A 57,671-nucleotide genomic window follows, 5' to 3' on the forward strand; every position below is an offset into this window, starting at 1 on the left:
GCGAACAAGTTCGCTCCTACAGAACCGCGTGTGTCGGGCGACATACATCGGCTCCCGACGCCCAACCTGTAGGAGACAACTTGTTGGCGAGAGCGGATACCGCGGTATGTCAGGCAAGACCCGCTCGCGGACAAGTTCGCTCCTACAGCGCGTTCCCTTGTCGGCTCAGAAGTTGTAACTGACCGCCAAGCTGGAAAGAATCGTCTTGGCAGACTGGCTGCTGGAGTCGCCTGAGACGTGCTGGCTGTCACCGTCCAGTGCGTCCTTGATCAGCGTGCCGCCCTTGGCTTCGGCATAACGTTGGTAATCCACACCCGCCTTTACCGAGAACTGCGGCGTAACGTGATACGACAGCCCCATCGCCAGACTCTGCATCCGCCCCTTGTTACCGTGACGACCAGCGAAAGTCGTCTCACGCTCATGATGGTTATCGAAGTCACTGGCCTTGACCCACTGGCTGTATTTGTAGCGACTTTCCAGGGCCCATTTGCCAAGGCTGTATCGGCCGACGAGTCCTATATAGGGTGTGTCGTAGCGCTGTTTGTAACTGACGCCCTTGCTGCCGGCAGCAAACTCGCCAGACTGGTCACGAAAGCCTTGATCCGAGTAGGTGTAGGTCCCTCCACGACTTTGCCAGCCGAACTGGCTTCGCTGATAGCCGGCCATGACCCCAAGCGCGGCATCATCACGCTTGAACGCCCACGCAGTGGCCGCGAACTCAGCCTGCCAGGCCTTTTTGACGCGGGTATCAGGGTGATTGGAGTAGTCACTCCAGTCGGCATGCTCATGGCTCTGCCAATCATAATCCTTCATATGACCATCGCCTTTGCCGACCATGGTCCAGCCGAGCAGGTCCAGGGATAGCCACTGCAGAGGATGAACGGTCAGCCCCAAATGCAGCGTAGGAACCTGTTTCATGTCCCAATCGAGCTGGCTGATTTTCGTGCCGTCATCGGTGTCGTAAACCTTTTCCCGAGCCTGGCCGTTCAGCAGCCCGACGCCCATGCTCAACTCGACAGTGCCCAGATCAACGCGTTGTTCATGGGTGATTTGCGAATCGGCGATTGCCTGTTGCCCAAAAACAGCCAAACCCAGCAACACCAGTGTTTTGTGTCCCTTCATCGACATGACATACCTTTCATTGGGAGGAAGCGCCTGCGATGGCAGAACGCTCGCGCAGGCATTGAAAGGATGAACGCGCAGGCGCGATATTTCTGTCAGGGCGCTCTGGTGGTGTCGTGGGAATAAATGACCGGCCGATGATAGAAAAGGACTACAAAAAATGACCGCAAAAAAAGGGGCTGCCCGTGTTAGCGGACAGCCCCTTTATGTTTGCCGATGTTGCTCAGGCAGAGCGTTACTCAGCCAGGCTTTTGCTCACAACCTCATACACGTCACTGGACAACTGCCCCGACGCCCGAATGCGTTCCAGCTCGCCTTTCATCAAGGCCTGGCGCTTGGCGTCGTATTTGCGCCAGCGGGTCAGCGGCGCCAGTTGGCGGGAGGCGATCTGCGGGTTGAAGCCGTTCAGTTCGATGACCAGATCGGCCAGGAAGCGATAACCCGAACCATCCGCCGCGTGGAAGTTGATCAGGTTCTGCCCGGCGAACGCACCGATCAGCGCACGCACCTTGTTCGGATTCTTCATCGTGAACGCAGGATGCTGCATCAGGGCTTTCACGCGCTCCAGACCACCCGGCAACGGGCTGCCGGCCTGCACGCTGAACCACTGATCCATGACCAGCGGGTTGTCCTTGAAGTTTTCGGCGAAGGTCGCAAGCGCCTTGTCCTTGTCTTCGGTAAACGGCGAATTGACCAGCACCGCCAGCGCAGTCAGGCGCTCGGTCATGTTGTCGGCGGTGTCGAATTGCTCGTTGGTCGCGGCCAACACTTCAGGTTTACCCACCAGCATCAGGTAGGACAGCGCGATGTTTTGCAGCGCGCGACGGGCGAAATGCTCGGCTTCGGCCAGGTATGGCGTGGCTTTGGAGATCGCTCGGTTGGCCTGATAACGCTTCCACAAACCATCCGACAGCTTCTCAGCCAGCTGCAAACGCGCGAATTCACGTGCGGCATGGATGGCATCGACGTCAGCGACTTCGCTGATTTCGGTCAGATACGCCTCGCCGGGTAGCGAAAGCATTTCAGCGACCATGGCCTGATCCAGGCTTTCGTCGTTCAGCACGGTGTTCAGTGCTGTAACCAGACGCTGATCCATTTCCAGCGGCTTACCCGCTTGATGCTGCCCGATCAGCTCTTGCAGCACCTGCACCGACAACTGTTGGCCAGCGTCCCAACGGTTGAAACCGTCGGTGTCGTGCTGCATCAGGAACATCAGTTGATCGCGGTTGTACGGGAAGCTCAGTTTCACCGGCGCCGAGAAGCCACGCAGCAAGGACGGCAGCGGCTTTTCAGCGATGTCGATGAAGGTAAAGGTCTGCTCGGCGTCAATCACCGACAACACGCGGGAGGTGTTGACCGCAGCTTCTTCGCCCTGCAATCGCAGCGGCAACTCAGTGCCCTGTGCATCCAGCAAGCCCAGCGACACCGGGATCACAAACGGTTTTTTCTCGCTGCCCGGCTGGCCCGGTGTGGTCGGCGCGGTCTGGCGGAAGGTCAGGCTGTAGGTTTTGGCGGCGGCGTCGTAAGCCTCGGTCACCGCCAGACGCGGCGTCCCGGCTTGCGAGTACCAGCGCTTGAACTGGGTCAGGTCAACGCCGTTGGCATCTTCCATGGCCTTGATGAAGTCGTCGCAGGTCACGGCCTGACCATCGTGGCGTTCGAAGTACAGGTCGCTGCCCTTGCGGAAGCCCTCGGCGCCCAGCAGCGTGTGGATCATGCCGACGACTTCCGAACCCTTTTCGTACACGGTCAGGGTGTAGAAGTTGGAAATCTCGATGAAGCTGTCCGGGCGCACGGCATGGGCCATGGGGCCTGCGTCTTCGGCGAACTGATGAGTACGCAGGTACGCGACGTCCTGAATGCGCTTGACCGTGGCCGAGTTCATGTCCGCCGAGAAACCGGAATCGCGGTACACGGTGAAGCCTTCCTTGAGCGACAGCTGGAACCAGTCGCGGCAGGTCACGCGGTTGCCCGACCAGTTGTGGAAGTATTCGTGGGCAACGATGGCCTCGACGCGCTGGTGAGCGGCATCGGTCGCGGTTTCAGCGCGGGCCAGCACGGCGCTGGAGTTAAAGATGTTGAGGCCCTTGTTCTCCATGGCGCCCATGTTGAAGTCGTTGACCGCCACGATCATGAAGATGTCCAGATCGTATTCACGGCCGTAGACCTCTTCGTCCCAGCGCATGGATTTCTTCAGGCTGTCCATGGCGTGCTGGCATTTGTCGACGTTTTCAGGCTCCACGAAGATGCGCAGCGTGACCTTGCGGTCGGTCATGGTGATGAACGTGTCTTCGATGCACCACAAGTCACCGGCCACCAGCGCGAACAGGTACGCAGGCTTTTTGAACGGGTCTTCCCAGGTCGCCCAGTGCCGGCCATCTTCGCCAGGGCCTTGGGCCACCAGGTTGCCGTTGGACAAAAGTACCGGGAAGTCATGCTTGCTGCCGCTGACCGTGGTGGTGAACTTGCTCATCACGTCCGGGCGGTCGAGGTAATAGGTGATCTTGCGAAAACCCTCGGCCTCGCACTGGGTGCAGAACATGCCGCTGGACTTGTACAGGCCTTCCAGCGCGGTGTTGCTTTCGGGGTGGATCTTGACCGTGGTGTCCAGCGTAAAGCTATCGGTCTTGGGGTGCACCGTCAGGCTGTCGTCGGTCAGCAGGTAATCCGCCGCTGTCAAATCGACGTCTGCCAGCTTGATCGATTGCAATTCCAGCAGTTGCCCGTCCAGCACGAGGGGCGGCAGCCCGGCACCGCGCTCGGGGTTGCGGCGCATCACCAACTGCGCGTGGACCAGCGAATGGTCATCGAACAATTCGAACGTCAGGTGCGTCTCGTCGATGAGGTACTCAGGCGCCTGATAATCCTTCAGGTAGATCATTTTCGGCTGGTCGGTGCGCATGATGATTCCTTATTACTGATGCACGGCGAGCTGGTACGCCGTGTACTTGCGAATATTGATCACGCCGGTATCGAAGATCAGGTATTGGCCCTTGATCCCCATTAACGTGCCTTCGGCGATCGGGTCCTTGTCCAGATTGAAACTGACGATCTTGGTCGGGTACGCCTCGACCGGATAGACCATCTCGATGGGCTCGACGTCGTGCAGCATTTGGATGGCCTGCAGACCGAATCGTTCTTGCAACCCCGCCAGGCCCTCGCCACAGGACTCGAACAGTTGCTGACGAATGGCCTTGAGGTCAACCGCAGGAGCATCACCCTTGAGCAATGCGCGCCAATTGGTGCGGTCGGCAACCTGGCTGCGCAGCAAGTCTTCGACAAAACCGGACTGCTGACGGGTGGCCACCCGAAGGATCGGCAACGCCTGACTGGCGCCCTGATCCAGCCAGCGTGTCGGCAGTTGCGTGGCGCGGGTGATACCGACTTTCACACCCGAGGAGTTGGCCAGATAGACCACGTGATCAGTCATGCAGAATTGCTGGCCCCACTCCGGATCGCGGCAAGTGCCGTGTTCGTGGTGACACTTTTCCGGGCTCATGATGCAGATGTCGCACTGGGCGAGTTTCTGCATGCACGGATAGCAATAGCCCTGGCTGAAACTGGTCTTGGTCCGGCGCCCGCAGTTGCTGCAATGGATGGCGCCCAGATATTCCAGGCGGACCGTCTTGCCGATCAACGGATTGACCGGGATCTCGACCTCGCCCAGGCGAAAGTTGTACTGAACCTGCGACGCTTCAATGCGCGCCGACATTTTGTTCACTGCACCGCGGCCAATCTCGATCAATGGATGGCATCCGACTTGAACAGGATATTGGGTACCGGCGCGGACTTGGACGCGCATTCCTGCGGGCCCATGTAACCGATGCGCTGGTCTTCGGGCACGTTACGCACCTCCCAGGCAATCAGCGCTTGCAACGACAGCTCGCGCTGCTCTTGGGTCAGCTTGCGCCCGTCCGACCATTTGCCGATTTCCACGGCCAGCTTCAGGCTCTCATAGACGTCCGGGGTGATGTTTTCGATCATTTCGTTGAACGTGGACATGAAGCTCTCCCAAGATTTAGCGGGCGATTTTAATGTTTACGGCGGGCCAATGCACCGCCCAGCAGACCTGTAACACAACCGATGATCAGGCCGCCGACATGGGCGCCGTTGGCGATTTCGCCAAAGCCCAGCAGGCTGACCACGCCAGTCAGGCACACCGCCAGCCAGATCAGCATCATGAACAACACGCCACGGGGTAAACGGTACATGGGGTTGGGCGCGAGCAATTGAAAGATCCAGCAGTGGCCGAGCAAACCGTACAGCACACCGGATAACCCGCCGAACAGGCTCGGGCCGCTCCACAGGTACTGGATGTAATTGGAAACGGCGCTGAACACCAACGTCAGGACCAACAGTTGCCAGCCGCCCTGACGCATCTCGATGCGCTTGCCCAGCTCCCAGTACCACATGCCGTTCATGGCCAGGTGCAGCAGGCCGAAGTGAATCAGCATTGGCGATACGATCCGCCACCACTGCCCCGCCGCCAATGTGTCCTGCAACGGGACGAATCTGGCGTACTCGCCGCTGACGTGGAAGTCGTTGAACGTGAACCAGCTCAGCGTGCCGAGGTTATCCCCCAACAGCGTGATGCCGCCAACGATCGCCGCCAGCAACAGAATCAGTGTCGTGACCGGACTGCTGCGCAACTGCTGCAAGGTATTGGCCAATGCACTCGGACGTTTGAGCGTAGAAACCTGCTGACCGGGCTGTAATTGAGCCGTCGGATCACCTTCGGGATAACGCTCGTACAGATCGCGGACGTCATCGGCCAGTTGGGTAGCGCCTGGCACCCACAGCACTTGCTCGCCGGCTTCTTCACTGACCCGATGGGGGACGTTCAGGCGTTTGAGCAAATCGACAAAACCACTCAGATCGGTGGTCAGCGGCAGACGTAAAACGGCGACAGGAGTCATTCAGCATTCTCGGGGCGGGTGACGTCGACCCAGACAAATTTATTCGGGTCGATCTGTGTTTCCTGATCGAGCCGGTAGGCAACCAGTTTGCCGTACAACACGGCGCTGTAATCCAGACAGGCCAGGTTTGGCCGAATGGCTGCGGGGATGCCGCTGCGCCAGTAATGACCGACGAACAACAGCGGCTCGTTGATGCCATAACGCAGCAGCGCGTTTTTCTCGGTGTCGGACAAGGGCCGCTTGGCCACAGGCTCCGGCAATGCGTCCGGCTGAAACACCACGTCGCCGTAGGTTTGCGGGTCGTCTTCCCAGAACTTGGTGCGGAACGAGCCGCGGGTCAGGCCGTCGCCGCCAGTCAACGTCATGCCGTGGGGCAGGCGCATGTCGGTGCCGCGCAGCAGGCGGTCGAACACGGCGGCGGCAAAACTGCCGGGTATCGCCGAGGCCTGGACGAAGTGCTGATCGATGCGCCCGTCGCCGTGCACGCTGCGCAGCGGTTCGATCAGGCTGGTGTCCCAACAGGCGTGCACCAGCCGGAAACGCTCGGCATCGATGAACAGCGGCAGTTGGTAAAACCATTGGGTGAAATCATGCCAGTCGGCGGGGTGCTGCTCGAATTGCGCCAGGGTCTCGCCCAGCAGCCGGAAATGACGCGGCGAGTGTTCGCGCACGAATTGCTGACCGGTTTCCGGTGGCGCCGGGGTGATCCAGCCCAGCGCGTTGAACTCGTGGTTGCCCATGATGCAGAACGCCTGACCGGCCTCGACCATGTCATGCACGATATGCAGCGCCTCACGGATGCGCGGGCCGCGGTCGATGATGTCGCCCAAGAACAAAGCGATGCGCTCAGGGTGGCGCCAGACGCCCGCCTGAAAACGGTAACCAAGGGTATCGAGCAAGTGCTCAAGGGTCTGGGCACAACCATGCACGTCACCGATCAGATCGTAGCTACGCGCGGGATCGAGCATCAGTCGCCTCCACCGCCGAGCCGACTGCCCCAACCCAGCTTGGTACGGCAGACCTCGTAGTAGTTGTGATCCAGTGGGTGGATCAGGCGAAGTTTCTGCGGCTTTTTCTTCACAGTGACGGTGTCACCCGGGGCGCAGGTGAAGTGGTTTTGCCCGTCGCAGGAGACCTGTGGATAAATCGTCATGTCTTTTGAGACAACGATTTTCAGCTCACTGTTGCCGTCGACGACAATTGGCCGCCCCGACAAGGTGTGCGGGTACATCGGCACGATGACGATGGCGTCGAGTTTGGGGTGCATGATCGGCCCGCCCGCTGACAGCGCGTAGGCGGTCGAACCGGTGGGCGTTGCGACGATCAAGCCGTCCGCCTTCTGGCTGCAGACGAACTGGCCGTCGATGTAGATTTCGAATTCGATCATGCGCGTGGATTTGCCGGGGTGCAGCACCACGTCATTGAGGGCGTCGCCCTGGCCGATGGCTTCGCCGTGACGGCGGACTTCGGCTTGGAGCAGGAAACGGTTTTCCACCAGATAGTGGCCGTCGAGCACTTCAGCGACTTTTACTTCCAGCTCATCAGGGCGGATATCGGTCAGAAAACCCAGGCTGCCCCGGTTGATCCCGAGCACCGGGACGTTGTGTTTGGCCAGCGCGCGAGCGGCGCCAAGCAGGCTGCCATCGCCACCGACCACGATGACCATGTCGCAGACTTCACCGAGCATCTTGCGCGAGGAGGTCTGCATGCCGTGCCCTGGCAGGACCTCGGCAATGGTGTCTTCGAGGATCACGTGCAAGTGCCGCGACATCAGGAATTTCTTCAGTCGGCGAACGGTCTCCAGCACTTGGGTGCTGCCGAGTCGACCGATGATGCCGATATTGCGAAATTGCTCCATGGGGCTCCCGCGGGGTTTGGCGCGTGCAAAGAAAGGGATTATGGGCGAAAGGCCTGAGCTGCGGCAAATAAGCGATGCCGGCCGCTGCTTTTGTAGGAGCTGACGAGCCCGAGCGAGGCTGCGATGCGATTCACCTGACACACCGCGATCGCAGCCTTCGGCAGCTCCTACAGAGTTTTGCGCCTGACGACGATTTTGTAGGAGCGAATTCATTCGCGAGACGTGGGTGAGGCTGGCGCAGCGTTGGCGTCAGGTAAATCTTTCGCGAGTAAGCCTCGCTCCAACAAGGCAGTCGTCTACCGCAGGCAAGCCTCGCTCCAACGGACTGTGCCCGCGTTAACTCTGCAGCTATTCTCTGCCCATGACCCTATTCCCCACCCTCACCGACCTGCCCTGCCACCTTCGCCACCCTCAGGTGCGCGACTTGGCGTGGGCGATTCTGTCCCCGCCCATGCTCAGTGAAACGCCCTGGCCCCAGCGTCATCCGCTCAGCGCCAGCGGTTGGGTGGACGATCCGCGATCGCTGGCAGACTTCCTTCTTGAGCTGGACACCGACCCCGCCGCTCTGGCCGAGTGGTGTTCAAACCCCGTACAGCGACGTCTCGGCCGGTATTACGAGCAGCTCTGGCTGTTCGCAGTCGAGCACGCGCCGGGTGTCGAGTTGATCGCCGCCAATCTGCCGATTCGCATCAACGGGCACACGCTGGGTGAACTGGACATGCTGCTGCGCGACCGCGAGGGCGTTCATCACGTGGAGTTGGCGATCAAGTTCTATCTGGGCCCGCAACAGGGCAACGGCAGCGACCCAGCCCAGTGGCTCGGCGCCGACAGTCAGGACCGGCTGGACCTGAAGCTGGCGCACTTGAGTCAGCATCAACTGCCAATGTCATCGCGCCCTGAAAGCCGCGAAGCCTTATCGGCGTTGGGTGTCGAGCACTTCAGCGCCGAACTGTGGCTGGGTGGTTATCTGCTGTATCCGTGGCCCGGCAACGCCCAGTCTCCCACTGGCGTACATACCGATCACTTGCGCGGCGTGTGGCTGCATCAACGGGATTGGCCGGCTTTCGTTGCGCAATGCTCACCCGGACGCTGGCAACCGGTGCCCCGTCAAGCCTGGCTGGCACCGGCGCGCTACGACGAAGCGTGGAGCGAAGCGCAACTGCGCCAGTGGTTCGATGAGCTTACACCCATCGCCGCCGTTCAACTGCTGGTGCGGCTGACGCAAACTCCAGACGGCACATGGCAGGAAGCCGAACGGCTATTCCTGATGCCGGACCTGTGGCCCAAAGCGTCCGACGCTACCAGCTCAGCCGCAACACCAGCGCCGCCAGCGTGACCAGCAACACCGGCACCGTCAGCACGATGCCAACGCGGAAGTAATAACCCCAGCCAATCGTCACGCCCTTCTTCGCCAAAACATGCAGCCACAACAACGTCGCAAGACTGCCGATCGGAGTGATTTTCGGCCCCAGGTCGCTGCCGATGACGTTGGCGTAAATCATCGCCTCTTTCACGGGGCCGACAGCATGGCTGGCATCGATGGACAACAGGCCGATCAGTACTGTCGGAAGATTGTTCATCACCGACGACAGCAGCGCGGTCAGCACGCCGGTGCCCATGGCCGCGCCCCATAACCCGTAGTCGGCAAAGCGATCCAGCAACGTCGCCAGCCACGTGGTCAGACCCTCGTTACGCAGCCCGTAAACCACCAGGTACATGCCCAGCGAGAAAATCACGATCTGCCACGGCGCTTCTTTCATGACTTTGACGGTGTGGATCTTGTGCCCTTTGGCGGCGATACCCAGCAAAATGGCCGCGCACACCGCCGAAATCGCGCTGATGGGAATACCCAGCGGCTCCAGCGCAAAACAACCCACCAGCAAAATCAACAGCACCCACCAACCCGCGATGAACGTTGCGCGGTCGTGAATCGCGGTCGCCGGATCGTCCAGCTGCGAGGCGTCAAACGTCTTGGGGATGTCCCGGCGAAAGAACAACAGCAACACCGCAAGCGTGGCCGCCACACTGACGACGTTCACCGGCACCATCACCGAGGCGTAGCGGTTGAAGCCGATGCCGAAGTAATCGGCCGAGACGATGTTCACCAGGTTTGATACCACCAGCGGCAGGCTTGCGGTGTCGGCAATAAACCCTGCGGCCATCACGAAGGCCAGCGTGGTCGCCGGGGAAAAACGCAGCGCCAGCAGCATCGACATCACAATGGGCGTGAGGATCAGCGCGGCACCGTCATTGGCAAACAACGCCGAAACCAATGCACCGAGCAGCACAATGAACGCAAACAACCGACGACCATGGCCCTTGCCCCAGCGCGCTACATGCAGCGCGGCCCAGGCAAAAAAGCCGGCCTCGTCCAGCAACAGGCTGATGATGATCAGCGCAATGAACGTGCCGGTGGCATTCCAGATGATGTGCCACACCTGCGGGATATCCGACAGGTGCACCACGCCCGACAGCAACGCCAGCACGGCGCCGAGCGTCGCGCTCCAGCCGACGCCGAGCCCTTTGGGTTGCCAGATGACCAGCGTGATAGTGAACAGGAAAATCAGCGCGGCGATGAGCATCAGCGTTTGGTTCTCGGCAACAGGATCGCAAGGATGCCCAACAGGGGCAGGAACGAGCAGATCGTGTAGACATAAACGATGCCGTGAAGGTCCGCCAGATGGCCTAGAAATGCCGCAGCGATCCCACCGAAACCGAACATCAGGCCGAAAAAGATCCCGGCGATCATGCCGACGTTGCCCGGCACCAGTTCCTGGGCGTAAACGACGATGGCCGAGAACGCCGACGCCAGAATGAAACCGATGATCACGCTGAGTACGCTGGTCCAGAAGAGGTCGGCGTATGGCAGCGCGAGGGTGAACGGCGCAACGCCGAGGATCGAGAACCAGATCACCGCCTTACGGCCGATCTTGTCGCCAATCGGCCCGCCGAAGAACGTCCCCGCTGCCACTGCTGCCAGGAACATGAACAGGTGCAGCTGCGAACTGGCCACCGAGACGTCGAATTTTTCGATCAGGAAGAAGGTGAAGTAGCTGGTGAAACTGGCCATGTAGAAGTACTTGGAGAACACCAGCAACGCCAGGACCACCAAGGCTGCGGTCACCCGCCCCTTCGACAGGCCGTGAGTTGCGACCCCGCCGCGCTTGAGTTTGAACAGGCTCAAGTGGGTTTTGTACCAGCGGCTGATGGCGTACAGCAGGCCGACCGAGAACAACGCGACTAGGGCGAACCAGGCAATGTTGCCCTGACCGAACGGGATGATGATCGCCGCCGCCAGCAACGGTCCGAAGGCCTGCCCGGTATTGCCGCCCACCTGAAATGTTGATTGCGCGAGGCCGAAACGTCCGCCGGAGGCCAGCCGCGCAATGCGTGAGGCCTCGGGGTGAAAGGTCGAGGAGCCGACGCCGATCAGCCCTGCCGCCAGCAGGATCAGCGGGAAACTGCCGACACTGGCCAGCAGCAACACCCCGGCCAGAATGCACAAAGAACCAAGCGGCAGGACCAGCGGATTGGGATGGCGATCGGTGTAATAGCCGACCCAGGGTTGCAGCAGCGATGCGGTGATCTGGAATGTCAGGGTGATCAGGCCGACCTGGGTGAAGCTCAGGTCATAGTTGGCTTTGAGCATCGGGTAGATCGACGGCAAAATCGCCTGGATCAGGTCGTTGAGCAGATGCGCCAGCGCCACCGCACCGATGATGCGCATGACCAGCGGACTGGATTGGGGAACGGCAGTGGGCGAAACCGGACTCGAAGGCGTACTGCTGACAGCCATGAAGGGCATCCATCAAAACGTGAATGATGAGCGCCTTCGAATTGATTGCAAAGTGTGTCGTCGGCGCGGGCGGCGCCAATGTGCCATTTTTTAGGGCGTTGATGCCATGTTTTGTTGCGCAGATATTGCATCACTCTGTAGGAGCGAATTCATTCGCGAGACGCCGGGACTGTTTCAACCCTCACGCCGCCTCGCCAACAAGTTGTCTCCTACAGAGTCCGTTGGCTCAGGCCACCGACCCGACCGCCCTGCGCGACGTCAACGACCCCTCAACCTCATGCAACGACACCTTCGACGTTTCCGGCAGCGCCAACCCCCCGGCCAGCGCGAGCAAGGCAATCACGATCAGGTAGAAAGCTGGGGACAGGTTGCTGCCCGTGGTGCTGATCAGCCAGGTCGCCATCAACGGCGCGGTGCCTCCGAAAATGGTGTAAGCCATGTTGTAAGTGATCGCCGACGCGGTGTAGCGCGTGCGGGTCGGAAAGGTTTCAGAGAGCAATGCCGCTGTGACCACGCCGCACAACACCGCGCCCACCGCCAGCAACATCACGCCGATGATCGAGGCGAAAAACGAGCCGGAACTGGCCATCAGAAATGACGGATACACCACCGCGATCAGCAAGACGCAGGTAGTGATTACTGTCATCCGCCGCCCTACCCGGTCAGAGAACGCGCCGGCCAACGGGCAAATCGCGGCCGCAAACACCAGCGCGATCAAGGAGATCAGCAACGACGTCGCGCGATTCAGACCGCCAGCGACTTGCAGGTACGTCGCAAAATAGGTGGTAAACATATAGAACGACAACGCTGTCAGGGAGACGAACGCGCCGAGGCAGCAGATCGCCGCACCGTGATTGCGCAGGGTTTCCTTGAGCGGCGAATGGGCCACGGCGTGTTCTTGGGTAACGGCCTGGAACGCCGGGGTTTCATCCAGCTTCCAGCGCAAATACAACCCGACCAGACCCAACGGCGCGGCAATCAAGAACGGCAAGCGCCAGCCCCAAGTGCCCATCGCCTCAGCCGACAACGAAGACTCAAGGCCATAGGCAATCATCGCCGCGGCTGCAAATGCGGAAAACGTCGAAACAGGCACGAAGCTGCCGTACCAGGCGCGTTGGGTCCGCGGCGCATGTTCCATCAGATAGGCGCAGGCCCCGGCGTACTCGCCCCCGGCCGAGAAGCCTTGGGCGCAACGGATGAGGGTCAACAGGATCGGCGCCATCACACCAATTGCAGCGTACGTCGGCAGCAACCCAATGATCGTGGTCGCCCCCGCCATCAGCAAAATGGTGAACGCCAGCGTGCGCTTGCGACCGATTCGATCGCCCAGCATGCCGAAGAAGATCCCGCCCAATGGCCGGAAGGCAAACGCTACGGCAAACACGGCGAAGGTCTTGAGCAGCGCCGCGCTAGCATCACCGCTGGGGAAGAACTGTTGAGCGATGGTGGTGGCGAGAAAGCCGTACACCGCGAAGTCGAACCATTCGACGAAATTGCCGATAGCCGCCGCAACAATGACTTTTCTCAAAGTGGCAGGATCGACCTGCTCGATGGCTGCAGTAGTCATGAAAACCTCGGCGCATGGGAAAGTACGATTATCGAGACCGAGGCGTAAACGGTTCACTCCAGAAGTGCCGCTGACGTGCCCAGAACCGACGTATCAGTCCGTGGAGGCCGCAGGATTCGTGCCAGCGGTGTGGCTCGCCTCTGTAGGAGCGAATTTATTCGCGAGAGTTGGTGCAGCCGGCGAGGGTTCATCGACTGATCGATTGCTTCGCGAATAAATTCGCTCCTACAGGGACGACGTTCGTTTGCCCTGCAAACCACCGGTGTGCACGAAGATCAGCTTTGTCCCTTCGGCAAATCGCCCCGCCAGTACTTCGTCATGCAGGGCCAGCAGGGCCTTGCCGGTGTAGAGCGGTTCGAGCGGGATGCCGGTTTGTCGTTCACAGGTGTCGATGAAGGCCAACAGGTGCTGATCGGTTTTGCCAAAGCCGCCGCGACTGCCGTCCAACACATGACAACCTTGTAGGAGCGCGCTTGCCCGCGATGGGTTTTGGGCTTCAGCATCGTAGTCGCCTGACCCGCCGCCTTCGCGGGCAAGCGCGCTCCTACAATGATTCTTCCCCGATTCCGTGGGAGGGAGCTTGCTCGCGAAAGACTCAATAATCCCCCCCACATTCTTAGGCACACCATGCCCGTGCGGCACCGCGGTGGCGCCATACACCGGCCGGGCACCCGCCTCCGCCAGCAGCAAACCGGCCAGCGTGGTCCCGGTCCCCGCCGCCAGCCACCAACCGTGATAATCGTCCCAACCCAGCGCCGACAGCTGATCACGGGCCTGACGCACGATCTCGGCACAACCCAATGCCCCATCCAGCCCACCGCCGCCTTCGGGCACCGGGTACAGTTGGGGATAACGCTCGCGCCACGGAGTCCAAAAACCTGCCTCGTATCGCGCGCGATAACCGGCGTAACCCAGCCAATGCAGCTGCATGCCGAAGGCCTGCAAATCCTCAATGGTCGGGGTTTGCTGCGGATGGCCACGTAACAAACCCACCGTGGGAAAACCGAACCGCTTGCCCGCTGCAGCCAACGCGTGAAGATGATTGGAATGCGCACCTCCCAGGCTGATCACCCCCTCAGCACCTGCCTGTTGAGCGGATTTGAGATGGTGAGAGAGCTTGAACCACTTGTTGCCGGTGATCAGCGGATCGATGAGGTCCAGTCGCAGGATCGCTACTTCGATGCCAGCGTCGGTCAACCATGGGAGATTTAGGCGTTGCATCGGCGCGATAGGTAGGGCGTGGTCGACGGGGAGCATGGATGTGATCGGTGGACGAAGAAGGCCGGAGTTTAGCATTGGCCTTCTTCAAGCCCGTAATGACGCCTTCGCAGCCAACCTAAACCCAGTGGGAGCGGACCTGTCCGCGAATAGGCCAGCTTGCCCAATAAATCTATGTCATCTGACAGAGAGTCTTCGCGGACAGGTCCGCTCCCACGGGTGGTGTTCCTGAGAGGGTCGGCGTACCGTTTTTTACAACTCAGCCGCCAACCGCGAGCCCTGGTTGATCGCGCGCTTGGCGTCCAGCTCTGCCGCCACATCGGCGCCGCCGATCAGGTGCACGCTCTGCCCTGCGTCTTTGAGGCCGTCATACAGCTCGCGCAACGGGTCCTGTCCGGCGCAGATCACCACGTTATCCACCGCCAGCAGTTTCTCCTCGCCGTCGCCGATACGGATGTGCAACCCGGCATCGTCGATCTTCAGATACTCGACGCTGTTGAGCATCTGCACCTGCTTGTTCTTGAGGCCCGTGCGGTGAATCCAGCCGGTGGTCTTGCCCAGCCCGTCGCCGACTTTCGACGCCTTACGCTGCAACAGAAACACCTGACGCGCTGGAGCATGAGGATGCGGCTTGATCCCCGCCACGCCGCCGCGAGCTTCCAACGCCTCATCAATGCCCCACTCATCCCAGAACGCCGCGCGGTCCAGGCTGGTGGATATGCCCTGATGCACCAGAAATTCCGAAACGTCGAAGCCAATACCGCCTGCGCCAATGACTGCAACGCTTTTACCCACCGGCTTGCGCTCCAGAATTACGTCCAGATAGCTCAACACCTTTGGATTTTCGATGCCCGGAATCGCCGGCGTGCGTGGCGCAACGCCGGTCGCCAGAATGATTTCGTCGTATCCCCCGGCCTTCAAATCCTCCACCGACACGCGAGTGTTCAATCGCAGATCAACACCCGTAGTTTGCAGCTTGCGACCGAAGTAACGCAGGGTCTCGAAGAACTCCTCCTTGCCCGGCACGCGCTTGGCGATGTTGAACTGACCGCCAATCTCGCTGGCCGAATCGAACAACGTCACCTGATGCCCACGCTCGGCGGCAACAGTGGCGGCCGCCAGCCCAGCAGGCCCGGCGCCCACCACGGCGATCTTCTTCACCTGCAGAACCGGCAAATAGTTGAGCTCGGTTTCGTGACAAGCGCGCGGGTTGACCAGGCAACTGGTGAGCTTGCCGCCGAAGGTGTGATCCAGGCACGCCTGGTTGCAGCCGATGCAGGTGTTGATCTCATCGCCACGCCCGGCAGCGGCCTTATTCACGAACTCAGGATCGGCCAGGAAAGGCCGCGCCATGGACACCATGTCAGCGTCGCCTTCACTGAGTATCTGCTCGGCAACTTCCGGCGTGTTGATGCGGTTGGTGGTGATCAGCGGAATGGACACCGAGCCGCGCATCTTCGCCGTGACTTTGGCAAACGCGGCGCGCGGGACCTTGGTGGCGATGGTTGGAATCCGCGCTTCGTGCCAGCCGATGCCGGTGTTGATCAGCGTCGCGCCAGCCTTTTCGATGGTTTGAGCCAGTTGCACCGCTTCTTCCCAGGTGCTGCCGCCTTCGATCAGGTCGAGCATCGACAGCCGATAAATGATGATGAAGTTGGGGCCTACCGCTTCACGGACCCGGCGCACGATTTCAACCGGCAGGCGCATACGGTTTTCGTAGCTGCCGCCCCAACGGTCAGTGCGGTGGTTGGTGTGGGCGGCAAGGAATTGATTGATGAAATACCCTTCCGAACCCATGACCTCGACGCCATCGTATTCGGCGGTCTGAGCCAGCAACGAGCAGGCGACGAAATCCTGAATCTGTTTCTCGATGCCTTCTTCGTCCAGCTCACGGGGTTTGAACGGGTTGATCGGCGCCTGAATCGCGCTGGGTGCCACCTGTTTGGGGCTGTAGGCGTAACGCCCGGCATGGAGGATCTGCATGCAGATTTTGCCGCCGGCTTCGTGCACCGCTTTGGTGACGATGCGATGGTTGTCCGCCTCTTCGGCCGTTGTGAGCTTGGCGGCGCCGGAATACACGCCGCCTTCGACGTTGGGCGCGATACCGCCTGTGACCATCAGGCCCACGCCACCCCGCGCCCGCTCAGCGAAGTAAACCGCCATGCGCTCGAAACCACCGGGTTTCTCTTCAAGGCCGGTGTGCATCGAGCCCATCAGCGCGCGATTGCGCAAGGTCGTGAAACCAAGATCAAGCGGGGCCATCAGGTGCGGGTAGTGGGCGGCGGTCATTGGAAACTCCATCAGGCATCATCACGGGCTGCAAGCGCTCTAAAGGCACTCGTCAATTATTCAGCGATTCCTAACTACTCACAGTAGTGCGCTGTTCATGGCGCAAACAGTAAACAGCGTCCGGGCCAGGCTCAATGACCGAAAGTGACAACTTATTGATCCAAATGCGCAGCGAGGCTTGGCAAGTCCTCGGCGGCGCCCTACCCTTGTCCGTACTCTTCATTCAAATGGCAGCGTCCGTTTCTGCATGCGCAAATTCCTTGGCTTATCCACCGCGTTGCTGCTGGTGATCGTTTTCGTCAGCTACGGCCTGTGGACCGGCAAGCGCCACGCCGGTCATTACCTCACCGACCTGCGCATTCAACTGGTGATCAACGACGGTGAACCCGGCGATCGCGGCAATTTGCTGGGGATCGAGCCTGAGCTGTTTCCGTCTGATTACCAGAGCCTTGCGCGCCTGCACCGCAAGTTCGCCGCCTATCTGCAACAAGCGCGTGAACGTGGCCTGATCAACGAAAAAACTGTTGTCGTGCTGCCCGAACATGTTGGCACCTGGCTATTCGCGGTGGATGAAAAATCCCAGTTCTACCAATCGACCACCATTGAGGAGGCGTTGAATTGGCTGGCGGTCAGCAACCCAGTGGAATTTGTCACTGCGCTGCTTAACGCCAAAGGCGAAAACCGCCTGGACGACGCGCGCTTTCGGATGAAGGCTGCGAGCATGGCCCGCGATTACCAGACCGTGTTTGGCGGTCTGGCCAAGGAGTTCGGCGTGACCCTGGTCGCAGGCTCGATCTTGCTGCCGGCGCCGTCGGTAGAGAACGGTCAACTGCACATCGGCAACGGCGCGCTCTACAACAGCAGCGTGGTTTTTGGTCACGACGGCCTGCCTATAGGCCAACCGCAACGCCAACTGTTTCCGACGTGGTTTCAACGGGGCTACATCCGCTCCGGCAAAGATGCCCCCCTGAACGTAATCGACACCCCGGCCGGACGCCTCGGCACCTTGATCGGCAGTGACAGCTGGCACCCGCGCAATTACACGCGCCTGAACGAACAGGGTGTCGAGCTGATCGCGGTGCCGGCGTTTGTGGTGGGACACGGCGCGTGGTCCCAGCCCTGGCGCACAGAGAACCTGTCTGGCGATCCGGATAACGAGCCTTCGCCACTCACCGAAGGCGAGGCCTGGCACACCCTGACCCTGGCGCCGATCAATGCCAAACAGGCTGGCATCAGCGTGTTCATGAGAGGCCAGTTCTGGGATCAAGGTAGCGCCGGTCACAGTTTCGCCAACCGCAGCGGACATAACATTGCCGAGCAGTCCGCCAACGCAGCCGCCAAAGGCGTCAAGCCCGGCCACGGCGCGCAGTTGATCAATCTGTGGTTATGAGGCCATGACCGAGTCTCGGGTGCGCCTCGGTGATTTGTCGGTGGGTTTCGTCCATAGCCTGGCGGATGCGGTGCACAGCGTTGGCCATGACCCCGCGCCGCTGCTTGAGCAATACGGACTGGATGCGGCGCGTCTGGGCGAAGCGAGCGCAAGGCTGTCGATCCCGCGCTACATGCGCCTGGGGCATTCGGCGATTCAGCTGACTGGCGAACCTGCGCTGGGCTTGCGCATGGGGCAACTGAGCCGCATCAGTCAGGCCGGGCTTGCGGGCGTCACGGCGGCTCAAGCGCCGACAGTGCGGGAGGCGGCGCGCACGCTGATTCGATTCGAAGCGCTGTACGGGTCCAACTATCGCGGGCAGTCGAGCTTCCACGAAGATGCCGACGGCGCATGGCTGCGCTTCTACTCGATCAGCCCCTATAACGGCTACAACCGGTTTGTGGTGGACTCGATTCTCAGCAGTTGGCTGCAACAACTGTCGACTCTCGCGGGCATCGCGTTACGCGCAGAGAAGATCGACATCGAGTTTGAAGCGCCGGTCTATTCGTCGCAATACGCATCGTTGAGCGAGCAGCCGGTGAATTTCGCTGCGGCGGTCAATCAACTGCGCTTGAGCCAGCACAGCCTGGGTTTGCGCAACCCTGATCATTGCCCGAGCACCTGGCGTCATTTGTTGCTGCTGTGCGAGCGCGAACTGGAACAGCTCACCCGCACCCGCAGTCTGCGTGAACGCATCACCGGGTTATTGGGGCCGTTATTGAATGGTGGGCGTGAGCCCGATCTGGAAGAAGTGGCCGCGCGGTTGAAGCTGCCGACCTGGACCTTGCGCCGCAAACTGGCCGACGAAGGGACGCGCTTTCGCGCGATTCTCAATGACACGCGCCGGGATCTGGCAATGACCTACATCCGCGACACCGAACTGGCGTTCGGCGAGATCGCATACTTGCTAGGTTTTGCGTCCGCCGAAGCCTTTCAACGCGCCTTCAAACGCTGGAACGGTCAAACCCCTGGGGAGTTTCGCCGCAGCCAGCGTCGTCACGGGTGACGCTGTTTGCTACAACTCAGTTGCGTCGTCAGCCGGTTCCACAGGATCCAGTTCGTACGCTTTGTATTCCAGTATCTCTTCTTGATAGTCGTCCATAACGCATGCCCTCGTGGCGGTTTCTTCATTTCGGTTGTGTTTTTATCGACAGATTCACTGGCGGTTTCAACGCCGTCATTACAGACCACGAGCATCACTCTAGAGTGCCGTGATGACGGAAAAATGAAGGTCCCCTGCGTTGGCCTGTAGGAGCGAATTTATTCGCGATGCGGTGTTGCAGGGGATAGATAGGTGTTTGGCGGGTCGAGCGCTCGCGAATAAATTCGCTCCTACAGAGAAACAGTCTCCGCACTTGACGCCACCGACTGCGGCGCATTACCTTCAAACCATGAACGTAACCAAGCATTTCGTCAGCCGCATAATTATTACCGCCATTCCAGTCATGGCGGGTTAGCCGACGTTTGCACCCAACCCGCCCTCGAGGCGGGTTTTTACTTTCTGTCTCCCGGGCCAAAAAATCTCGAACCAGGAGCCAGACATGCACATCATTCGCCCTTCCCTCGCCGCCTTTTGCCTGAACCTGATCATCCCGGACCTGCTGACGAGGCCCACGCGATGAACCAGATGCTGGATAACGCCCTGAGCAAAAGCGACCTGCTCAATCATTACGTGAAGAAAATCCTCACCTCCCGCGTCTACGACGTCGCCGTGGAAACCCCGCTGCACGGCGCACGGCAGCTGTCCGAGCGTTTGGGCAATCAGGTGCTGCTCAAGCGCGAAGACCTGCAACCGGTGTTCTCGTTCAAGATTCGCGGCGCGTATAACAAGCTGGCGCAATTGAGTGCGGAAGAACTGGCCCGCGGTGTCGTTACGGCCTCAGCGGGCAATCACGCCCAAGGTCTGGCGCTGGCGGCAAAAACACTGGGCGTGAAAGCCACCATCGTCATGCCCAAGACCACGCCGGAGATCAAGGTTGAAGGCGTGCGCTCTCGCGGCGGCATCGTCGTACTGCACGGCGACTCTTTCCCCGAAGCGCTGGCCTATTCCCTGAAGCTGGTTGAGGAAAACGGCTACGTCTACGTTCATCCCTATGACGATCCAGACACCATCGCCGGGCAAGGCACGGTGGCGATGGAAATCCTGCGTCAGCATCCAGGGCGGCTGGACGCGATTTTCGTACCGGTGGGCGGCGGTGGGTTGATCGCAGGGATCGCGGCGTACGTGAAATACCTGCGTCCGGAGATCAAAGTCATCGGCGTCGAGCCGGACGATTCCAACTGCCTGCAACAGGCCATGGCCTACGGCGAGCGCGTGGTCCTGCAACAAGTCGGGCTGTTCGCTGACGGCGTGGCGGTGGCGCAGATCGGCAAGCACACCTTCGATATCTGCCAACACTACGTCGATGAGGTGATCACTGTCAGCACTGACGAGATCTGCGCGGCGATCAAGGACATCTACGACGATACCCGCTCGATCACCGAACCGGCAGGCGCGCTGGGCATGGCCGGGATCAAGAAGTACACCGAGCAGTACGGCGTGACCGGGCAGACGTTTGTCGCCATCGATTCCGGCGCCAACGTCAACTTCGACCGACTGCGCCATGTGGCGGAGCGCGCCGAACTGGGCGAAGGCCGCGAAGCGATCATCGCCGTGACAATTCCCGAGAAGCCGGGCAGCTTCAAGGCGTTCTGCCAGGCCATCGGCAAACGCCAGATCACCGAATTCAACTATCGCTACCACACCGACCGCGAGGCGCACATCTTCGTCGGCGTGCAGACCCATCCCGACACCGATCCGCGCAAGGCGCTAGTGGCGAGCCTCACCGAGCAGGGGTTTCCGGTGCTGGACCTGACCGACAACGAGCTGGCCAAGCTGCATCTGCGGCACATGGTCGGCGGGCATTCGGAGCGGGTCAGCGATGAAGTGGTGTTCCGCTTCGAGTTTCCGGAACGGCCGGGAGCGCTGTTCAACTTCCTGAACAAGCTGGGCGGGCAGTGGAATATTTCGATGTTCCATTACCGCAACCACGGCGCGGCGGACGGTCGGGTGGTGGCCGGGCTGGTGGTGCCGGAGGACGAGCGGCATCTGGTGCCGGCGGCGTTGGCGGAGATTGGTTATCCGTATTGGGATGAGACGAACAACCCGGCGTACAAGCTCTTTCTCGGCTAGCACGAGACCTGTAGGAGCCAACTTGTTGGCGAGACGATGGTGCGGCTTGTCAGGTTAGCCGTCTCGCGAACAAGTTCGCTCCTACAGAAGAATCAGTGTTCCGCGATTACTGAACAGGCGCCGTTTCCGTTGAGGGCGCTGTGCTTGGCGCTGGTTCAACCGCCGGAGTGGTTTCCGGCGTTGCGGCCTCAGGCTGGAACGCATCGGGCTCGCTCGGCGCAGGCATCGGCTCGCTGCCCTGCCCGGCCGCGGGTGCAGGTTCGGTCGCCGGGGTTGCCAATGGCGCCGGGGTGACCGCAGGCGTAGCAGCGGCTGGAGTGGCAGCAGCAGGCGCGGATGGGGCCGCCGCTGCTGGTGTTTGCTCGGTCAACGCTGCTGGCTTCGGCGCTTGGGCCGGGACTTCCGGCATGCCGAGATCGGTCTTGGGTTTCTCTTCGATGTGCGCGGTTTTCTTCACTTCCGCCGGCAGGAAGTTTTCTACCAGCGCGAAGAAACGGTCATAAAACTTTGGCGATGCCACGGTCTCGCTTCCCACCTTGACCATAGAATCGTCGGTAGAGCCGATCGGCATCGACACCGAACCCAGCACCCCCACCCCCAGGCTCGCCGAATTGTTCACCTTCTTCAGGGCGTAACGGTCTTGCAGGGCGTTGGCGAAAATTGTGGCGCTGTTCGCATTACTGTCCGCCGCACACACCACATTGAAGCTGATCTCCATGTGGGTTTCGCCGGTTTGCTGGAAGCTCTTGTGACCACTGATGATTTTGGGATCACTGCTGGTGATGATGTAGCCCTGGCTAAGCAAAGCGCGGCGCGCTGCTTCGCACGTGGCTGAATCCGCCACTGGATACTTGCGCGAGAACGTCCCGGCGTCGTCAAAATTTTCATGCTCGTAGACAGTCTGCTTCTTGGACGAGCAGCCTGCGACGGCCAGCAGGGCAATCGCCCAGCATGCGGTACGAAAGCTCAGTAATTTAGACATCGAACATCCTGGAGGAAAACGGCCGGCAGAACTGCCGAGCAGAGAAAGCGCCGGTAAGTCTGCAACATCGATGGCGAAGGATCAACGCACAGTTTGCAACCATCCGGATACAACAGGACGGGCGGGTCAGCATCCGGGCTGGCCTGCTCTGTCCAGAGAAGCCAGGCAGATCAAACGCTGCCGTGCTCCAGGCGCACGCCGAGAAACTCCAGAGCCCGCCAGTAGCCCGGGTAGGTTTTGCCTACACAATCCGGGTCCTGAATGCGCACGCCGGACACTTTCAGGCCCGCCAGCGCAAAACACATGGCGATCCGATGGTCAGAATGGGTGTCGATCAGCGCGTGACTGTTTGTGCCGGCAAGCCCGGGATCGGCGGCCACCAGCAAATCATCGCCTTCGACGCTCGCCAGGCCTTCGCGTACCTGATTAAGGCCGTCATGCAGCGCCTGCACACGGTCACACTCTTTTACGCGCAAGTTCGCCAGATCGACAAAGCGCACGGGCGTTTGGTTAAAGGCCGCCAGTACCGCCAGTGTAGGAATGGCGTCCTGCATCTGTGAACCGTTAATCACCGCAGGCATGTTCGGGAACTGCGCGATGATTTCCATCGCCTTGGCGTCGGGCTGGGTGAAGGCTTGGGCGGCGACCCCTAGATCGATCTTGCCGCTGGTCAGCGCTTCGGCGGCCCACAGATAGGTAGCCGCTGAAGCATCGGGTTCAATCTGGTAATCACAAGCGGTGTAGCCAGTCGGCAACACGCGCCACAGCCCATCGTTAACCGCCTCGACCTCAGCACCGAAGGCGCGCATGCAGGCCAACGTCAGGTCGATGTAACCGCGGGCGCCGATTTCGTTGCCGGTCAGCGCTACTTCGATAGGCGCATCGCCACAGGCGGCCACCATCAACAGCGCAGATACGTATTGGCTGGAAAGGCCGCCATCGATTTCAAACCGTGTGGCCTTGATCGAGCCAGTGCCCTGAATGACCACGGGAGGACAACCGGTGGCGCTTTGAGCATTAAGGCCGCCTTCGCGCAACGCTTCGAGCAAGGGGCCAATCGGGCGCTTCTGCATGTAGTGATCGCCGTCCAGCGTCACGCTGCCGTTGACGGTGCACACCGCGGCCGTCAGAAAGCGTACGGCAGTGCCGGCATTGCCAAGAAACAGCGGACCGTTCGGGACTTGTAACTGGCCGGTGCTGGTCACTACGAAACTGGTGTCGTCCGGCTCATCAATGGTCACTCCCATCTGCCGTAGAGCGTCGGACATGTGGCGAGTGTCATCGCTTTTCAGCGCCCCGCGCAGATGGCTGGTACCCTTGGCCAACGCGGCCAGCAGCAAGGCGCGGTTGGTGATCGACTTCGATCCCGGAGGCGACACATGCCCGGTCAAGGGTATGCCTGGCGGAATCACAGTGATGGTTTGGTTCATGCCCATTGTCCAGCTCTCCAACAAACGAAAATCAGGCAGCGTGCCGAGCCGCTAATAACAAGCCGGCAATAGTGTCACTTCTCGATGAAATCTGCAGCAAGGCATCGCCAACATTGAGGCAGCGCCCATGCGCAAGGGAAAGACAGGCACAAAAAAAGCGACCCTAAGGTCGCTTTCTTTGTTGCTTCAAGGAGTTCAAGGCCTTGAAACGGTGTATGGCGCAGCGGACGGGACTCGAACCCGCGACCCCCGGCGTGACAGGCCGGTATTCTAACCGACTGAACTACCGCTGCGTATCGCTCGGACTTGCATCCGTTTGAATCGTTGAAACCGGCTTCGAGCGCCTGTTTCGTGTAACCCTGATCGAAAGCCTGAAGCTTTCAATCGAAGACCGGGAAAACCCGATCTTGACAATATGGCGCAGCGGACGGGACTCGAACCCGCGACCCCCGGCGTGACAGGCCGGTATTCTAACCGACTGAACTACCGCTGCGCATCGGTGGACTTTCTCGTCCTGCTGAAACCCGAAAGTTTCAACCTGTAGCTCTCAACGATGGTGGGTGATGACGGGATCGAACCGCCGACCCGCTGCTTGTAAGGCAGCTGCTCTCCCAGCTGAGCTAATCACCCTTTGCTTCGTTGAGGCCGCGAAATTTACGCAGGTGACGAAGCTAAGTCAATAGCCTGCTTGAAGTTTTTTTCACATCAGCTGCAAGCGGCAAGTTTCAAGCTGCAAGCCAAATGCAAAAAAAGCGAGCCGCACGGACTCGCTTTTGATCTGACTTGCAGCTTGAAACTTACAGCTTGCAGCTCTGCCCTACGCGTAGACCATCTTGCGACTCATACCGCCGTCCACCACGAACTCCTGGCCTGTGACGAACCCCGCATGACGTGACAGCAACCAGGCCACCAAAGAGGCGACATCTTCAACGGTCCCTACCCTGCCCGCCGGATGTTGGGCGTGATCGCTTTCCGACAGCGGCTCAGCACGGCGCACCGCTGGATCACGTGCATCGATCCAGCCGGGGCTCACGGCGTTGACCCTTACCTCAGGCCCCAGACTGATCGCCAACGCATGGGTCAAGGCAAGCACCCCGCCCTTGCTCGCGGCATAGGCCTCGGTGTCGGGCTCGGACTGATGGGCGCGGGTAGAACTGAGATTGACGATGCTGCCGCAATGGGCACGCAGGTAGGGTGCACAGTGTTTGGCCAGCAGCATGGGGCCGCTGAGGTTCACCGCCAGCACGTGATTCCAGTGCGCAAGGTCCAGGCTTTCCAGAACGGTATTGTGCGGATCGGCCACCGCCGCGTTGCACACCAGCGCATCGATGCGCCCGAACATACCGAGCACATGGGCAACGCCGGCGGCGACTTGCTCCTCGCTGGCGACGTCCATCACCACGAAAGAGGCGTTCTCCCCAAGCACGTCAGCCACCAGCGGCCCCCGCTTGCGGTCAACGTCGGCCAGCACCACTTGCCAGCCTTCGGTGATCAGCCAGGCCGCGATGCCAAGACCGATGCCGCGCGCAGCCCCTGTGACCAGTGCAACCCGGCCGTTGTGAACAGCGGCGGCGTCCATCACGTACTCACTCACACTCAGTACCCACGATCAGCAATCAGAGCGCAGCCAGACCACGGGAAAGATCGACCTTGAGGTCAGCGACATCTTCCAGCCCCACGGCAACCCGAATCAGGCTGTCGCGGATGCCAGCGGCTTCACGTTCCTGCGGCGAAAGACGGCCATGGGAGGTGGTGCTCGGGTGCGTGATGGTGGTCTTGGTGTCGCCCAGGTTGGCCGTGATCGAAATCAGACGCGTGGCATCGATGAAACGCCAGGCGCCGTCTTTGCCGCCTTTGACTTCAAAGCTGACCACTGCACCGAACGCCTTCTGCTGCCGCTTGGCCAGCTCGTGCTGAGGATGGCTTTGGAGACCTGCGTAATGCACTTTCTCAATGCCGTCCTGCTGCTCGAGCCACTGCGCCAGCTCCAGCGCGCTCTGGCAATGGGCACGCATGCGGATGTTCAGGGTTTCGAGGCCCTTGAGGAACAACCAAGCGTTGAAAGGGCTGAGGCTCGGCCCTGCGGTGCGCAGGAACCCGACCACTTCTTTCATCAACTCGGCACGCCCCACTACCACCCCGCCCATCGCCCGGCCTTGGCCGTCGATGAACTTGGTCGCGGAATGTGTCACCACGTCTGCGCCCATCAGCAAAGGACGCTGCAACGCAGGGGTGCAGAAGCAGTTGTCCACGACCAACAACGCGCCCTTGGCGTGTGCGATTTCAGCCAGTGCGGCGATGTCGACCAGTTCGGCCAATGGATTGGATGGCGACTCGACGAACAGCATTTTAGTGTTCGGCTTGATCGCCGCGTCCCAGCCCGACAGCTCAGCCAGCGGTACGTAATCGACTTCCACGCCGAAGCGCTTGAAGTACTTCTCGAACAAGCTAATGGTCGAACCGAACACGCTCTTGGAGACCAGCACGTGATCGCCGGCACTGCACAAGGCCATGACGGTGGCGAGAATGGCCGACATGCCGGTCGATGTTCCAACCGCCTGTTCGCCGCCTTCCAGAGCAGCAATGCGTTCTTCGAACGAATGCACGGTCGGGTTGGTGTAGCGCGAATAGACGTTGCCTGGCTTGTCGCCGGCAAACGTGGCGGCGGCATCTGCCGCCGTGCGGAACACGTAGCTGGAAGTGAAGAACAACGGATCGCTGTGCTCGCCTTCCGGCGTACGGTGCTGACCAGCGCGAACAGCGAGGGTATCGAAACCCACGCCTTCAAGATCGCTGTCCAGTCGACCGGCATCCCATTCCTGAGTCATGCGGTCTACTCCTTGTCTGAATTAGTTGTTGTACAGATCGATAATCGCGCTCACGGCCTGAGTCTTGACCTTGGAGGCGTCGTTACGCGCCTGCTCGATCTTGTTCAGATAGTGCTCGTCGATATCACCGGTCACGTACTTGCCGTCGAAGACCGAGCAATCGAAGTTGTCGATCTTGATCTTCTTGCTGCCGCTGACCGCTTCGATCAGGTCATTCAAGTCCTGATAGATCAACCAGTCGGCGCCGATGAGGTCGGCCACGTCCTGGGTTGAACGGTTGTGAGCGATCAGCTCGTGAGCACTCGGCATGTCGATGCCGTAGACGTTAGGGAAACGCACGGCCGGGGCCGCGGAACAGAAATACACGTTCTTGGCGCCGGCTTCGCGGGCCATCTGAATGATCTGCTTGCAGGTGGTGCCGCGTACAATGGAGTCGTCCACCAGCATTACGTTCTTGCCGCGGAACTCAAGCTCGATGGCGTTGAGCTTCTGGCGTACGGATTTTTTCCGTGCAGCCTGACCCGGCATGATGAACGTACGGCCAATGTAGCGGTTCTTCACGAAGCCTTCGCGGAACTTGACGCCCAAGTGGTTAGCCAGCTCAAGGGCGGCAGTACGGCTGGTGTCGGGAATCGGGATGACCACGTCGATGTCGTGATCCGGGCGCTCGCGCAGGATCTTGTCGCCGAGCTTCTCGCCCATACGCAGACGCGCCTTGTACACCGAGATGCCGTCGATGATCGAGTCCGGACGCGCCAGATAGACGTGTTCGAAAATGCACGGTGCGTATTTCGGATTAGTGGCGCACTGACGGGTGTGTAGCTTGCCGTCTTCGGTGATGTACACCGCTTCGCCGGGCGCAAGGTCACGGATCAGAGTGAAGCCGAGCACGTCGAGGGCGACGCTTTCGGAGGCGATCATGTACTCGACGCCTTCGTCGGTATGACGCTGACCGAAAACGATTGGGCGAATGGCGTCCGGGTCACGGAAGCCGACGATGCCGTATCCGGTGATCATCGCAACAACGGCGTAACCGCCACGGCAGCGGTTATGCACGTCGGTCACGGCGGCGAAGATGTCTTCCTCAGTCGGTTGCAGCTTGCCGCGGACGGCCAGCTCGTGAGCGAAGACGTTGAGCAACACCTCGGAATCGGAGTTGGTGTTGACGTGGCGCAGGTCAGACTCGTAAATCTCCTTGGCCAGCTGCTCGACGTTGGTCAAGTTACCGTTGTGAGCCAGGGTGATGCCATAAGGCGAGTTGACGTAGAACGGTTGAGCTTCGGCCGAAGTCGAGCTGCCCGCCGTTGGGTAACGCACGTGACCAATGCCCATGTGCCCGACCAGACGCTGCATATGGCGCTGATGGAACACATCACGAACCAGACCGTTGTCCTTGCGCAGGAACAAGCGGCCGTCGTGGCTGGTCACGATACCGGCAGCGTCCTGGCCGCGGTGCTGGAGGACGGTGAGCGCGTCATACAGCGCCTGATTGACGTTCGACTTGCCGACGATACCGACGATGCCACACATGCGACACAACCCCTACTTAGTGGAACTGGATTTACCGAGCACTTCCTGCGGCGTTATAGGCGGCAGAAGGTGATCCTTGAACGGAATATCAACAGGTACGCTGATTCCGCTGGCTAGCCACTTGCTGGACATCCCGAGAATCAGGTTTTTCGACCAGTCAGCGACCATGACAAATTGCGGTAACAGCTTCGATTGCTGCCACCATTGATCCTGTTGCACCGGCCCCAGGCTCAACAGCCCGACCGCCACTACAACCAGCAGGCCTCCGCGCGCCGCGCCGAAGACCATACCCAGAAAACGATCGGTCCCGGATAAGCCGGTGACACGTATCAGTTCTCCAATCAGAAAGTTGACCATGGCGCCGACCAGCAGGGTGGCGACAAAAAGAATGGTGCAGCCCGCAATCACGCGTGCCGAAGGTGTTTCGATGTAATTGACCAGATACTGCGACAGCGACCCGCCGAACATCCAGGCAACCACTCCGGCGATGATCCAGGTCAGCAAGGACAGTGCTTCTTTTACAAAGCCACGCTTGAGACTGATCAAGGCAGAGATGGCGACAATCGCGAGGATCGCCCAGTCAACCGGAGTAAATGGCACGTTCACGCCTACAGACGGATAAGGCGGCGCATTTTAGCAGAGCGCCGCCCTGCCGGTAAGCGGGGATTTCAGTGGGGTTTGATTAACTTAATCAATGAATAGCCGTCTCCAGCAATTGCGTGGGAGCGGACCTGTCCGCGAAAGGTGCATTCCCGTCACCAAATATCTGTCGGCTGGACCGGCCCCTTTGCGGACAGGTCCGCTCCCACGGGCGTAATGCCGGACCTACCGCCGCTCAGGCTGGAAGCGCACGACGATACCCTTGAGCTTTTGCTGCTTGTCGAGCTGATCACGTAGACGATCGGCTTCGGCACGCTCGATGAGCGGGCCGACAAACACCCGGTTCACGCCATCTGCGGTGCGGATATAGGCGTTGTAGCCTTGGGTGCGCAGGGTTTTCTGCAGGTTGTCGGCGTTGGCCCGATTAGACAGGCTTGCCAACTGAACGGACCAGCTGACCGACAGGCCATTGGCATCGACTTTACTGTCTGCCGCAGGTGCAGGGGGAGCTGTTGGCGCTGGGGCCGGTGCTGGAGCAGACTTCGCGGCCGCAGGCGCAGGCGTTGCCTTGGCCGTCGCAGCTGGCTGGGGAGCCGCCTTGCTCGGCGCAGGTGCAATCGGCATCGACGGCGGCTGATTGCTTGGCGACAACTCTTCATCAGTCGGTACTGGTTCCTGAGCAAGAGGCTGTTGCTCAGGCACGCTCACGGGATCAACCTTGACCTGAGGCGCAACGGGCGCCTGAGGGGCTGCCGGCGCGTCGACTTGCACATGACGTGCTTCGTCCTGACGCGAGAACAGCATGGGCAGGAAAATCACTGCCACCGCGACCAGCACCAACGCGCCGACCATTCGCTGCTTGTAAGCCTTATCCAGCAAAGCCATTTGCCGCTTCCTCCGTGACGTGTCGACTCAGCCATTCAAGGCCATCGGCAACGCAATAAAAAGACCCGAACAGCACGATCTCGTCGTCGACTGTCGCGTGTGCGCATTGCGCCTCAAGTGCCAGCGCGATACTCGGGTAGGACGTCACTTGCGCGCCAAGGTTCTGCAAGGCATGAGCAATCTCCTCGGCAGACAGGCTGCGAGGCGTCGGCAGGGGCGCCACGGCCCAGCTGTGCAGGCTGTCGGCCAGCGCCGTTACCACGCCGACCAGATCCTTGTCGTTAAGCAGACCGAACACCGCCAGACGTTTGCCGGCAACAGGTCTTTGCGACAGGCGCTCGGCGAGAAAGTACGCAGCATGAGGGTTGTGACCCACATCCAGCAGGACAGTGAGTGACTTGCCCTGCCACTGAAACGATCGACGATCCAGACGGCCCGTAACGCGGGTCGCGAGCAAGGCGGTGCGGATTGACTCTGCTTCCCAGGGCATGTCCAGCAGCAGATAGGCCTGAAGCGCCAAGGCGGCGTTCTGCATCGGCAGATCAAGCAAAGGCAGGTTGAACAACTCAACCCGCTGGCCCTTATTGTCGGTGCCGAACCAGTTCCAGCCATTGCCATCCAGGGTTAGATCGAAATCACGGCCTCGCAACGACAGCGGGCAGTTCAACGCCTGGGCACGCTCAAGCAGTGGCACAGGCGGATCGAGATCGCCGCACAAGGCGGGTCGGCCTTCCCGGAAGATCCCGGCTTTCTCGAAGGCCACCGATTCGCGCGTGTTACCCAGCCAGTCAGCGTGATCGACGCCAATGCTGGTCACCAATGCGAGATCAGCATCGATGAGGTTCACGGCATCCAGACGTCCACCCAGCCCGACTTCCAGGACGACAGCGTCCAGCGCCGCCTGCTCGAACAGCCAGAACGCTGCGAGGGTGCCCATTTCGAAGTAGGTCAGGGAAATGTCGCCACGCGCCTGTTCAATCACGGCGAACGCGTCGCACAGCTGCGCATCGGTGGCTTCAACGCCCTGCACTTGCACTCGCTCGTTGTAGCGCAGCAGGTGCGGCGAGCTGTACACGCCAACTTTCAGCCCTTGGGCTTGCAGCAGTTGGGCCACGAAAGCGCAGGTCGAACCTTTGCCGTTGGTGCCAGTGACCGTGATCACCCGTGGCGCCGGCCGGGTAAGCCCAAGCTTATGCGCCACTTGCTGTGAACGGTCCAGCCCCATGTCAATGGCCGAAGGATGCAGTTGCTCGAGGTACGCGAGCCATTCGGCCAGAGAGCGTTGGGTCATATGTTGGCCGGAACAGGCGGAACGACGATAGGTTCGATTTTTGGCGCAATGAACTTGGGTGTCGGCAGGCCCATCATCTGAGCAAGGACATTGCCCAGACGCTGACGCAGTTCCTGACGATGGATGATCATGTCGATCGCGCCGTGCTCCAGCAGGAACTCACTGCGCTGGAAGCCTTCAGGTAATTTTTCACGCACGGTTTGCTCAATCACTCGCGGACCGGCAAAACCGATGAGCGCTTTAGGCTCGGCAACGATCACATCGCCCAACATCGCCAGACTGGCGGAAACACCACCATAGACCGGGTCAGTCAGCACTGAGATGAACGGCAGACCTTCTTCACGCAAACGCGCCAGCACAGCCGAAGTCTTGGCCATCTGCATCAGGGAGATCAGGGCTTCCTGCATCCGCGCACCGCCGGAAGCGGCGAAGCAGATCATCGGGCAGCGTTTTTCCAGCGCGTAATTGGCGGCCTGAACGAAGCGCTCACCTACGATGGCGCCCATTGAGCCGCCCATGAAGGAGAACTCAAAGGCAACGGCTACGACCGGCATGCCCAGCAATGTGCCGCTCATGGAGATCAACGCGTCTTTTTCGCCGGTCTGCTTCTGGGCGGCAGTCAGGCGGTCCTTGTACTTTTTGCTGTCGCGAAACTTCAGGCGGTCGACCGGCTCAAGATCAGCGCCGATTTCGTCGCGACCTTCAGTGTCCAGAAAGATGTTCAGGCGCGAACGTGCATTGATGCGCATGTGGTGGTTGCACTTTGGGCATACGTCCAGGGTCTTTTCCAGCTCTGGTCGATACAGCACCGCTTCGCACGAAGGGCATTTATGCCAAAGGCCTTCAGGTACCGAGCTCTTCTTGACCTCGGAACGCATGATCGAAGGGATCAGCTTGTCTACCAACCAGTTGCTCATGCTTTCTTTCTCCAATACCGGTGGCTCGAACGCTGTGGCGGTATGTGCCACGCGCATGCCCTTAAGCTAAATTCATGTGCAGCGGCCATCGGGTCGTTGCAGCGATCGGCTCGAAGCCTGACCTGCCACACCTGCACCCTTAACCGCTACCCTCAACCTTATTGCCACGAGACGCAGTACGTCTTCGCTCATTCAATCGGACCTGCCCGCAAACTGCGGCAGCAGGCTAGTGGACGGCAACCGTGTGCGGACCGTCACATCGCGCGACCAACCTTAGGGCCGGGCCTGGCTTCAAGCGCCGTGGACCGCACTCATGAACGCACGAATCTTGTCGTGATCCTTGATGCCTTTACTCTTTTCAACGCCGCCGCTGACATCCACTGCGTAGGGCTGCACCTGCGCGATGGCTTGGGAAACGTTGGCCGAGGTCAAACCACCGGCAAGAATAATGGGTTTGCTCAGCCCTTTGGGAATCAGTGCCCAATCGAACGTTTCGCCGGTCCCGCCCGGTACGCCTTCGACGTAGGTGTCCAGAAGAATGCCGCTGGCTTTCGAATACTGCTTGCAGGCGGCGGCGATGTCATCGCCCGCCTTGACCCGCAGCGCCTTGATGAAAGGACGATGATAGCCCTCACATTGCTCGGGCGTTTCGTCACCGTGAAATTGCAGCAAATCCAGCGGGACCGCATCCAGTGTCTCGTTCAGCTCGCAAGCACTGGCGTTGACGAACAGGCCGACAGTGGAAATGAACGGCGGCAACGCTGCGATGATGGCTTTGGCCTGCTGGGCCGTGACTGCACGGGGACTCTTTGGATAAAACACGAAGCCGATGGCGTCGGCTCCGGCTTCAACGGCTGCCAACGCATCTTCTATGCAGGTAATCCCGCAGATCTTGCTGCGAACGGCTGACATGTCGTGAAACCTCAGGTCTTTTCGTAAAGTGCCGGATGTTAGCAAATGCTTTTCCGGGAGTCAGCCGCCAAGTTCAGCGAAGCCTGTCAGAAAGTGCGGCCCGATGTAGCGCTCAGGCAACGGAAATTGGTCGCGGTACTCGACCTGAACCAGATACAAGCCGAAAGGATGCGCCGTTACCCCGCCCGTTCGACGCACCCGACTTTCCAATACCTCGCTGGCCCATTCCACAGGCCGCTCCCCTGCCCCGATGGTCATCAACACGCCGGCAATGTTGCGCACCATGTGGTGCAGAAACGCATTGGCGCGGATGTCGATCACGATCATCTTGCCGTGACGGGTGACGCGCAGGTGATGCAGCTGCTTGATAGGTGACTTGGCCTGACACTGTCCGGCGCGAAACGCACTGAAATCATGGGTGCCGACCAGATATTCGGCTGCCAGCGCCATACGTTCGACGTCCAGCGGACGGTGATTCCAGGTGATTTCCTGATTCAGATGCGCTGGGCGAATCTGATCGTTGTAGATTACGTATCGATAACGTCGGGCAATCGCTTTGAACCGGGCGTGGAAGTCTGCGGGCATGATTTTGGCCCAGGTCACGCTGATGTCGTGCGGCAGGTTGATGTTGGCGCCCATGGTCCAGGCTTTCATCGTGCGCTCGGCCTTGGTGTCGAAATGCACCACCTGGCCGCACGCGTGAACGCCAGCATCGGTTCGACCGGCGCACATCAGGCTGACCGGGGAGTCGGCCACTTTGGACAAGGCCTTCTCGAGGGTTTCCTGCACAGTCGTCACGCCGGACGCCTGTCGCTGCCAACCGCTGTAGCGCGAACCTTTGTATTCAACGCCCAGCGCGATTCGATGAAAACCTTCGGCCGCCATTTCGGCGACTGCTGTGTGTGCCTCGGTGTCTGTGGTTGCCAAGAACTGAAAGCCTGTCGGTGTGCGCAAGGGGCGGCCATTATACGGCCACAAAAAAAAGACGCCACGCGCTTGGCCCACAAATGCAAACGACCGCCGAAGCGGTCGTTCACACGACACAGAGAAGGATCAGACCAGCCGCGATAACATTTCTCGCGCTTCGGTTATCTGCCCGTCGTCACCTTCGGCCACGACCTCGTCGAGGATGTCCCGGGCGCCGTCGGCATCACCCATTTCGATGTAAGCCCGGGCCAGATCGAGCTTGGTCGCTGCTTCATCGGTACCTGAAAGGAAGTCGAATTCAGGCTCATCGTCAGCCGCCAGCGCATCGTCCTCGGTGAACGTCGGCGCATCATCGAACGGCTTGGCAATCGGCGGCTGTTCCAGGCTTTGCGACAGCCGCTCAAGCTCTGCGTTGACGTCATCGAGCTCAGAAGCAAATGCAGCCGAGGCCTGGTCGGTTTCGATCTCGTCTGCCAAAGACAGGTCAAAATCCGCTGGCAGCTCCAGTTCGTCTTCCACAGAAGCAGGCGGGGTGCCTCCCAGTTGCTGCTCGGCTTCGAACGCTGGCAATTCGCGCAGGTCGTCTTCCAGACCCAGCAGATAGTCGTCCTCGGCCTTCAGAGCTGGCTGATCTTGCGCAAGATCCAGATCGAAGTCATCCAGATCGTCCGGCTTGCTAACCGCCGCGTCGGTCTGTTCGCGCAAGATGGCGTCGAAATCCAGCTCTTGGGGCGTAGAAACTGCCAGCGGCTCGTCAAGATCCAAGTCGTTGAGATGCAGTTCGGCGGAGCGATCCTCGACGTGGGCCGGGGACGCAGCTTCCAGCTCGTCCAGGCTCAGGTCGAATGCGGTGTCGAAATCGTCAGGATCCTCAACCGGTGGCTGAGCAACCGGTTGCGGCACTACCGAGGCAGGTTCGGCTTCAAGCGGTTCGTCGTTCAGCAAGTCCTGGACGTACTGCTCGTCCCTTTGCGACGCAAGGACAGCAGCAGCGGCGCCGGCCGCAGCAATGGCTGCAGCAGTAGCCATGGACGGATAACGGCTTTTGAGTTCTTCGACTTCGGCGTGATTCTGACCCGTGGCGATCAATTTGCGCTCATGGGCGACAAACTGGGCCTGATTATCCTGTTCGGCGTGAAGCTCCATCAGCTTCAGACGCAGGTCGCTGCGATGTGGTTCTTCGTGGATGGCTTCTTCGAGCAACTCGACGGCCTGATTGATACGGCCGTAAGCGAGGTGGATTTCAGCCTGGACGAGCGGGTCAGCCGGATGTTCGCGGACCGGCTCGGTGGCTACGGTCGGCGCCGGCGAAGGCTTTGGGCCAGAGGGGGGTACCTCCAGACCTTCGAAACTGTTTTCCGGCAAATCCAGGTCGGACCCGAATTCATTCTCTTCAGCGAGCGCGCGGGCCATTTGCCGATGCTTCTCGGCCTCAACCATGGCGTTGCGACGACGCGCCAACAGCAGCAGGAGCAACAACAGAATCAGCAGCGCCCCGCCGCCCACCAATCCCAACAGCATTGGATTGGATAGCAGCTTGTTGAACGGGTTATTGGAATCGGCCGCCTCCGCTGGAGCCGCAGGTGTTACGGCCAGCGGTTGATCAGGCGTGGCACCGGTGACGGTCGCGCCATCGACGGGCAGCGCATCTTCCGGGGCGATTTCGTTGGGTGGCTTGCCGGACGCGTCTGGCGTCGGGGCAGCGGGAACAATAGCTGCCGGCATTGCCGAATTGGCAGGCGCAGCAGGATTGGCGGCGTTGTTGGGATTGGTCACGCTGTTGGGGCTGACGGTGCTGTTGGGGTCGATCGCGGGAGGCGGCACCGCTGCGCCGGCTGCCTGCATTTTCGCCAGTTGATCGTTCTTCAGTTGGATCAGGCGTTGCAGCTTGTCGACCTGACTTTGCAGGTCGCCCATCCGGCTTTTCAGTTCATCGTTGTCACGGCGCGTGGTGTCCAGGCTTTCCTGGGTCGTGGCCAGCTTGCTGGCCAGCGCTGCAGTGTCACCGGCCTTGCCCTTGGCGCCGGCCTTGTTATCGGCCGAAACCAGGCTGAGGTTATCGGCGGCGTCGATCTGCGTGGGCGCAGCGCTTGGGCGGTCACGGCGAGTCGCGTCGACCTGACGGGTGCCGCTTGGCAGACGACGCCCTTGGCGCCATGCCTGATTCTGCTCGGCTACCTCAGCAATCGCCCGGGGCTGCGGCATGGCGGTTGACTCTGCCGGGCTAGGCAAGCGCAGCACCTGACCCTTTTTGAGGCGGTTGATGTTGCCAGCGATGAACGCATCCGGGTTCAGCGCCTGGATCGCCAGCATGGTCTGTTGGACGGTGCCACCGTTGCGTACCCGTTCGGCAATTTCCCACAACGTGTCGTTGTTCAGCGTCGTGTATTGAACCAGCTTCGGTTCAGTCGGGGCAGCAGGTTCAGCCTCAGGCGGCGCAGGGGCTGGGGCCGGAGCAACAGGCTGTGCTTGCGCGGGGGCTGCTGCTGGCGCGGTCGATGGAAGTTGCGCAGCCGCCGCAGCGGCTTCCGGAGAGAATTTGGGCGGATCAAGCAACAGGCTGTATTCACGTAGCGCCCGGCCATTGGGCCATAGCACCTGCACGAGGAATTTTACGTAGGGGTCACGAACCGGTTTGGTCGAGGTGATGCGCAGCACGCTTTTGCCGCTGGCGTTGATCACCGGGGTGAACGTCAAGTCATCGAGAATGGCTGTGCGTCCTACGCCGGCCTGGGCGAATTCCGCTGAGGTCGCGAGGCTGGGCACTACCTGCGCAGCGTTCAGGTCCTGCACTTGTGTCAGCTCGATCTCGGCAAGCAGCGGTTGATTGAGCGTCGACTTGACGGTCAGACCACCGAGCCCGAGCGCGTTTGCCATGCCAGATGACAGCGCCGAAGCCGTAGCGATTGCTAATACCAGTTTACGAACCTGAACCATAGCCCATCCCTTGTTTAAAAATTCCCCGGCAACCGAGAAGATAAAGCCTGCTAGGGCGTAGGGCGTGTCATCACGCCGCAGCTAGAATGATTCTTCGAATTGTCGGCAAGTATCTTTTACACAACGTCTTTTATCAACAATTGCGCGACCTGCACAGCGTTCAGCGCCGCGCCCTTGCGCACGTTATCAGACGTGACCCAGAAATTAAGTTCAGACGCATCATCGATCCCTTGGCGTAAACGTCCTACATAGACCGCGTCCTGACCCACGGCATCCCCAACCGCCGTCGGGTAATCTCCGGCATCGACCAACTCAATACCGTCTGCGGCGTCGAGTAGCGCGCTGACCGCAGCAACGTCCACCGGGCCTGCGGTTTGCAATGACACGCTGAAGCTATCGCCGAAAAACACCGGCACCTGAATGCACGTCGCCGAAACCTTGAGTAAAGGCAGCGCAAGCAACTCGCGCAACTCGGCGACCAAACGTTTTTCCAGCGCAGCATGGCCATCTGCGTCCGGCGTGCCGACTTGAGCAAGCACATTGAACGCCATCTGCCGGTCAAAAACCTTTGGCTCCAACGGGCGGATGTTCAGCAGCTCAGTAGTTTGTCGCGCCAGTTCGGTCACACCTTCACGCCCCTGACTCGACACGGCCAGACACGCCGTCACGCTCACTCGCTGCACATCCAGCAAAGCCCGCAACGGCGCGATGACCAGTGCAAGGGCCGCAGCGCTAGGGCTTGGGCAAGCGACTTGGTATGGCTTGGCCAGGCTTGCCAGCAACGCGGCGTTGATTTCGGGAATGATATTGGGCGCCTGCTCGACCGACAGGCCCGCTGACAAATCGATCACCGAGCAGCCAGCAGCCGTAGCACGGGCCGAGTAGCTGCGGGTGATGGCGGGACCTGCAGCGAAAAACACCAGTTGTACTTTGCCGAAATCGAACTCGTCGACCTCACGCACGCGGACGTTCTTGCCGCGAAATGGCACTGAGTGGCCCGCAGATTCAGCGCTGGCGAGCAAATTCAGCGCTCCTACCGGGAACTCGAGTTCTTCTAGAATCTGGACGATGGTTTCGCCGACAGTACCGGTGGCGCCGACAACGGCGATATCAAAGGACTGACTCATGCAAAAACCTCAGGAAAATCGGGGAGCGGCACTTTAACCGCCGAGTACCCGCCAGGCAATTTAACTGTCGACGCAACGAGCTTGCACATCGCGGGGCTTGGTCTGGATTGCCTCAGGATCGCACCTCAGGGTTCCAGACCGATTTTGAAAAACTCGCCGCCACTCCAGACGCCGAGCCAGCGCTGGCCATCGATGTCGCGCGTGACCGCCAGCTCCACTAATTGATAGAAGACGTTGCGATGCACCAGCGCTTCCAGATTGGCGCGCACATGAAGATAAGGCGAGGGCTCTTGCGTATCAGGGTCGATGCTCACGCGTAGCGCGTGCTCGGCGCCGGCTTCAACGACGTCATCGACATTGGTGGTGAAGCGCAGCAGTTGCGATTCACCCTCGCCCTGCACTTCCAGTAACACCGCCACAAAGGGCGCGTCATCGACCGTGATGCCGACTTTCTCCACCGGGGTGATCAAAAAGTACGTGTCGCCGTCGCGGCGGATGATGGTCGAAAACAGCCGCACCATGGGTTTGCGGCCAATCGGCGTACCCAGGTAGTACCAAGTTCCGTCACGGGCAATACGCATGTCGATATCGCCACAAAAATCCGGATTCCACAAATGCACCGGCGGTAAGCCTTTGCCAGAACTGGGGATCTGCGCCAATAAATCATTGGCTTTGCCCGGGCCACTCATAGTTGCTCCTTAGCGACGCTCTACACCGATCAGGCTACGAGCGTAGTCTTCCATCGGCGGACCAAGCAAATCTTCGGGCTTGGTGTCGTACAGCGTGAGCAATCCGCCGCGACTGCGAATGCGCGCCGAATCGATCAAGTAGCGGGTGTTGGTTTCGATCAGCATCAACTGAATGACACCGCTGTCGATGCCCAGTCGATCCAGCGATTCCTGGTCGGACCATTCATCGAAGTTGCCAATGCGGTCGTCAGCTTTCGCAAATCGGGTGTACAGCAAATAGTGAGCGCCGGCGCTGCGGGCTTCGTTCATTGCTTCATCGAGACCTTCAGGCGCCTTGGCTCTGCGGACCATCGGAAAGTACTCGACGAAGCCCTTGAAGGCTTCTTCAGCGACTACGTTGGGTCGGGGATAAGCGCCGCCTGGCGGTACGAAAGCGCCTTGGGCGATATAGATGAAAGAGTCGGGCTGCAGCCGCCAATTACTGATACGGCGGGTGGAACTGTGGTCCAGAAGCCCCGCATCGCTCAATTCGTCGCGGGCGCCTTGCGCCAAATCACTGACGTGCATGCACCCACTCAAAGCCAACAGCGCCATTACTAACAGCAGGCTACGCATTAATCTCTCCAAAGGCCGGCGACGGAAAACCGGCGAATGGTCGTCTAATGCAGCTTTTGCGCCACTTCAGTCAGGTGTCGGAGATTTGCGGCTTAGGGTCGTGAGCAGGCTCGATATCACGCTTACGCTTGTTGCCCATGCGCACACCGATATCCATCAGGAACTGGAAAAACCCTTCCTGATCTTCGAGCACATTGCTCCAGAAAGGAGAGTGATACAGCGCAACGGCGCCATGCACCAAAGCCCAGGCGGCGCAGTAGTGGAAATACGGCGGCACATCCTCAAGCTTGCCTTCGCAGATACGTCCCTTGATCAGCAGCGTGAGGTGCTCGAAGTTGGAGGCGCGGATCTTGTGTAGCTCCTCGACCATCTCAGGAACTTGATTGCCCTTAACTACTTTTTCTTCCAGACGATCGAACAACCGGTAGCGCTGCGGATCGCGCATACGGAACTCGAAGTAGGCGCGGGACAACGCCTCCTTGTCTTTGTCGACGTCGGCGGAATGCAGCAGCTCGTTCAAATCACGCTCGTAGTCGAGCATCAGACGCAGATAGATCTCTGCCTTGGATTTGAAATGCTTGTAGATAGTCCCTTTGCCGATACCAACTGCATCAGCGATCATCTCGACAGTGACACTGTCTTCGCCCTGTTCAAGAAACAGCTTGAGCGCGGTGTCGAGAATTTCCTGCTCACGGCGCCGAAATTCACGAACTTTACGAGGTTCTTTCTGCATAGGAAGAGGCTGCGGGTTCAAAATCGAAGCCGCACATTATGCCTATGTTGTGCCAAATTGCACGGATCATCCGACCATGTTCACGTTACTTCGCGAATACGCCCGCTCTCAAAGGTGCCGAAGCCAGTCAGGCATACCCTTCATCTGTAGCACCAATGCGCGGAAGACCAGAGATTGGCATATTCGGCACATTTGCTCAGCCTTTTGTAGAAGTTCGAGGATGTTACACAGGGAATCGCTGCTACCGCTGCGCATTGGGCTATGAGCACAGCTTCAGGTATTCCAAAACTGTTTAAAAAATGTACAAACGGCGCTGGACGATGGCTGAATCTGACCAATACTTAAAGTCGCTGACGCGGCATCTCCCCCAAATGGCGCGCCAGTAAAGACACCAACGGACAGCGTGTCTTTGTTTTACTCCTAATGGTCTTAACCCGGATTCACCCCCCAGAACCCGGGTTTTTTTTGCCTGCGATTTGAGGCCTCAGGCAGTGACGTGTGCCAGCGGAAACAGACGTCGAAAGTTCTCGGTGGTTTGCTCCGAGAAGCGCTCGTAAGTTTCGCCTCGCAACATAGCCAGGAACTCAGCGACTTCGCGCACGTACTGCGGCAGGTTGGGCTTGCCGCGATAGGGAATGGGCGCGAGATACGGCGAATCGGTTTCGACCAGCAGCCGATCAGCCGGGACCTTGCTGGCTACATCGCGCAGTGCTTCGGCGTTGCGGAAGGTGACGATCCCAGACAGCGAAATATAGAAGCCTAAATCCAGCGCGGCCTTGGCCATCTCCCAGTCTTCGGTGAAGCAGTGCAACACGCCGCCCTGGGGCAATGCCGCTTCGCGCAACAGAGTCAGGGTGTCGGCACGGGCCCCTCGGGTATGTACGATCACCGGTTTCCCGGTGATGTTGGCAGCTTGCAGGTGCAGCCGAAACGACGCCTGCTGCAACTCGGCGGCTTCGGGTTCGTAGTGGTAATCCAGGCCGGTTTCGCCTATCGCCACTACGCGCGGATGATCCAGTTCATCAAGCAACCAGGCCAGCGCAGGCGCTTCACCGGGCTTGAGGTCCAACGGATGGATGCCCACCGAACAATCCACATCATCGTAGCGCTCGGCCAGCGCCTTCACCGCACCGGCGTTTTCGGCACTGACGCCGATGCACAGGAAATGCCCGACCCCCCTGCCCCGCGCGGCATCAAGAGCAGCGTCAAGGGAGCCTGCGTGTTCGGTGAGGTCAAGACGATCGAGGTGGCAATGGGAATCTACGAGCATGGGGACGGAGCAACTTACATCGTGTGGGTAGGACGGTCGGACTTGAGGGCGCCGGCCAGGTAATTTTCAATCATGTTGCGCGCGGTGTTGTCACCGTCGTTGAACTGCACGCCAACGCCTGCGGCGCGGTTGCCCTGAGCCCCTTTTGGAGTGATCCAGGTGACTTTGCCGGCGACCGGGATTTTCTCGGGCTCGTCCATCAGGTTCAGCAACATGAACACCTCATCGCCCAGCTTGTAGCTTTTACTGGTCGGGATGAACAAACCGCCATTCTTGATGAACGGCATATAGGCGGCGTAGAGAACCGACTTGTCCTTGATGGTCAGGGACAGAATGCCGTTACGTGGACCTGGACTCAGTGGCAAACTCATCGTGACTCCCCGGGGGATAATCTGTGTTTTCTTGCGCAACGCCAGCCAGTCTACCCTCGACCGGTCAGCTCTGCCCACTGCACCAATAAGGCTTCGAGCAACAACACTCGGTTCAAGTTCGCCTTGGACACGACTTTCTGTCGCTGGGCGAGCACCCAGTCCTGCATCGACAGCACTTTTCCCTGGGCGGACTTCTGCGCCAGGTACTGAACCACCTTGCGCATATCGGCCAGTCCCAAGCCAGCTTCGTCCTGAGTCAACTGATAGCGCAGGATCAGCTGTGTCCAGTCGCAGAACCAGTCGAACAGCAATAACAAGGGAATGTCTTTCCAGCCTTCGGCCAGTTGCGTCGGCGAGGCCTGCTGTTTGAGCAGCTTCTTCACGCCGTCGACCACCAGCGCGCGCTGCTCGCGGATCCCCTGCCCCTGAAGCCTCACCGCAGCCAAAGGTGAACCGGCGGCCAGGCTCAGTAATTCGACGCGCTCGTCCTCGCTGGAGCCCGGCAGCGCATCGGCCAGCCAAGCCAGGCTCATGGCCTCGCTGGGCAGCGGACAGGCTTGTTGCACACAACGGCTTTTCACGGTTGGCAGCAGACGGCTCGGCTGATGAGTGACCAGCAACAGTACGGTATTGCCAGACGGCTCTTCCAGACTTTTGAGCAAGGCGTTGGCGGCGTTGATGTTCATCGACTCGACGGGCTCGATCAGCACCACCTTGCGACCGCCCATCTGCGCGGTTTGAACCACGAAACTGACCAGATCGCGCACCTGATCGACCTTGATCGCCTTGTCGGCCTCTTCAGGCTCCAGCACGTAATTGTCAGGATGACTTCCGGCGGCCAGCAACAGGCAAGATTTGCACTCACCGCAAGCGTCGAGCCCGATCGGGCGCTGACACAGCAAGCGGTACATCAAACGTTCGGCCAGCGCGCGCTTGCCGATGCCGATCGGACCGTGCAGCAGATAGGCGTGGGCATGCTGTTCGCGCCCGGCCATTTGCTGCCACAAGCTTTCCTGCCAAGGATAGGCCTCAGGCATGTCGGGCTTCCGCGAGCAACTTCAGTAATTCAGGCACCAAGACATCAAGCGACGCCTGAACTTGAGGCAACGACAATGCAGCGTCCACCAAACGGTAGCGCTCGGGAGCGGCTGCGGCGCGATTCAGATAAGTACTGCGCACGGCGTCGAAGAACGCTCGCCCCTCCCGTTCGAAGCGATCCAGCCGACCGCGGGCGGTGGCGCGGGCCAGCCCAATCTCGACCGGCAAGTCGAAGACCAGCGTCAGGTCTGGACGCAAGGCGCCCTGAACAAAATTCTCCAGGGTGGCGATCCGCTCGATGGACAAACCACGGCCGCCGCCCTGATACGCGTAGGTTGCGTCGGTAAATCGGTCGCACAAAACCACTGCGCCACGGGCCAATGCCGGGCGAATGACCTGAGCCAGATGCTGGGCCCGCGCCGCAAATACCAGCAGCAGCTCGGTGTCAGCGTCCATGGCTTCGTCGCTGGGCGCCAACAGTAATTCGCGGATGCTTTCGGCCAAAGGCGTGCCGCCGGGCTCGCGTGTCAGCACAACGTCGATACCGTGGCTGCGCAGGCACGCGGCGAGGTATTCGCGGTTGGTGCTCTTGCCCGCGCCTTCGGGACCTTCCAAGGTAATAAACAAGCCAGTCACGGGCGGTCCTTAATCAGATTCATTGCGGTGATTTTCCGCTTTCTTCGCGTTTGTCAGGGCTTTGGTCCGGCGCCACCGACTTATCGGCAGGCTGATCGGGTGTGGAAGATACCGGCTTGCTGCTGTCGTTATCGGACGTGTCGGTCTGCGCAGGGACAACCGGCACAGCTGGCAACGCAGGGTCAGCGACCGGAGCCGGAACAGCAATTGGGGCCGGGCTGGATCGGTAGTCGGCACGACGCTTGAGCTGGTACTCCTTGACCGCTGCATTATGCGCATCCAGATCATTGGAGAACACATGACTGCCGTCGCCACGGGCAACAAAATACAGACTGCTGCCCGCCACCGGATTCATGGCAGCGTGAATCGCCTCGCGGCCGACCATTGAAATCGGCGTCGGCGGCAATCCGGAAATCACGTAGGTGTTGTAAGGCGTTGCTTCCTTGAGGAAGGCTCGCGTCAGTTTGCCGGTGTAGCGCTCACCCAAGCCGTAGATTACGGTCGGATCGGTTTGCAGCAGCATGCCTTGTTGCAGCCGCCGTACGAACACGCCGGCAATCTGCCCTCGCTCCTGTGGCACGCCGGTTTCTTTCTCGACCAGTGACGCCATGATCAACGCTTGGTAAGGATTACTGTATGGAGCCTCTGACGCGCGCTTTTCCCACTCCTCTTTGAGCACTTCATCAAGGCGGTTGTACGCCTGCTTCAACAACTCGACATCGGTCATGCCGCGCACGTAGCGGTAGGTATCGGGAAAGAAACGGCCCTCTGGAAATACGTCCGGGTGGCCTAGCTTGGCCATCAACTCGCTGTCGCTGAGATTGGCCAGAGTCTGCTCAAGCTTCGCCTGCTTACCGAGTGCGGCGCGCACTTGACGGAAATTCCAGCCTTCGACCAGCGTCAAGCTGTACTGCACGACATCGCCCTTCTGCCACAGTGTCAGCAGGGACTTGGCGTCCATCCCCGGCGCCATGCGGTACTCGCCGCTGTGCAGTGATTGTTCCGCGAGATTGAAACGCCAGTAGAGACGCAGCCAGAAGGCATCCTTGATCACGCCTTCTGTTTGCAGACGATTGAGCACGCCCGTTGGCGAGGAGCCCGAAGGGACGTCCAGCAGTTGTTCCTGGGTCAGATTAAGCGGTTGATGCAACGCGGTGTTTTGCTGCCAATACGCCAGCCCTAATAACAAACCCGCCAGAACAACACCCGTCTCCAGCAAGACCAATAATTTTCGGATCACGAATCAGATATCCAGAAGCCTGCGGGCAAGATTTTGCAGTTTACGGGTGAGCGGACCAACCGGCCAGTTCTGCCGCTCGAAAGCGCACACTGGCCAAACACCATAAACACTGTTGCAGACGAACACCTCGTTGGCCTGCGCAAGATCGCTCATCTGCAGATCAGTCACTTCCACGTCAATGCCCGCAGCACTCGCTTGTCCCAGCAACTCCGCGCGCATGACTCCGGCCACCCCGCAGCGACCAAGATCAGCTGTGCGCAACACGGTACCCTCGATCAAAAACAGGTTGCTGTACACCGCCTCGATTATGCGACCGGATGTGTCGCGCATCAGCCCTTCGGCATGCTCAGTGTCCTGCCATTCGCTTCGGGCAATCACCTGTTCAAGGCGGTTGAGGTGCTTGAGGCCGGCCAACAAGGGCTGCTCGGCAAGCCGGGTCTGACAGGGAAATAATCGAATCCCGAGTTCAGCGTGGCCTTCGGGATAGGCGGGCGGCGGGCTGGACTGAAGGATGCGCCGAGGTTGCGCGCCAGGTACTGGAGCGTAACCGCGTTGACCATCGGCGCGAGTGACGATCAGCTTCATAACGCCTTCGCCCATCTGCGTAGCGAAGGCGAGGCATTCGCGCTGGATCAACGGCAGGTTCAGCGCCAGCGCGAGGCGTGAACCGCCAGACTCGAGACGCCCCAGGTGACGCTCCAACAGCACCGGCTGGCCGGACTTCACCAGAATGGTCTCGAACAGGCCGTCCCCGTAGGCCAACCCGCGATCCTTGACGGACAGCGTGTCGGCCGGGACGCCATCGATCCAGCACAAGGTCATTCGGCGAACCGGCGGAACACCAGAGAGCCGTTGGTACCACCAAAGCCGAACGAGTTGGATATCACCACGTCGATCGGCATGTTGCGCGCCTCATGGGGCACGAAGTCCAGATCGCAGCCTTCATCAGGCTCATCGAGGTTAATGGTCGGCGGCGCGACCTGACCGTTGATCGCCAGAATGCTGAAGATCGCTTCCACCGCGCCTGCTGCGCCCAGCAAATGTCCGGTCATGGATTTGGTCGAGCTGACCGCCAATTGTTTAGCGTGCTCGCCGAATACCGACTTGATGGCATTGGCTTCGGCCAGATCGCCGGCCGGGGTCGAGGTGCCGTGGGCGTTGATGTATTGCACCTGGTCGACATTGACCTTGGCATCTCGCAGCGCATTGGTAATGCAGCGAGCAGCGCCCGCGCCATCATCTGGTGGCGAGGTCATGTGGAAGGCGTCGCCACTCATACCAAAGCCGATGAGTTCGGCGTAAATGGTCGCGCCTCGTGCCTTAGCGTGTTCCAGCTCTTCGAGCACCAGCGCACCGGCACCGTCGGCCAGCACGAAACCATCGCGGCCTTTGTCCCAAGGACGGCTGGCACGCGCGGGGTCATCATTACGGGTCGAGAGTGCGCGGGATGCACCGAAGCCGCCCATGCCCAGACCACAGGCCGCCATTTCGGCGCCGCCTGCGATCATCACGTCGGCTTCGTCGTAGGCGATATTGCGCGCAGCCATGCCGATGCAGTGCGTACCGGTGGTACACGCCGTGGCGATGGCGTAGTTAGGTCCCTGTGCACCCAGGTGAATGGACAGAAATCCGGAAATCATGTTGATGATCGAGCCAGGCACGAAGAATGGCGAAATCCGCCGAGGGCCTGACGAATGCAGGATGCGACTGGTGTCTTCGATGTTGGTCAAGCCACCGATGCCTGAACCCATCGCCACGCCAATACGATCACGATTGGCATCGTTGACTTCAAGTCCGGCGTTGCGAACTGCCTGAAATCCCGCCGCTAACCCGTACTGAATAAACAGGTCGAGCTTGCGAGCTTCCTTGAGCGACAGGTATTGCTCGACATCGAAGCCTTTGACAGATCCACCGAAGCGAGTGCTGTAAGCCGAAAGGTCCGTGTGTTCGATAAGGCCAATGCCACTGTGGCCAGCCAGAATGCCTTGCCAGGTACTCGGCACATCGGTGCCCAATGGCGTCAGCATACCCATACCGGTGACCACGACGCGTCTACGCGACACAGGACTCTCCTTTTTTTCTAATGACGACACGCTGCAGCGTTTCTTAAAGAAAAAACCGCACGCCGGGGGGCAGTGCGGTTTTTCCACGACAGCAAGCGACGATTACAAACTGTTATGCCTGGTGGGCAGTAACGTAATCGATAGCAGCTTGAACAGTGGTGATCTTCTCGGCTTCTTCGTCAGGGATTTCAGTCTCGAATTCCTCTTCCAGAGCCATCACCAGCTCAACGGTGTCAAGGGAGTCGGCACCCAGGTCTTCAACGAAGGAAGCACTGTTGGTAACTTCCTCTGCCTTGACGCCAAGTTGTTCAGCAACGATTTTCTTGACGCGCTCTTCGATGGTGCTCATACCGTGTTTTAACTCCTAGTGGACAAATTCAGGCAGCTGGCTGATGGGTAAGTGTATAGAAGAGGTTTTGCGTATTTCAAGCTAAACGCAATTCCCGTTACGCCCATCACCTTCTGCCCGTTAAAAGATTTCAGCTTTATAACGGATTTTAGACAGCCCGTATTACATTTTTTTGAAGCGGCCCATCACATGTACATGCCGCCGTTCACGGGGATTGTAGCCCCGGTAACGTAGCCTGCACCTTCCGAAGCAAGAAAAGCGACCACGTGCGCGATCTCTTCTGCCTGCCCCAGTCGACCCAGAGGAATCTGAGTCGTCAGGGAATCACGTTGTGCCTCAGGCAACTCGCGGGTCATATCGGTATCGATAAACCCTGGAGTTACCGAGTTGACGGTCACTGACCGCGAACCCACTTCACGCGCCAGGGCGCGACTGAAACCTTCGAGCCCCGCTTTCGCGGCGGCATAGTTTACTTGGCCTGCGTTGCCCATGGCACCCACAACCGAACCAATGCTGATAATTCGACCCCAGCGTGCCTTCGTCATGCCGCGCAAAACCCCCTTGGACAGGCGATACAGGCTGTTCAGGTTAGTGTCGATGACATCATGCCATTCGTCATCTTTCATGCGCATCATCAGGTTATCGCGGGTGATACCGGCATTATTGACCAGGATCAATGGCGCACCGACGCGCTCTTGAATCAACGCCAGAGTTGCGCTGACGGACTCGTTGCTGCAGACATCCAGTGCCAGGCCGAAGCCCTCGATCCCGTGCTCCTTGAAGCTGGCGGTGATGCGCTCGGCACCCGCTTCGGACGTGGCGGTACCAACAACGGTCGCACCATTGCGGCCCAATTCAAGCGCAATGGCTTGGCCGATTCCGCGGCTAGCGCCGGTAACCAGCGCAACTTTACCTTGCAGGCTCATGCAAGCGTCTCCTTATCAAGCCAACGCCGCGCGAGTGGCGGCGAAAGCGTCTGGGGTATTGAGGTTGTAGGTTGTCACGCCGTCTGCGCAACGCTTGTTCAGGCCAGCCAGCACTTTGCCTGGCCCGCATTCGACCAGTTGCACGGCGCCGCTGGCGGCCAATGTCTGGATAGACTCGACCCAGCGCACAGGCTTGTAGAGTTGTTGCAGCAAATCGGTCTTGAGCGTGTCCAGATCCGATACCACACTGGCGCTGACGTTTTGCACCAGGGGAATCTGCGGCGCCTGCCAATCGATGGCAGCGACCGATTCGGCAAAACGCTCCGCCGCAGGGCGCATCAGCTCGCAATGCGAAGGCACGCTGACTGGCAACGGCAAGGCCCGCTTGGCGCCTTTGGCCTTGCACAGCTCGATAGCGCGCTCGACTGCCGCTTTTGCCCCGGCAATCACTACCTGTCCAGGCGAATTGAAGTTGACCGCACTGACGACTTCGCCCTGCGCGGCTTCATCGCAAGCGGCAATGACATCAGCGTCATCGAGGCCGAGGATCGCCGCCATGCCGCCCTGCCCCGCAGGCACAGCTTCTTGCATCAACTGCCCGCGACGCTCGACCAACTTCACCGCATCCGCTAAAGACAAGCTGCCGGCGGCTACCAACGCACTGTATTCACCCAGGCTGTGCCCAGCGACAAAAGCGGGCCGCGCACCGCCTTCAGCAAGCCAGACACGCCATAGCGCGATGGACGCGGTGAGGATCGCCGGTTGAGTCCTGTCGGTTTGGTTGAGGAGCGCTTCGGGACCTTCCTGGGTCAGCGCCCAGAGGTCGTAGCCCAAAGCATCGGAGGCTTCTTTGAACGCCTCCAGGACCAATGGATACTGAGCCCCAAGTTCGGCAAGCATGCCGAGGGACTGAGAGCCTTGACCCGGAAAGACGAATGCGAGGGATGCAGACATTAAACAAGCCCCTGGTTATTGTCGTAGACAGAAACGCCCGGCCTTGGCCGTGCGCGAGAAATTCTATGCGAAACAGTTGGTCATTTGGATGACCAGCCAGTCACTGGCGTCACATTTTAGCGCAGGCCACGATAAACGCAGCGCTCGATCCATCTAGAGCAACGTCTCCAGGCGCCCACGAAGCCGCTCCGGCAGGTTTTCCTGAATCTCGATAAGGGCGCGGGATATCGCACTCTGAAAGCCTTGCACGCCTGCCGAGCCGTGACTCTTGATCACGATCCCCTGCAAACCGAGAAAGCTCGCTCCGTTGTGCCGCGCAGGCGCCAGATCTTCCTTGAGCCGATTGAGCAACGGCATGGCCAGCGCCCCGATGACTTTGGCTAACACATTTCGCCTGAACAGGGTTTCAATGCGTTCGCCAATCATGGTCGCCAGGCCTTCGCTGGATTTGAGCAGGATATTGCCGACGAAACCGTCGCAAACCACCACGTCAGCTTCGCCTCGATAAAGACCATCACCTTCGACAAAGCCGATGTAATTAAGCCCTGTCGCGGCCTGCAGCAAACCAGCAGCAAGCTTGACCTGCTGATTGCCCTTGATGTCTTCAGTGCCGACGTTGAGCAGTGCCACTTTTGGATTAACCACCCCAAGCGCCTCGGCGGCCACTGAACCCATGACCGCAAACTGGTAGAGATTTTGCGCGCTGCAATCGACATTGGCGCCCAAGTCCAGCAATTGGCAGTAACCACGCTGGGTAGGAATGGCGGCGACCATGGCAGGACGATCAATGCCTGGCAGGGTCTTGAGTACCAGACGTGACAGCGCCATCAGCGCCCCTGTGTTTCCGGCACTCACGCACGCCTGCGCCTGGCCGCTGGCCACCAACTGCAATGCAATGCGCATCGACGAATCACGCTTGCCACGTAAAGCCATAGCAGGACGATCATCCATGGTGATGACTTCATGCGCATGGGTAACAAGCAGGCGCGATCGATCCACACCGGAATGGCGGGCGATAAGTTCTTCAAGTAAGGGTGCTTGACCGACGAGGGTCAGATGAAGCGAGGGTGTAGCGAGCAGACAGGCGATGCTTGCCTGAACAATGCTGCGGGGACCGAAGTCCCCGCCCATTGCGTCGATCGCGATGACCGGAGCGGACAAGAAATTACTCGTCAGCGCCCTTGTCGATCACTTTACGACCACGGTATACGCCTTCTGGCGATACGTGGTGACGCAGGTGAATTTCACCAGTGGTCTTTTCCACAGACAGGGTGCTTGCCTCAAGAGCGTCGTGCGAACGACGCATGTCACGGGCAGAGCGGGATTTTTTGTTCTGCTGAACAGCCATAATTGATTAACTCCTAAACGTTTGGGTCACGCTTTAACTGCGCCAATACACTGAACGGGTTGGACCGCGTTACCTCGTCCTCGCTCGGCTCGGGCTCATCGAGGCCCGCCGGCTGCTGGCATTCTTTCGGATCATGCAACGGCACAATGGGCAAGGCGAGCAGAAGCTCCTCCTCGATCAGTGCCAGCAGATCCAATGGATCTTCGCCGAGTTCCAGCACGTCATAGCCTTTCGGCAACGACTGGGTGTTTGCACCCTCCTTCACCACGATGTAACTGCATTCACTGTGGATCGGCAGGGTGACCAGCTCAAGACAACGCTGGCAAACCATTTTGACTTCGACGTCGATGGCACTGTGGATAACCACAGTCCGGCGCTCGTCTCGTTCAAAAACGAATTTCGCCTGCACTGTACCGAGATTGTCAGCAAGCGGGTCGCAGAGTCTCTCCAAATCAGCCAGCAGCATTTCTCCCTGAAGAGTAGTGCCACGGTCAGCTAATTTGCGCGGGTCAACGTGAGGTGGAATCGGGTCATTCAACATAGGCGCAGCATTCTAGGGACGAGCCTTGTAAGTGTCAAAGGAAATTCCTGTCTGTTCGTAGCGCGAGCCACTGATTACACTCGACTTTCATGTTACGGAGAACCTCATGCTGCCTTTGCTCCTCGCCTCCAGCTCACCCTACCGCCGGGAATTGCTCGACCGTCTGCGCCTGCCGTTCGTCTGCGCGTCACCGGACATTGACGAAACCCGCTACCCCGATGAGCCCGCTGTCGCACTGGTAAAGCGCCTTGCACGAGAGAAAGCCCAGGCGCTGGCAACCCGCTTCCCCGGGCATTTGATCATCGGCTCCGATCAAGTGGCGGTTCTCGACGACCAAATCCTCGGCAAGCCCCACACCTTCAAGCGAGCACAGGAACAACTGTCAGCCAGCAGCGGCAAAAGCGTGTCTTTCCTGACAGGGCTGGCGCTGCTCAACAGCGACACAGGGGGCTACCAGGTTGATTGCGTGCGGTTCACGGTGCACATGCGCGATCTGGATCAGGCATGCATTGCCCGCTATCTGCACGCCGAGCAACCTTATGACTGCGCCGGCAGCTTCAAAGCCGAAGGGCTGGGCGTCAGCCTGTTCCGCGCCACTGAGGGCCCCGACGCCACCAGCCTCATCGGCCTGCCCCTGATAAGGCTGGTAGACATGCTGATCAGCGAAGGCGTCACTCTACCCTGACCCGAAAACGACAAACCCGACCAATGGCCGGGTTTGCAGCAGCTGGAACCGGGATCAGCGCAAGCTAGGTCCGTTAAAGCCTGCCCACATCGCAATCTGTTCAGCCATGCTCGCACCGAGTTTTTTAGAGAAACGGTCAAACGGCGACTCTTGAACGGTGTAATCGACGATGTCTTTCTCGCCGATCACGTCGCGCGCCACGGAGCTTGAGCTACCCAACCCGTCAACAAGTCCCAGCGCTACCGCTTGCTCACCCGTCCACACCAACCCGGAAAACAGCTCGGGATGCTCTTTATCTTTCAAGCGATCACCGCGACCGGCCTTTACGCTAGCGATGAACTGCTTATGCGTGGTGTCGAGCACGCCTTGCCAGAACGCAGTCTCGTCAGGCTTGGGTGGCTGGAACGGGTCAAGAAAAGCCTTGTGCTCACCCGAGGTGTAGGTACGACGATCGACACCCAGCTTTTCCATGGTGCCAACGAAGCCGAACCCGGCCGCCGTCACACCAATGGAGCCCACGAGACTGGCCTTGTCAGCGTAGATCTGATCGGCGGCACTGGCGATGTAATAAGCACCCGACGCACCCAGGTCGCTGATCACGGCATACACCTTGATATCAGGCTTCAGCGCGCGCAGGCGGCGAATCTCGTCGTAGATGTAACCGGACTGCACCGGACTGCCGCCCGGGCTGTTGATTCGCAGGATGACACCCTTGGTCTTCTCATCGTCGAAGGCAGCACGCAAAGCGGTCACGATGTTGTCAGCGCTGGCAGCTTCCTTGTCGGCAATCATGCCCTGAATGTCGATCAACGCCGTGTGACTCGTCTTGCGCGAAGCGCCCTTCTCGAAATCCATCAGCGGCGAAAATATAAAGAGCGCAGCCACTAGATAAAGGAAAGTCAGGGATTTGAAAAAGATGCCCCATCGGCGCGAGCGGCGCTGCTCCTGAACACCGGCCAGCAGTGTCTTTTCAAGCAGTTTCCAGCTCCTTGCATCAGCTTTGTTATCAACCACATCGTCTTTGTCCTGCGACGTCGTTGCTTTCCATTCGTCCGACATAAATCAATCACCCCAACAACGAAGATTCAGCACTGCGCGTGCCCAGCCAGGCACGCAATTCAGAAAAATGATCGATGGCCAACCGTGGCTCATAGGCCAGCAACGCGTCCAGTGCCTGTGCGCCATAACTCACTGCGACCGAGTCCATACCGGCGTTGCGCGCCATTTGCAGATCGAACGAGGAATCACCGATCATCAACGCCTTCTCGGGCTTGACGCCGCAGTGCTCGAGAATTTCGTGCAACATCAACGGATCAGGCTTGCTGGCGGTTTCATCAGCGGCACGGGTGATGTCGAAATAGTCAGTCCAGCCGTGAGCTTTCAGCACTCGGTCCAGGCCTCTGCGCGCCTTGCCTGTGGCAACAGCCAGCCGATAGCCCTGAGTGCGGAAATGCTCCAGGGAATCGAGGACGTCGTCAAAAAGCTTCGACGGCTCGACATCCATGGCCATGTAACAGTCGGCGTAGCGCTGACGGAAATCAATCAGGTCGCTGCCTGAAATATCCGGGTACAGCGTGCGAATCGCCTCAGGCAGACCAAGGCCGATGATGCCTTTTATAGCCAGATCATCGCGTACCGGCATATCCGACAAGACCGCAGCCTCGCGCATGGCCTCGACGATGCGCCCAATCGAATCGGCAAGCGTGCCGTCCCAATCAAAAATCAGCAGTTCATAGTCAGGCTGCACTCAATCGCTCCACTGTCTTGGCCCACATCTCATCGACAGGCGCCTCTACCCTCAGCGCAGTGCCGTCCTGCATGGGAACGGTCAGCGCGTACGCGTGGAGGAACAAACGCTTGCCGCCCAGATCCCGAATCTCTTTGCTGAAGCCTTCGTCGCCGTACTTTGTGTCGCCGGCAATTTCGTGGCCGGCATGCAAAGCATGGACTCGAATCTGGTGGGTACGACCGGTAATCGGCCGCGCCTCGACCATGGTTGCAAAGTCGCCAAACCGGCGCAGCACCTTGAACAGCGTTAGCGCCTCTTTACCTTCGTCATTGACCTCAACCATCCGCTCACCCGAGCGCAGATTGCTTTTCATCAATGGCGCGCGAACCTGTTTGACGGCAGTCGCCCAGTTGCCGCGGACCAGCGCCATGTAGCGCTTGTCGACACCGTCACCGCGCAACTGCTCATGTAAATGCCGCAACATGCTGCGTTTCTTGGCGATCATCAACAGACCGGACGTATCGCGATCGAGCCGGTGAACCAGCTCCAGCTCTTTGGCATCGGGACGCAACTGACGAAAGGCTTCGATAACGCCGAAGCTCAACCCGCTGCCGCCGTGAACCGCGATGCCAGCAGGCTTGTTGAGCACGATCAGCGCTTTGTCTTCATAGACGATGGCGGCTTCCAGACGCTGGAGTAGGCCTTGAGCCACTGGCACAGGTTCGTCTCGCTCAGGCACGCGTACGGGTGGAACGCGCACAATGTCGCCAGCCTGAAGCTTGTACTCGGGCTTGATCCGGCCTTTATTCACTCGCACTTCGCCTTTACGCAATATGCGGTAAATCAAGGTCTTGGGAACGCCCTTGAGGTACGTGATCAGGAAGTTATCGATGCGTTGTCCGGCAAGTTCCGGCGCAACCTCAACCAGCTGGACGCTGGGGGTTGGAGGGGTCGTAGTCGTCATGGCGCAAATCATAGCAATTTTTTATGGATTTGAAGCACTTAATGATTGCTGCTATAGTCGCGAACGCCGCCAAAAGCGGCCTGGACATCGGATCAACGGTATGACAACCGGCCGTGACCAACGCAATTCACGAGGGCGCGAGGCCGTCCTACGAGGCTTTCGGTGACAACGGAAGTCTGCAAGCGTAACAAGCGCAGGTGACATGAGGCCTGAAACAAGCCCGATCGCAGAGTGAATCACTCGTCATCGAGGCCCATGTTCAAGGCCAGTTCACAAAGTGCAGTCGTTTGCAGGCACCTCCGGGCGAATACTTCGGAAACCATGCCTTATTTGAGCCATGACGCGCGAACTTCCCATCGAAGGATCGCGGTAAATGCAAACCCGCTGCGGATTCAGCGCGCGGCAGCACCCGAATTATCAGGGATACGTGTGGGGTGGAGACGCACAACCGTTGGACTGCGTAGCAAGGCTTTATCCAAGACGCTTCATATCGTCCGCAGCCATAGGTTGATTCCTCCTCCTGACAAAGCTTTTGCTGACAGGGTGTCATTTGTCACCACAGCAAGCAGGAAACGTCGTCGCAAGCCTGGCCCCTTTGGCCTGTCTCGCTAGACACTGGAGTGTCCAACCACTCTTGACGTGCCCTGACACCGACCGTGAGAAGTCGTGTGTGCCGAACGCCGTTTCCGGCAGCCCGGAAACCGACGGTACTACATGAAAAGAATGCTGATTAACGCAACTCAACCCGAAGAGTTGCGTGTTGCGCTGGTAGACGGCCAGCGCCTCTACGACCTGGACATCGAATCCGGGGCCCGCGAGCAGAAGAAGGCCAATATCTACAAGGGCCGGATCACTCGTATCGAGCCGAGCCTGGAGGCTGCTTTTGTCGATTTCGGCTCTGAGCGCCACGGCTTCCTGCCGCTGAAAGAAATCTCCCGCGAATACTTCAAGAAAGCCCCCGAAGGCCGCGTCAACATCAAGGACGTCCTGACTGAAGGCCAGGAAGTCATCGTTCAGGTCGAGAAAGAAGAACGTGGCAACAAGGGCGCAGCCCTGACCACCTTCATCAGCCTGGCCGGTCGCTACCTGGTGCTGATGCCGAACAACCCTCGTGCCGGCGGTATCTCCCGTCGCATCGAAGGTGAAGAGCGCAACGAACTGCGTGAAGCACTGAACGGCTTGATCGCTCCGGCCGACATGGGCCTGATCGTGCGCACTGCCGGCCTTGGCCGCAGCAGCGAAGAAATGCAGTGGGACCTCGATTACCTGCTGCAACTCTGGACAGCCATTAAAGAAGCCTCGCTGGACCGCTCCGCGCCGTTCCTGATCTATCAGGAAAGCAACGTCATCATCCGCGCCATCCGCGATTATCTGCGCCAGGACATCGGCGAAGTACTGATCGACAGCGTCGAAGCCCAGGAAGAAGCCCTGACCTTCATCCGCCAGGTCATGCCGCAGTACGCCAGCAAAATCAAACTCTACGAAGACAGCGTTCCGCTGTTTAACCGCTTCCAGATCGAAAGCCAGATCGAGACCGCCTTCCAGCGCGTCGTCGAGCTGCCGTCGGGCGGTTCCATCGTTATCGATCCTACCGAAGCCCTGGTGTCCATCGACATCAACTCGGCGCGCGCCACCAAAGGCAGCGACATCGAAGAAACCGCACTGCAGACCAACCTTGAAGCGGCTGAAGAAATCGCCCGTCAACTGCGTCTGCGTGACATCGGCGGCCTGATCGTCATCGACTTCATCGACATGACGCCAGCCAAGAACCAGCGCGCGGTCGAAGAGAAAGTCCGCGAAAGCCTCGAAGCCGACCGCGCCCGCGTCCAAGTGGGTCGCATCTCCCGCTTTGGCCTGCTGGAAATGTCTCGCCAGCGTCTGCGCCCTTCCCTGGGTGAAAGCAGCGGCATCGTTTGCCCTCGCTGCAATGGCACCGGGATCATCCGTGACGTCGAGTCGCTGTCTCTGGCGATCCTGCGTCTGATCGAAGAAGAAGCCCTGAAAGACCGCACTGCCGAAGTACGCGCTCAGGTGCCGATCCCGGTCGCAGCATTCCTGCTCAACGAAAAACGCAACTCGATCACCAAGATCGAACTGCGCACCCGCGCACGCATCGTGATTCTGCCGAACGATCATCTCGAAACGCCGCACTTTGAAGTGCAACGTCTGCGCGATGACAGCCCGGAAGCACACACGCTGCAAACCAGCTACGAAATCGCAGCGGCCGCCGCCGAAGTCGAAGAAGTCGCCCCTCCAGCCGCCGCGACACGCACCCTGGTTCGTCAGGAAGCTGCTGTCAAAACTGCACCGGCTCGCGCCAACGCTCCGGTCCCGACCGAAGTCGCAGCGCCAGCACCGGTTGCCGCGCCTGCCGCCCATGAGCCAAGCCTGTTCAAAGGTCTGGTGAAGTCTTTGGTGAGCCTGTTTGCCACCAAGGAAGAGCCAGCCGCCCCGGCCGTGGTTGAAAAACCTGCTGCCACCGAGCGTCCTGCCCGTAACGAAGAACGTCGCAACGGCCGTCAACAGAGCCGCAGCCGTAACGGCCGCCGCGATGAAGAGCGCAAGCCCCGCGAAGAACGCGCCCCGCGTGAAGCCCGTGAAGATCGCGCTCCACGCGAAGAGCGTGCGCCGCGTGAAGAACGTGCGCCACGTGAAGAGCGTCCGGCCCGTGAACCTCGTGAAGCCCGCGAAGAAACCACCGCGCCGCGCGAAGAGCGTCCGGCTCGCGCTCCACGTGAGGAACGCGCACCGCGTGCTCCACGTGAAGACCGCAAGTCCCGCGAAGATCGTCCGGTCCGTGAACTGCGCGAACCACTGGATGCAGCACCTGCTGCTGCCGCTGTCGCTGCTGTCAACGTGCCACGCGAAGAGCGTCCGGAACGCGCACCTCGTGAAGAACGCCAGCCGCGCGCACCGCGTGAAGAACGTCAATCTCGTGCCGAACAGCCTGTGGCTGCCGAGTCCGAAGAAGAAGTATTGCTGAACGAAGAGCAGCAGGATGACAATCAGGAACACGCCGAAGGCGATCGTCCTCGTCGTCGCTCCCGTGGTCAGCGTCGTCGCAGCAACCGTCGCGAACGTCAACGTGATGCCAATGGTGACGTGATCGAAGGTTCTGAAGGTTCTGAGGAAAACGAAGAAGCCGAAACTTCGGATGTTGCTCCAGCCCTGGCTGTTACCGCAGCCGTCGCCACCAGCGTGATCAGTGCGCCTGCCGAAGCCGAAGCTCATCGCCAGGCCGAGCTCGCCACCGCGACCGTTGAAACACCTGCTGAATCGCCAGTTGCCGAAACCGCCAAGGTAGAAGTACCGGCGATCGAAGCACCGGTTGCTCAGGCCACCCCCCGTCCTGCACTGGCACCGGAAGTCGAGGTCGCGCCTTTCGACGCCACTTTGGCTCCGTTCGAACGTCAGGTAAAAGCTGCGGCTCAGGCTGAGCTGTTCGAAACACCGGCTGCCGTTGAGGCACCCGTGGTTGCCGAAGCGCCTAAGCCGATAGAAACACCAGTGGTTGAAGCGCCTGCGGTCGACACTCAACAGCAGCTGGCTTACGAGCCCGCAGTCGTTGAGCCTGCCGTTGAGCACGTAGCTGCTAAGCCGGCGGTCAGCGAGCCTGCGGTATTCGAAGCGCCAGCGTCGTTGGCCGCTCCGGAAATCGTCGCCACGCCAGCTCCCGTCGTTGCTGAACCAGCAGCCGTTGAACAGGTAGCGGCAGAGCCAGCACCTGCGTTGCCAGTCAGCAGCAGCGGTCGCGCGCCGAACGATCCACGTGAAGTGCGTCGCCGTC

The 57,671-nt window shown here is 59.7% G+C and carries 50 protein-coding genes and 3 tRNA genes (1 of these 53 running past the window's edge); 6 read left to right on the forward strand and 47 right to left on the reverse strand.

Going from position 1 to position 57,671, the window contains the following annotated elements; genetic code table 11:
• Positions 1-165 precede the first annotated feature (165 nt).
• The 7 genes from ACWKWM_RS12820 to ACWKWM_RS12850 all read right to left on the reverse strand — a co-directional run bounded on the left by ACWKWM_RS12820 (position 166) and on the right by ACWKWM_RS12850 (position 7,896).
• Positions 166-1,128, reverse strand: a complete 963-nt coding sequence (locus tag ACWKWM_RS12820; RefSeq protein ID WP_483846504.1) for an omptin family outer membrane protease — start codon at positions 1,126-1,128, stop codon at positions 166-168.
• Positions 1,129-1,357: 229 nt separating this feature from the next.
• Positions 1,358-4,024, reverse strand: coding sequence for an aminopeptidase N (gene pepN / locus ACWKWM_RS12825; RefSeq protein ID WP_483846505.1), 2,667 nt, complete (start codon positions 4,022-4,024; stop codon positions 1,358-1,360).
• Positions 4,025-4,036: 12 nt separating this feature from the next.
• Entirely contained in the window at positions 4,037-4,867 is an 831-nt protein-coding gene (locus tag ACWKWM_RS12830) for a DUF2797 domain-containing protein (protein ID WP_483836190.1), read from the reverse strand.
• Complete coding sequence (locus tag ACWKWM_RS12835; RefSeq protein WP_268797197.1) at positions 4,864-5,124, reverse strand: YeaC family protein; 261 nt, start codon at positions 5,122-5,124, stop codon at positions 4,864-4,866. The genes ACWKWM_RS12830 and ACWKWM_RS12835 overlap by 4 nt, the downstream gene beginning before the upstream one ends.
• A gap of 29 nt (positions 5,125-5,153) precedes the next feature.
• Positions 5,154-6,038 carry a rhomboid family intramembrane serine protease gene (locus ACWKWM_RS12840; protein ID WP_483846506.1) on the reverse strand — a complete coding sequence of 295 codons (885 nt, stop codon included), beginning with the start codon at positions 6,036-6,038 and terminating at the stop codon, positions 5,154-5,156.
• Positions 6,035-7,006, reverse strand: coding sequence for a metallophosphoesterase (locus ACWKWM_RS12845; RefSeq protein WP_483846507.1), 972 nt, complete (start codon positions 7,004-7,006; stop codon positions 6,035-6,037). The genes ACWKWM_RS12840 and ACWKWM_RS12845 overlap by 4 nt, the downstream gene beginning before the upstream one ends.
• Positions 7,006-7,896, reverse strand: coding sequence for an NAD(+) kinase (locus tag ACWKWM_RS12850; protein WP_483836193.1), 891 nt, complete (start codon positions 7,894-7,896; stop codon positions 7,006-7,008). The genes ACWKWM_RS12845 and ACWKWM_RS12850 overlap by 1 nt, the downstream gene beginning before the upstream one ends.
• 361 nt (positions 7,897-8,257) lie before the next feature.
• Between ACWKWM_RS12850 and ACWKWM_RS12855 the strand changes: the two genes are divergently transcribed.
• Complete coding sequence (locus ACWKWM_RS12855) at positions 8,258-9,232, forward strand: DUF1853 family protein (protein ID WP_483846508.1); 975 nt, start codon at positions 8,258-8,260, stop codon at positions 9,230-9,232.
• On the opposite strand, the gene ACWKWM_RS12860 is transcribed toward ACWKWM_RS12855, so the two are convergent.
• The 5 genes from ACWKWM_RS12860 to ACWKWM_RS12880 form a co-directional block, all read right to left on the reverse strand.
• The gene (locus ACWKWM_RS12860; protein WP_483846509.1) at positions 9,195-10,478 is read right to left on the reverse strand and encodes an arsenic transporter; all 1,284 of its coding nucleotides are present in this window, start codon (positions 10,476-10,478) and stop codon (positions 9,195-9,197) included. The two genes, ACWKWM_RS12855 and ACWKWM_RS12860, sit on opposite strands and share 38 nt — an antisense overlap.
• On the reverse strand, positions 10,478-11,692 hold the full coding sequence (locus tag ACWKWM_RS12865) for an MFS transporter (RefSeq protein WP_483846510.1): 1,215 nt from the start codon (positions 11,690-11,692) through the stop codon (positions 10,478-10,480). Before ACWKWM_RS12865 ends, ACWKWM_RS12860 begins: the two co-directional genes overlap by 1 nt.
• Before the next feature lie 226 nt (positions 11,693-11,918).
• The gene (locus ACWKWM_RS12870; RefSeq protein WP_483846511.1) at positions 11,919-13,259 is read right to left on the reverse strand and encodes an MFS transporter; all 1,341 of its coding nucleotides are present in this window, start codon (positions 13,257-13,259) and stop codon (positions 11,919-11,921) included.
• Between the two features lie 225 nt (positions 13,260-13,484).
• Positions 13,485-14,516, reverse strand: a complete 1,032-nt coding sequence (locus ACWKWM_RS12875) for a 1-aminocyclopropane-1-carboxylate deaminase/D-cysteine desulfhydrase (RefSeq protein ID WP_483846512.1) — start codon at positions 14,514-14,516, stop codon at positions 13,485-13,487.
• Between the two features lie 213 nt (positions 14,517-14,729).
• Positions 14,730-16,766 (reverse strand): oxidoreductase, encoded by a 2,037-nt coding sequence (locus tag ACWKWM_RS12880; protein ID WP_483846513.1) that lies wholly within the window; start codon positions 16,764-16,766, stop codon positions 14,730-14,732.
• 247 nt (positions 16,767-17,013) lie between these two features.
• Here ACWKWM_RS12880 and ACWKWM_RS12885 point away from each other — a divergent pair, with 247 nt between their 5' ends.
• From ACWKWM_RS12885 to ilvA, 3 genes are all read left to right on the forward strand, one after another.
• Positions 17,014-18,156: a nitrilase-related carbon-nitrogen hydrolase gene (locus ACWKWM_RS12885; RefSeq protein ID WP_483846514.1), complete on the forward strand. Its 1,143-nt coding sequence runs from the start codon at positions 17,014-17,016 to the stop codon at positions 18,154-18,156.
• 4 nt (positions 18,157-18,160) lie between these two features.
• The gene (locus ACWKWM_RS12890; protein ID WP_483846515.1) at positions 18,161-19,201 is read left to right on the forward strand and encodes an AraC family transcriptional regulator; all 1,041 of its coding nucleotides are present in this window, start codon (positions 18,161-18,163) and stop codon (positions 19,199-19,201) included.
• A gap of 621 nt (positions 19,202-19,822) precedes the next feature.
• On the forward strand, positions 19,823-21,367 hold the full coding sequence (ilvA, locus tag ACWKWM_RS12895; protein WP_483846709.1) for a threonine ammonia-lyase, biosynthetic: 1,545 nt from the start codon (positions 19,823-19,825) through the stop codon (positions 21,365-21,367).
• 106 nt (positions 21,368-21,473) lie between these two features.
• On the opposite strand, the gene ACWKWM_RS12900 is transcribed toward ilvA, so the two are convergent.
• The 32 genes from ACWKWM_RS12900 to ACWKWM_RS13055 all read right to left on the reverse strand — a co-directional run bounded on the left by ACWKWM_RS12900 (position 21,474) and on the right by ACWKWM_RS13055 (position 50,506).
• Positions 21,474-22,349 carry a DUF2242 domain-containing protein gene (locus tag ACWKWM_RS12900; protein ID WP_483846516.1) on the reverse strand — a complete coding sequence of 292 codons (876 nt, stop codon included), beginning with the start codon at positions 22,347-22,349 and terminating at the stop codon, positions 21,474-21,476.
• Positions 22,350-22,519: 170 nt separating this feature from the next.
• Positions 22,520-23,785 (reverse strand): 3-phosphoshikimate 1-carboxyvinyltransferase, encoded by a 1,266-nt coding sequence (locus ACWKWM_RS12905; RefSeq protein ID WP_483846517.1) that lies wholly within the window; start codon positions 23,783-23,785, stop codon positions 22,520-22,522.
• Positions 23,786-23,995: 210 nt separating this feature from the next.
• Positions 23,996-24,072 (reverse strand) — tRNA-Asp (locus tag ACWKWM_RS12910).
• Positions 24,073-24,195: 123 nt separating this feature from the next.
• A tRNA-Asp gene (locus tag ACWKWM_RS12915) sits at positions 24,196-24,272 on the reverse strand.
• A 61-nt stretch (positions 24,273-24,333) separates the two neighbouring features.
• Positions 24,334-24,409 (reverse strand) — tRNA-Val (locus ACWKWM_RS12920).
• Between the two features lie 187 nt (positions 24,410-24,596).
• On the reverse strand, positions 24,597-25,358 hold the full coding sequence (locus ACWKWM_RS12925) for an SDR family oxidoreductase (protein WP_483846710.1): 762 nt from the start codon (positions 25,356-25,358) through the stop codon (positions 24,597-24,599).
• A 37-nt stretch (positions 25,359-25,395) separates the two neighbouring features.
• On the reverse strand, positions 25,396-26,607 hold the full coding sequence (locus ACWKWM_RS12930) for an O-succinylhomoserine sulfhydrylase (RefSeq protein ID WP_483846518.1): 1,212 nt from the start codon (positions 26,605-26,607) through the stop codon (positions 25,396-25,398).
• 21 nt (positions 26,608-26,628) lie between these two features.
• Positions 26,629-28,137 (reverse strand): amidophosphoribosyltransferase, encoded by a 1,509-nt coding sequence (purF, locus tag ACWKWM_RS12935; protein ID WP_483834698.1) that lies wholly within the window; start codon positions 28,135-28,137, stop codon positions 26,629-26,631.
• A 12-nt stretch (positions 28,138-28,149) separates the two neighbouring features.
• Positions 28,150-28,737: a CvpA family protein gene (locus tag ACWKWM_RS12940; RefSeq protein WP_483834697.1), complete on the reverse strand. Its 588-nt coding sequence runs from the start codon at positions 28,735-28,737 to the stop codon at positions 28,150-28,152.
• 225 nt (positions 28,738-28,962) lie between these two features.
• On the reverse strand, positions 28,963-29,622 hold the full coding sequence (locus ACWKWM_RS12945; RefSeq protein ID WP_483846519.1) for an SPOR domain-containing protein: 660 nt from the start codon (positions 29,620-29,622) through the stop codon (positions 28,963-28,965).
• A complete protein-coding gene (gene folC / locus ACWKWM_RS12950; RefSeq protein ID WP_483846520.1) occupies positions 29,606-30,913 on the reverse strand; it encodes a bifunctional tetrahydrofolate synthase/dihydrofolate synthase in 1,308 nt (435 codons plus the stop codon). The genes ACWKWM_RS12945 and folC overlap by 17 nt, the downstream gene beginning before the upstream one ends.
• The gene (gene accD, locus ACWKWM_RS12955) at positions 30,910-31,830 is read right to left on the reverse strand and encodes an acetyl-CoA carboxylase, carboxyltransferase subunit beta (protein WP_483846521.1); all 921 of its coding nucleotides are present in this window, start codon (positions 31,828-31,830) and stop codon (positions 30,910-30,912) included. The genes folC and accD overlap by 4 nt, the downstream gene beginning before the upstream one ends.
• Positions 31,831-32,121: 291 nt before the next feature.
• The gene (locus ACWKWM_RS12960) at positions 32,122-32,742 is read right to left on the reverse strand and encodes a phosphoribosylanthranilate isomerase (RefSeq protein WP_483846522.1); all 621 of its coding nucleotides are present in this window, start codon (positions 32,740-32,742) and stop codon (positions 32,122-32,124) included.
• Positions 32,743-32,802: 60 nt separating this feature from the next.
• On the reverse strand, positions 32,803-33,627 hold the full coding sequence (gene truA, locus ACWKWM_RS12965) for a tRNA pseudouridine(38-40) synthase TruA (protein ID WP_483846711.1): 825 nt from the start codon (positions 33,625-33,627) through the stop codon (positions 32,803-32,805).
• A gap of 168 nt (positions 33,628-33,795) precedes the next feature.
• A complete protein-coding gene (locus ACWKWM_RS12970; RefSeq protein WP_483846523.1) occupies positions 33,796-36,606 on the reverse strand; it encodes a motility hub landmark protein FimV in 2,811 nt (936 codons plus the stop codon).
• A 116-nt stretch (positions 36,607-36,722) separates the two neighbouring features.
• Positions 36,723-37,733, reverse strand: coding sequence for an aspartate-semialdehyde dehydrogenase (locus ACWKWM_RS12975; RefSeq protein ID WP_483846524.1), 1,011 nt, complete (start codon positions 37,731-37,733; stop codon positions 36,723-36,725).
• Positions 37,734-37,858: 125 nt separating this feature from the next.
• Complete coding sequence (locus ACWKWM_RS12980; protein ID WP_483846525.1) at positions 37,859-38,422, reverse strand: DUF1285 domain-containing protein; 564 nt, start codon at positions 38,420-38,422, stop codon at positions 37,859-37,861.
• Positions 38,423-38,431: 9 nt separating this feature from the next.
• Complete coding sequence (locus tag ACWKWM_RS12985) at positions 38,432-39,037, reverse strand: DUF4823 domain-containing protein (protein WP_483846526.1); 606 nt, start codon at positions 39,035-39,037, stop codon at positions 38,432-38,434.
• A 70-nt stretch (positions 39,038-39,107) separates the two neighbouring features.
• Positions 39,108-39,770 carry a TetR/AcrR family transcriptional regulator gene (locus ACWKWM_RS12990; protein WP_483846527.1) on the reverse strand — a complete coding sequence of 221 codons (663 nt, stop codon included), beginning with the start codon at positions 39,768-39,770 and terminating at the stop codon, positions 39,108-39,110.
• Positions 39,771-40,254: 484 nt separating this feature from the next.
• A complete protein-coding gene (locus ACWKWM_RS12995) occupies positions 40,255-41,040 on the reverse strand; it encodes a TatD family hydrolase (RefSeq protein ID WP_483846528.1) in 786 nt (261 codons plus the stop codon).
• 14 nt (positions 41,041-41,054) lie between these two features.
• Entirely contained in the window at positions 41,055-41,411 is a 357-nt protein-coding gene (locus ACWKWM_RS13000; protein ID WP_268797228.1) for a PilZ domain-containing protein, read from the reverse strand.
• A 50-nt stretch (positions 41,412-41,461) separates the two neighbouring features.
• Positions 41,462-42,448: a DNA polymerase III subunit delta' gene (locus tag ACWKWM_RS13005; protein ID WP_483846529.1), complete on the reverse strand. Its 987-nt coding sequence runs from the start codon at positions 42,446-42,448 to the stop codon at positions 41,462-41,464.
• Positions 42,441-43,085: a dTMP kinase gene (gene tmk / locus ACWKWM_RS13010; RefSeq protein ID WP_483846530.1), complete on the reverse strand. Its 645-nt coding sequence runs from the start codon at positions 43,083-43,085 to the stop codon at positions 42,441-42,443. Before tmk ends, ACWKWM_RS13005 begins: the two co-directional genes overlap by 8 nt.
• A 19-nt stretch (positions 43,086-43,104) precedes the next feature.
• Entirely contained in the window at positions 43,105-44,325 is a 1,221-nt protein-coding gene (mltG, locus tag ACWKWM_RS13015; RefSeq protein WP_483846531.1) for an endolytic transglycosylase MltG, read from the reverse strand.
• A gap of 3 nt (positions 44,326-44,328) precedes the next feature.
• Positions 44,329-45,147: an aminodeoxychorismate lyase gene (gene pabC, locus ACWKWM_RS13020; protein ID WP_483846532.1), complete on the reverse strand. Its 819-nt coding sequence runs from the start codon at positions 45,145-45,147 to the stop codon at positions 44,329-44,331.
• The gene (gene fabF, locus ACWKWM_RS13025; RefSeq protein WP_483846533.1) at positions 45,144-46,388 is read right to left on the reverse strand and encodes a beta-ketoacyl-ACP synthase II; all 1,245 of its coding nucleotides are present in this window, start codon (positions 46,386-46,388) and stop codon (positions 45,144-45,146) included. The genes pabC and fabF overlap by 4 nt, the downstream gene beginning before the upstream one ends.
• A gap of 112 nt (positions 46,389-46,500) precedes the next feature.
• Entirely contained in the window at positions 46,501-46,737 is a 237-nt protein-coding gene (gene acpP / locus ACWKWM_RS13030; protein ID WP_314579172.1) for an acyl carrier protein, read from the reverse strand.
• A gap of 185 nt (positions 46,738-46,922) precedes the next feature.
• Positions 46,923-47,663, reverse strand: coding sequence for a 3-oxoacyl-ACP reductase FabG (fabG, locus tag ACWKWM_RS13035; protein ID WP_483846534.1), 741 nt, complete (start codon positions 47,661-47,663; stop codon positions 46,923-46,925).
• 15 nt (positions 47,664-47,678) lie between these two features.
• The gene (gene fabD / locus ACWKWM_RS13040) at positions 47,679-48,617 is read right to left on the reverse strand and encodes an ACP S-malonyltransferase (RefSeq protein WP_483846535.1); all 939 of its coding nucleotides are present in this window, start codon (positions 48,615-48,617) and stop codon (positions 47,679-47,681) included.
• Between the two features lie 153 nt (positions 48,618-48,770).
• On the reverse strand, positions 48,771-49,778 hold the full coding sequence (gene plsX, locus ACWKWM_RS13045; protein ID WP_483846536.1) for a phosphate acyltransferase PlsX: 1,008 nt from the start codon (positions 49,776-49,778) through the stop codon (positions 48,771-48,773).
• Between the two features lie 4 nt (positions 49,779-49,782).
• Positions 49,783-49,965 (reverse strand): 50S ribosomal protein L32, encoded by a 183-nt coding sequence (gene rpmF / locus ACWKWM_RS13050; protein ID WP_002552688.1) that lies wholly within the window; start codon positions 49,963-49,965, stop codon positions 49,783-49,785.
• Between the two features lie 13 nt (positions 49,966-49,978).
• The gene (locus ACWKWM_RS13055) at positions 49,979-50,506 is read right to left on the reverse strand and encodes a YceD family protein (protein ID WP_483846537.1); all 528 of its coding nucleotides are present in this window, start codon (positions 50,504-50,506) and stop codon (positions 49,979-49,981) included.
• A gap of 106 nt (positions 50,507-50,612) precedes the next feature.
• Between ACWKWM_RS13055 and ACWKWM_RS13060 the strand changes: the two genes are divergently transcribed.
• Positions 50,613-51,191: a Maf family protein gene (locus ACWKWM_RS13060; RefSeq protein WP_483846538.1), complete on the forward strand. Its 579-nt coding sequence runs from the start codon at positions 50,613-50,615 to the stop codon at positions 51,189-51,191.
• Positions 51,192-51,245: 54 nt separating this feature from the next.
• On the opposite strand, the gene sppA is transcribed toward ACWKWM_RS13060, so the two are convergent.
• Genes sppA through rluC form a run of 3 tightly spaced genes read right to left on the reverse strand, consistent with a single transcriptional unit; the run spans position 51,246 to position 53,884 of the window.
• The gene (gene sppA, locus ACWKWM_RS13065) at positions 51,246-52,250 is read right to left on the reverse strand and encodes a signal peptide peptidase SppA (protein ID WP_483846539.1); all 1,005 of its coding nucleotides are present in this window, start codon (positions 52,248-52,250) and stop codon (positions 51,246-51,248) included.
• A gap of 7 nt (positions 52,251-52,257) precedes the next feature.
• Positions 52,258-52,938: an HAD-IA family hydrolase gene (locus ACWKWM_RS13070; RefSeq protein ID WP_483846540.1), complete on the reverse strand. Its 681-nt coding sequence runs from the start codon at positions 52,936-52,938 to the stop codon at positions 52,258-52,260.
• The gene (gene rluC / locus ACWKWM_RS13075; protein WP_483846541.1) at positions 52,928-53,884 is read right to left on the reverse strand and encodes a 23S rRNA pseudouridine(955/2504/2580) synthase RluC; all 957 of its coding nucleotides are present in this window, start codon (positions 53,882-53,884) and stop codon (positions 52,928-52,930) included. Before rluC ends, ACWKWM_RS13070 begins: the two co-directional genes overlap by 11 nt.
• Before the next feature lie 723 nt (positions 53,885-54,607).
• Between rluC and rne the strand changes: the two genes are divergently transcribed.
• Positions 54,608-57,671, forward strand: partial view of a ribonuclease E gene (gene rne, locus ACWKWM_RS13080; protein ID WP_483846542.1) — the 5' portion only. 209 nt of this gene lie beyond the right edge of the window; 3,064 of the gene's 3,273 nt are visible here — the first part of the coding sequence; its start codon is at positions 54,608-54,610; its stop codon lies beyond the right edge, outside the window.

It is taken from the genome of Pseudomonas rosaeacicularis, assembly GCF_057128745.1.

Bases quoted from the DNA above. Each gene is read 5' to 3' on its own strand.
- ACWKWM_RS12820 (WP_483846504.1), bottom strand. From the start codon at position 1,128: ATGTCGATGAAGGGACACAAAACACTGGTGTTGCTGGGTTTGGCTGTT.
- pepN (WP_483846505.1), bottom strand. From the start codon at position 4,024: ATGCGCACCGACCAGCCGAAAATGATCTACCTGAAGGATTATCAGGCG.
- ACWKWM_RS12835 (WP_268797197.1), bottom strand. From the start codon at position 5,124: ATGTCCACGTTCAACGAAATGATCGAAAACATCACCCCGGACGTCTAT.
- ACWKWM_RS12840 (WP_483846506.1), bottom strand. From the start codon at position 6,038: ATGACTCCTGTCGCCGTTTTACGTCTGCCGCTGACCACCGATCTGAGT.
- ACWKWM_RS12845 (WP_483846507.1), bottom strand. From the start codon at position 7,006: ATGCTCGATCCCGCGCGTAGCTACGATCTGATCGGTGACGTGCATGGT.
- ACWKWM_RS12850 (WP_483836193.1), bottom strand. From the start codon at position 7,896: ATGGAGCAATTTCGCAATATCGGCATCATCGGTCGACTCGGCAGCACC.
- ACWKWM_RS12855 (WP_483846508.1), top strand. From the start codon at position 8,258: ATGACCCTATTCCCCACCCTCACCGACCTGCCCTGCCACCTTCGCCAC.
- ACWKWM_RS12860 (WP_483846509.1), bottom strand. From the start codon at position 10,478: ATGCTCATCGCCGCGCTGATTTTCCTGTTCACTATCACGCTGGTCATC.
- ACWKWM_RS12865 (WP_483846510.1), bottom strand. From the start codon at position 11,692: ATGGCTGTCAGCAGTACGCCTTCGAGTCCGGTTTCGCCCACTGCCGTT.
- ACWKWM_RS12870 (WP_483846511.1), bottom strand. From the start codon at position 13,259: ATGACTACTGCAGCCATCGAGCAGGTCGATCCTGCCACTTTGAGAAAA.
- ACWKWM_RS12875 (WP_483846512.1), bottom strand. From the start codon at position 14,516: ATGCTCCCCGTCGACCACGCCCTACCTATCGCGCCGATGCAACGCCTA.
- ACWKWM_RS12880 (WP_483846513.1), bottom strand. From the start codon at position 16,766: ATGACCGCCGCCCACTACCCGCACCTGATGGCCCCGCTTGATCTTGGT.
- ACWKWM_RS12885 (WP_483846514.1), top strand. From the start codon at position 17,014: ATGCGCAAATTCCTTGGCTTATCCACCGCGTTGCTGCTGGTGATCGTT.
- ACWKWM_RS12890 (WP_483846515.1), top strand. From the start codon at position 18,161: ATGACCGAGTCTCGGGTGCGCCTCGGTGATTTGTCGGTGGGTTTCGTC.
- ilvA (WP_483846709.1), top strand. From the start codon at position 19,823: ATGCTGGATAACGCCCTGAGCAAAAGCGACCTGCTCAATCATTACGTG.
- ACWKWM_RS12900 (WP_483846516.1), bottom strand. From the start codon at position 22,349: ATGTCTAAATTACTGAGCTTTCGTACCGCATGCTGGGCGATTGCCCTG.
- ACWKWM_RS12905 (WP_483846517.1), bottom strand. From the start codon at position 23,785: ATGGGCATGAACCAAACCATCACTGTGATTCCGCCAGGCATACCCTTG.
- ACWKWM_RS12925 (WP_483846710.1), bottom strand. From the start codon at position 25,358: ATGGACGCCGCCGCTGTTCACAACGGCCGGGTTGCACTGGTCACAGGG.
- ACWKWM_RS12930 (WP_483846518.1), bottom strand. From the start codon at position 26,607: ATGACTCAGGAATGGGATGCCGGTCGACTGGACAGCGATCTTGAAGGC.
- purF (WP_483834698.1), bottom strand. From the start codon at position 28,137: ATGTGTGGCATCGTCGGTATCGTCGGCAAGTCGAACGTCAATCAGGCG.
- ACWKWM_RS12945 (WP_483846519.1), bottom strand. From the start codon at position 29,622: ATGGCTTTGCTGGATAAGGCTTACAAGCAGCGAATGGTCGGCGCGTTG.
- folC (WP_483846520.1), bottom strand. From the start codon at position 30,913: ATGACCCAACGCTCTCTGGCCGAATGGCTCGCGTACCTCGAGCAACTG.
- accD (WP_483846521.1), bottom strand. From the start codon at position 31,830: ATGAGCAACTGGTTGGTAGACAAGCTGATCCCTTCGATCATGCGTTCC.
- ACWKWM_RS12960 (WP_483846522.1), bottom strand. From the start codon at position 32,742: ATGTCAGCCGTTCGCAGCAAGATCTGCGGGATTACCTGCATAGAAGAT.
- truA (WP_483846711.1), bottom strand. From the start codon at position 33,627: ATGGCGGCCGAAGGTTTTCATCGAATCGCGCTGGGCGTTGAATACAAA.
- ACWKWM_RS12970 (WP_483846523.1), bottom strand. From the start codon at position 36,606: ATGGTTCAGGTTCGTAAACTGGTATTAGCAATCGCTACGGCTTCGGCG.
- ACWKWM_RS12975 (WP_483846524.1), bottom strand. From the start codon at position 37,733: ATGAGTCAGTCCTTTGATATCGCCGTTGTCGGCGCCACCGGTACTGTC.
- ACWKWM_RS12980 (WP_483846525.1), bottom strand. From the start codon at position 38,422: ATGAGTGGCCCGGGCAAAGCCAATGATTTATTGGCGCAGATCCCCAGT.
- ACWKWM_RS12985 (WP_483846526.1), bottom strand. From the start codon at position 39,037: ATGCGTAGCCTGCTGTTAGTAATGGCGCTGTTGGCTTTGAGTGGGTGC.
- ACWKWM_RS12990 (WP_483846527.1), bottom strand. From the start codon at position 39,770: ATGCAGAAAGAACCTCGTAAAGTTCGTGAATTTCGGCGCCGTGAGCAG.
- ACWKWM_RS12995 (WP_483846528.1), bottom strand. From the start codon at position 41,040: ATGCTCGTAGATTCCCATTGCCACCTCGATCGTCTTGACCTCACCGAA.
- ACWKWM_RS13000 (WP_268797228.1), bottom strand. From the start codon at position 41,411: ATGAGTTTGCCACTGAGTCCAGGTCCACGTAACGGCATTCTGTCCCTG.
- ACWKWM_RS13005 (WP_483846529.1), bottom strand. From the start codon at position 42,448: ATGCCTGAGGCCTATCCTTGGCAGGAAAGCTTGTGGCAGCAAATGGCC.
- pabC (WP_483846532.1), bottom strand. From the start codon at position 45,147: ATGACCTTGTGCTGGATCGATGGCGTCCCGGCCGACACGCTGTCCGTC.
- acpP (WP_314579172.1), bottom strand. From the start codon at position 46,737: ATGAGCACCATCGAAGAGCGCGTCAAGAAAATCGTTGCTGAACAACTT.
- fabG (WP_483846534.1), bottom strand. From the start codon at position 47,663: ATGAGCCTGCAAGGTAAAGTTGCGCTGGTTACCGGCGCTAGCCGCGGA.
- fabD (WP_483846535.1), bottom strand. From the start codon at position 48,617: ATGTCTGCATCCCTCGCATTCGTCTTTCCGGGTCAAGGCTCTCAGTCC.
- rpmF (WP_002552688.1), bottom strand. From the start codon at position 49,965: ATGGCTGTTCAGCAGAACAAAAAATCCCGCTCTGCCCGTGACATGCGT.
- ACWKWM_RS13055 (WP_483846537.1), bottom strand. From the start codon at position 50,506: ATGTTGAATGACCCGATTCCACCTCACGTTGACCCGCGCAAATTAGCT.
- ACWKWM_RS13060 (WP_483846538.1), top strand. From the start codon at position 50,613: ATGCTGCCTTTGCTCCTCGCCTCCAGCTCACCCTACCGCCGGGAATTG.
- sppA (WP_483846539.1), bottom strand. From the start codon at position 52,250: ATGTCGGACGAATGGAAAGCAACGACGTCGCAGGACAAAGACGATGTG.
- rluC (WP_483846541.1), bottom strand. From the start codon at position 53,884: ATGACGACTACGACCCCTCCAACCCCCAGCGTCCAGCTGGTTGAGGTT.